42 protein-coding genes and 2 tRNA genes are annotated in these 51,043 nt (G+C 73.1%); 16 read left to right on the plus strand and 28 right to left on the minus strand.

The genetic code is table 11. From position 1 onward, the window contains the following. Positions 1-15: 15 nt before the first annotated feature. Both AB0C78_RS41030 and AB0C78_RS41035 read right to left on the minus strand, forming a co-directional pair. Positions 16-89, minus strand: a tRNA-Met gene (locus tag AB0C78_RS41030). A 45-nt stretch (positions 90-134) separates the two neighbouring features. After that, positions 135-779, minus strand: coding sequence for a TetR family transcriptional regulator (locus tag AB0C78_RS41035; protein WP_360758992.1), 645 nt, complete (start codon positions 777-779; stop codon positions 135-137). Positions 780-849: 70 nt separating this feature from the next. Here AB0C78_RS41035 and AB0C78_RS41040 point away from each other — a divergent pair, with 70 nt between their 5' ends. After that, a complete protein-coding gene (locus AB0C78_RS41040; RefSeq protein WP_360758994.1) occupies positions 850-2,052 on the plus strand; it encodes a cytochrome P450 in 1,203 nt (400 codons plus the stop codon). Between the two features lie 9 nt (positions 2,053-2,061). On the opposite strand, the gene AB0C78_RS41045 is transcribed toward AB0C78_RS41040, so the two are convergent. The 3 genes from AB0C78_RS41045 to AB0C78_RS41055 all read right to left on the minus strand — a co-directional run bounded on the left by AB0C78_RS41045 (position 2,062) and on the right by AB0C78_RS41055 (position 6,251). Further along, entirely contained in the window at positions 2,062-3,564 is a 1,503-nt protein-coding gene (locus AB0C78_RS41045) for a serine/threonine-protein kinase (protein ID WP_360758996.1), read from the minus strand. A 123-nt stretch (positions 3,565-3,687) separates the two neighbouring features. Beyond that, positions 3,688-5,319 (minus strand): L-glutamate gamma-semialdehyde dehydrogenase, encoded by a 1,632-nt coding sequence (gene pruA, locus AB0C78_RS41050; RefSeq protein WP_360758998.1) that lies wholly within the window; start codon positions 5,317-5,319, stop codon positions 3,688-3,690. 17 nt (positions 5,320-5,336) lie between these two features. After that, positions 5,337-6,251 carry a proline dehydrogenase family protein gene (locus tag AB0C78_RS41055; protein ID WP_360759000.1) on the minus strand — a complete coding sequence of 305 codons (915 nt, stop codon included), beginning with the start codon at positions 6,249-6,251 and terminating at the stop codon, positions 5,337-5,339. Positions 6,252-6,352: 101 nt separating this feature from the next. Between AB0C78_RS41055 and AB0C78_RS41060 the strand changes: the two genes are divergently transcribed. After that, the gene (locus AB0C78_RS41060; protein ID WP_360759002.1) at positions 6,353-7,447 is read left to right on the plus strand and encodes a helix-turn-helix domain-containing protein; all 1,095 of its coding nucleotides are present in this window, start codon (positions 6,353-6,355) and stop codon (positions 7,445-7,447) included. Here AB0C78_RS41060 and AB0C78_RS41065 read toward each other — a convergent pair whose 3' ends face one another. From AB0C78_RS41065 to AB0C78_RS41085, 5 genes are all read right to left on the minus strand, one after another. Continuing rightward, positions 7,448-9,010 (minus strand): acyl-CoA synthetase, encoded by a 1,563-nt coding sequence (locus tag AB0C78_RS41065; RefSeq protein WP_360759003.1) that lies wholly within the window; start codon positions 9,008-9,010, stop codon positions 7,448-7,450. A gap of 322 nt (positions 9,011-9,332) precedes the next feature. Beyond that, positions 9,333-9,406: transfer RNA gene (locus AB0C78_RS41070), tRNA-Met, on the minus strand. Positions 9,407-9,463: 57 nt separating this feature from the next. Further along, positions 9,464-10,513: a PDZ domain-containing protein gene (locus AB0C78_RS41075; RefSeq protein WP_360759005.1), complete on the minus strand. Its 1,050-nt coding sequence runs from the start codon at positions 10,511-10,513 to the stop codon at positions 9,464-9,466. Positions 10,514-10,541: 28 nt separating this feature from the next. After that, complete coding sequence (locus tag AB0C78_RS41080; RefSeq protein WP_151541373.1) at positions 10,542-10,988, minus strand: molybdenum cofactor biosynthesis protein MoaE; 447 nt, start codon at positions 10,986-10,988, stop codon at positions 10,542-10,544. A gap of 32 nt (positions 10,989-11,020) precedes the next feature. Further along, complete coding sequence (locus tag AB0C78_RS41085) at positions 11,021-11,560, minus strand: PPA1309 family protein (protein ID WP_151541374.1); 540 nt, start codon at positions 11,558-11,560, stop codon at positions 11,021-11,023. A 110-nt stretch (positions 11,561-11,670) separates the two neighbouring features. Here AB0C78_RS41085 and AB0C78_RS41090 point away from each other — a divergent pair, with 110 nt between their 5' ends. Then, entirely contained in the window at positions 11,671-14,601 is a 2,931-nt protein-coding gene (locus tag AB0C78_RS41090; RefSeq protein ID WP_360759008.1) for a UPF0182 family protein, read from the plus strand. A gap of 81 nt (positions 14,602-14,682) precedes the next feature. Here AB0C78_RS41090 and AB0C78_RS41095 read toward each other — a convergent pair whose 3' ends face one another. Next, positions 14,683-15,765: an NAD-dependent epimerase/dehydratase family protein gene (locus tag AB0C78_RS41095; RefSeq protein WP_360759010.1), complete on the minus strand. Its 1,083-nt coding sequence runs from the start codon at positions 15,763-15,765 to the stop codon at positions 14,683-14,685. 89 nt (positions 15,766-15,854) lie between these two features. On the opposite strand from AB0C78_RS41095, the gene AB0C78_RS41100 reads away from it, so the two are divergent. Genes AB0C78_RS41100 through AB0C78_RS41110 form a run of 3 tightly spaced genes read left to right on the plus strand, consistent with a single transcriptional unit; the run spans position 15,855 to position 18,009 of the window. After that, on the plus strand, positions 15,855-17,273 hold the full coding sequence (locus tag AB0C78_RS41100; protein WP_360759012.1) for a zinc-dependent metalloprotease: 1,419 nt from the start codon (positions 15,855-15,857) through the stop codon (positions 17,271-17,273). Further along, complete coding sequence (locus tag AB0C78_RS41105; protein ID WP_151542739.1) at positions 17,270-17,455, plus strand: hypothetical protein; 186 nt, start codon at positions 17,270-17,272, stop codon at positions 17,453-17,455. The genes AB0C78_RS41100 and AB0C78_RS41105 overlap by 4 nt, the downstream gene beginning before the upstream one ends. Beyond that, on the plus strand, positions 17,452-18,009 hold the full coding sequence (locus tag AB0C78_RS41110) for an NUDIX hydrolase (protein ID WP_360759014.1): 558 nt from the start codon (positions 17,452-17,454) through the stop codon (positions 18,007-18,009). The genes AB0C78_RS41105 and AB0C78_RS41110 overlap by 4 nt, the downstream gene beginning before the upstream one ends. 10 nt (positions 18,010-18,019) lie before the next feature. Here AB0C78_RS41110 and AB0C78_RS41115 read toward each other — a convergent pair whose 3' ends face one another. The 3 genes from AB0C78_RS41115 to AB0C78_RS41125 all read right to left on the minus strand — a co-directional run bounded on the left by AB0C78_RS41115 (position 18,020) and on the right by AB0C78_RS41125 (position 20,188). Beyond that, positions 18,020-18,685 carry a hypothetical protein gene (locus tag AB0C78_RS41115; RefSeq protein WP_360759016.1) on the minus strand — a complete coding sequence of 222 codons (666 nt, stop codon included), beginning with the start codon at positions 18,683-18,685 and terminating at the stop codon, positions 18,020-18,022. Next, positions 18,682-19,233 (minus strand): M48 family metallopeptidase, encoded by a 552-nt coding sequence (locus AB0C78_RS41120; protein WP_151542764.1) that lies wholly within the window; start codon positions 19,231-19,233, stop codon positions 18,682-18,684. Before AB0C78_RS41120 ends, AB0C78_RS41115 begins: the two co-directional genes overlap by 4 nt. A gap of 154 nt (positions 19,234-19,387) precedes the next feature. After that, entirely contained in the window at positions 19,388-20,188 is an 801-nt protein-coding gene (locus AB0C78_RS41125) for an enoyl-CoA hydratase/isomerase family protein (RefSeq protein ID WP_360759018.1), read from the minus strand. A gap of 210 nt (positions 20,189-20,398) precedes the next feature. Here AB0C78_RS41125 and AB0C78_RS41130 point away from each other — a divergent pair, with 210 nt between their 5' ends. Then, positions 20,399-21,730, plus strand: coding sequence for an AarF/ABC1/UbiB kinase family protein (locus tag AB0C78_RS41130; protein WP_360759020.1), 1,332 nt, complete (start codon positions 20,399-20,401; stop codon positions 21,728-21,730). A 179-nt stretch (positions 21,731-21,909) separates the two neighbouring features. Here AB0C78_RS41130 and AB0C78_RS41135 read toward each other — a convergent pair whose 3' ends face one another. The 5 genes from AB0C78_RS41135 to AB0C78_RS41155 form a co-directional block, all read right to left on the minus strand. Then, complete coding sequence (locus tag AB0C78_RS41135; protein ID WP_360759022.1) at positions 21,910-22,104, minus strand: hypothetical protein; 195 nt, start codon at positions 22,102-22,104, stop codon at positions 21,910-21,912. 127 nt (positions 22,105-22,231) lie between these two features. Then, positions 22,232-22,510, minus strand: coding sequence for a WhiB family transcriptional regulator (locus tag AB0C78_RS41140; protein WP_173099222.1), 279 nt, complete (start codon positions 22,508-22,510; stop codon positions 22,232-22,234). 121 nt (positions 22,511-22,631) lie between these two features. After that, the gene (locus AB0C78_RS41145) at positions 22,632-22,982 is read right to left on the minus strand and encodes a hypothetical protein (RefSeq protein ID WP_360759025.1); all 351 of its coding nucleotides are present in this window, start codon (positions 22,980-22,982) and stop codon (positions 22,632-22,634) included. A 248-nt stretch (positions 22,983-23,230) separates the two neighbouring features. Next, positions 23,231-24,106 carry an acyl-CoA thioesterase II gene (gene tesB / locus AB0C78_RS41150; protein WP_151542745.1) on the minus strand — a complete coding sequence of 292 codons (876 nt, stop codon included), beginning with the start codon at positions 24,104-24,106 and terminating at the stop codon, positions 23,231-23,233. An 85-nt stretch (positions 24,107-24,191) separates the two neighbouring features. After that, positions 24,192-26,258, minus strand: a complete 2,067-nt coding sequence (locus tag AB0C78_RS41155; RefSeq protein ID WP_360759027.1) for an ATP-dependent DNA helicase UvrD2 — start codon at positions 26,256-26,258, stop codon at positions 24,192-24,194. Between the two features lie 174 nt (positions 26,259-26,432). Between AB0C78_RS41155 and AB0C78_RS41160 the strand changes: the two genes are divergently transcribed. After that, complete coding sequence (locus tag AB0C78_RS41160; RefSeq protein WP_360759029.1) at positions 26,433-26,717, plus strand: mycoredoxin; 285 nt, start codon at positions 26,433-26,435, stop codon at positions 26,715-26,717. 154 nt (positions 26,718-26,871) lie between these two features. Here the strand turns inward: AB0C78_RS41160 and nudC are convergent, their stop codons facing one another. Beyond that, positions 26,872-27,789, minus strand: a complete 918-nt coding sequence (gene nudC, locus AB0C78_RS41165; RefSeq protein WP_360759031.1) for an NAD(+) diphosphatase — start codon at positions 27,787-27,789, stop codon at positions 26,872-26,874. Between the two features lie 34 nt (positions 27,790-27,823). Then, positions 27,824-29,221 (minus strand): dipeptidase, encoded by a 1,398-nt coding sequence (locus AB0C78_RS41170; RefSeq protein WP_360759033.1) that lies wholly within the window; start codon positions 29,219-29,221, stop codon positions 27,824-27,826. A gap of 73 nt (positions 29,222-29,294) precedes the next feature. Here AB0C78_RS41170 and AB0C78_RS41175 point away from each other — a divergent pair, with 73 nt between their 5' ends. Further along, positions 29,295-29,636: a DUF4031 domain-containing protein gene (locus AB0C78_RS41175; RefSeq protein WP_360759035.1), complete on the plus strand. Its 342-nt coding sequence runs from the start codon at positions 29,295-29,297 to the stop codon at positions 29,634-29,636. Here AB0C78_RS41175 and AB0C78_RS41180 read toward each other — a convergent pair. Further along, complete coding sequence (locus tag AB0C78_RS41180; protein WP_360759037.1) at positions 29,626-30,234, minus strand: HD domain-containing protein; 609 nt, start codon at positions 30,232-30,234, stop codon at positions 29,626-29,628. The genes AB0C78_RS41175 and AB0C78_RS41180 overlap by 11 nt on opposite strands. Positions 30,235-30,373: 139 nt before the next feature. On the opposite strand from AB0C78_RS41180, the gene AB0C78_RS41185 reads away from it, so the two are divergent. The 4 genes from AB0C78_RS41185 to AB0C78_RS41200 are packed head-to-tail and all read left to right on the plus strand — an operon-like array spanning position 30,374 to position 35,776. Continuing rightward, positions 30,374-31,516, plus strand: coding sequence for a siderophore biosynthesis protein (locus tag AB0C78_RS41185; RefSeq protein ID WP_360759039.1), 1,143 nt, complete (start codon positions 30,374-30,376; stop codon positions 31,514-31,516). Continuing rightward, entirely contained in the window at positions 31,513-33,123 is a 1,611-nt protein-coding gene (locus AB0C78_RS41190; RefSeq protein ID WP_360759040.1) for an IucA/IucC family protein, read from the plus strand. Before AB0C78_RS41185 ends, AB0C78_RS41190 begins: the two co-directional genes overlap by 4 nt. Next, entirely contained in the window at positions 33,114-34,706 is a 1,593-nt protein-coding gene (locus AB0C78_RS41195; RefSeq protein WP_360759042.1) for an IucA/IucC family protein, read from the plus strand. Before AB0C78_RS41190 ends, AB0C78_RS41195 begins: the two co-directional genes overlap by 10 nt. Then, entirely contained in the window at positions 34,703-35,776 is a 1,074-nt protein-coding gene (locus AB0C78_RS41200) for an alanine racemase (protein ID WP_360759044.1), read from the plus strand. The genes AB0C78_RS41195 and AB0C78_RS41200 overlap by 4 nt, the downstream gene beginning before the upstream one ends. On the opposite strand, the gene AB0C78_RS41205 is transcribed toward AB0C78_RS41200, so the two are convergent. After that, on the minus strand, positions 35,773-36,780 hold the full coding sequence (locus AB0C78_RS41205) for a hypothetical protein (protein ID WP_360759046.1): 1,008 nt from the start codon (positions 36,778-36,780) through the stop codon (positions 35,773-35,775). The genes AB0C78_RS41200 and AB0C78_RS41205 overlap by 4 nt on opposite strands. A 197-nt stretch (positions 36,781-36,977) precedes the next feature. Between AB0C78_RS41205 and AB0C78_RS41210 the strand changes: the two genes are divergently transcribed. Then, positions 36,978-38,522: an AMP-binding protein gene (locus AB0C78_RS41210; RefSeq protein ID WP_360759048.1), complete on the plus strand. Its 1,545-nt coding sequence runs from the start codon at positions 36,978-36,980 to the stop codon at positions 38,520-38,522. A 164-nt stretch (positions 38,523-38,686) separates the two neighbouring features. On the opposite strand, the gene AB0C78_RS41215 is transcribed toward AB0C78_RS41210, so the two are convergent. From AB0C78_RS41215 to AB0C78_RS41235, 5 genes are all read right to left on the minus strand, one after another. Further along, a complete protein-coding gene (locus AB0C78_RS41215; protein ID WP_360759050.1) occupies positions 38,687-38,992 on the minus strand; it encodes a hypothetical protein in 306 nt (101 codons plus the stop codon). A 73-nt stretch (positions 38,993-39,065) separates the two neighbouring features. Continuing rightward, positions 39,066-39,845, minus strand: coding sequence for a methyltransferase domain-containing protein (locus AB0C78_RS41220; RefSeq protein ID WP_360759052.1), 780 nt, complete (start codon positions 39,843-39,845; stop codon positions 39,066-39,068). Between the two features lie 192 nt (positions 39,846-40,037). After that, positions 40,038-41,198, minus strand: a complete 1,161-nt coding sequence (locus tag AB0C78_RS41225) for a transposase (RefSeq protein ID WP_360759054.1) — start codon at positions 41,196-41,198, stop codon at positions 40,038-40,040. A gap of 40 nt (positions 41,199-41,238) precedes the next feature. After that, positions 41,239-44,601 (minus strand): ATP-dependent DNA helicase, encoded by a 3,363-nt coding sequence (locus AB0C78_RS41230; protein ID WP_360759056.1) that lies wholly within the window; start codon positions 44,599-44,601, stop codon positions 41,239-41,241. A 19-nt stretch (positions 44,602-44,620) separates the two neighbouring features. Further along, positions 44,621-47,794 (minus strand): ATP-dependent DNA helicase, encoded by a 3,174-nt coding sequence (locus AB0C78_RS41235; RefSeq protein ID WP_360759057.1) that lies wholly within the window; start codon positions 47,792-47,794, stop codon positions 44,621-44,623. Between the two features lie 233 nt (positions 47,795-48,027). Between AB0C78_RS41235 and AB0C78_RS41240 the strand changes: the two genes are divergently transcribed. Together AB0C78_RS41240 and AB0C78_RS41245 are read left to right on the plus strand one after the other, a co-directional pair. Beyond that, positions 48,028-49,542 carry a hypothetical protein gene (locus AB0C78_RS41240; RefSeq protein ID WP_360759059.1) on the plus strand — a complete coding sequence of 505 codons (1,515 nt, stop codon included), beginning with the start codon at positions 48,028-48,030 and terminating at the stop codon, positions 49,540-49,542. Then, complete coding sequence (locus AB0C78_RS41245) at positions 49,539-50,927, plus strand: amidase family protein (protein ID WP_360759061.1); 1,389 nt, start codon at positions 49,539-49,541, stop codon at positions 50,925-50,927. Before AB0C78_RS41240 ends, AB0C78_RS41245 begins: the two co-directional genes overlap by 4 nt. Positions 50,928-51,043 lie beyond the last annotated feature (116 nt).

Raw genomic sequence — 51,043 nt, forward strand, 5'->3', positions numbered from 1 at the left:
GGACCCTAGGACCCGTAGCGGGGGCAGGATTTGAACCTGCGACCTCTGGGTTATGAGCCCAGCGAGCTACCGAACTGCTCCACCCCGCGGTGATGTCTTAACTCTATGGGGCGGGGGTTGCTTGCGCAAACCGGTTAGGGACGGGGTGTTGCGGGGGCGTGTACGGGGGCTTGCAGGGCGGCGGTGAGCATGGCGGTGAGGTCGGTGACGAAGGCGTCGTGGTCGAGGAGGGTGGGGTCGGGGTGGCCGGGTTCGATGCGGCCGGTGCGGTCGGCGAGGGCGGCGGTGAGGAAGGCGATGGCGACGGCGATGCGTTCGAGGGCGCGGGGTTCGGGGAGGCGGGTGCGGCAGGCGGCCTGGAGGAGGTCGAGCTGGCGGGTGAGGGCGGTGCCGGCGATGACGGGGGGGACGTGGTGGCCGCGGATGCCGGCGCGGCCGGCGAGCTGGGCGGTGATGCGGAGGAAGTCGCGGCCTTCGGGGGTGCGGAGTTCGGCGGCGGTGGGTTCGACGATGGCGGCGACGATGCCGTGGAGGTCGGCGGGGTGGAGGGTGGGGAGGGTGGCGGCGCGGGCGGGTTCCATGCGCTGGACGCCGGCGCGGAGGATGGCGTCGAGGAGGCCGGCGCGGGAGCCGAAGTGGTAGGTGATGGCGGAGTCGTTGCCCTGTCCGGCGAGGGCGACGATGTCGCGGGTGCGGGCGGCGTCGATGCCTTCGGCGGCGAAGAGGCGGGCGCCGGCGCGGATGAGGCGGTCTCGGGTGGCGCTTGCGTCTCTCGGCACGCGGTGATACTAACAGAGGGCGTTAATAACGGTGCTCGTTACAACCCCCAACCCTCGGGAGGGCCGCGCCATGGCGGACGTCTACGACCCGTTCGATCCCGGCTTCCAGGCCGACCCGTACCCGGCGTACCGGCGGCTCCGCGACGAGGACCCCGTCCACCGCCACGACGACCCGCCGTTCTGGGCGCTGTCGCGGTTCGAGGACATCTGGGCGGCGACGCGCGACGCGGCGGCGTTCTCGTCCGCGCAGGGCCTGACGTTCTATCCGGACGAGATCGGCACGCTGGGCCTGGCGCCGACGATCGTGATGCTGGATCCGCCGCGGCACACCGTCCTGCGCCGGCTGGTGAGCCACGGGTTCACGCCGCGCCGGATCGCGGCGCTGGAGGACATGCTGCGCGGGTTCGTCCGGGAGAACATCGCGCGGATGGAGCGCGACGCGGCGGACGGCGGGACCCCGGACCTGCACCGGGACTTCTCCGCGCCGCTGCCGACGTTCGCGCTGGCGCACCTGCTCGGCGTCCCGGAGGCGGACCGGGCGCGGTTCACCCCGTGGGTGCGGGCGCTGACGACGCTGCAGGACGACGGGTTCGACCTCAAAGCACTGAAGGACGACGCGGTCGCCGCCGTCGGGGAGATGTTCGAGTACTTCACCGGCGTGATCCAGGCGCGCCGGGACGACCCGTCCGACGATCTGATCAGCGCGCTGACGGTGGCCGAGGTGGACGGGGAGCGCCTCACCGACTGGGACATCCTTGGGTTCTGCTTCGTGATGGTGGCGGGCGGGAACGACACGACCGCCAACCTGATCTCGCACGGCGTGATGCTGCTGGACACCGACCACGCGCAGCGGGAGCGGCTCGCGGCGGACTTCTCGCTGATCCCGAACGCGCTGCTGGAGTTCCTGCGGCTGGAGGCGTCCGTGCAGGCGCTCGGCCGGACGACGACGCGCCCGGTCACGGTCCGCGGCGTCGAGATCCCCGAGGGGCAGAAGGTGATGATGCTGTTCGGGGCGGCGAACCGGGACGAGCGGGAGTTCGGCCCGTCCGCCGGCGACCTCGACGTCACCCGGGAGATCCCGCGCCACCTGGGCTTCTCCAGCGGCGTCCATTTCTGCATCGGCTCGCACCTGGCGAAGCTCCAGGCGCGCGTCGCGCTGGAGGAGCTGCTCCGCGCCCATCCCCACGTCGGCGTGGATCTGGAGAACGCGCAGCGCATCGCGTCCCCGTTCACGCGGGGCTGGATCGGTCTTCCGGCGACGGGGATCGGCTGATCGGGGCGCTCAGCCGATCGACGGCATGCCCGAGCCGTAGTCGTAGAAGGACCCCTGGTACATGCAGCTGACGCTGGCGAACTGCCCCTTGGCGGAACGTTCCTGGACGACCTTGCCGTCCAGGGTGATGCTGCAGTGCACGGTTCCGGACTCGATCCCGGTGTTCCCGCTGATGCTGAGCATGGTGAACCGCGAGGCCTGGTACTTCGCCGTCCACGGCGGCTTGACCGACTGCCGGGTCATGCCGCCGTCCGGGGGCATCACCATGACCGAGAGGGGCGACACGCTGCCGGTCACCTTGTAGACGATCTTGTGGACCACCGGCGTGGACGGGGCCGCCGAGGCCGAGGCGGAGGACGCGGTCGTGGCCGGGACGGCCGGGTCGGCGGGCTCGTGCCCGGCGCCCGTCCCGCCGCCCGACGGCAGGACGAGGACGGCGAGGGCGCCGGCGGCCACGAGGGCGGCGACCCCCGCGCCCGCCGCGATCAGCAGCCGCGGGGACTGCCGGCCGGCGGGGTGCGGCGCGGTCATGACGGCCGTGCCGGGGTTCGTCGAGGGGCCGTGCGGCGGGAGCCCCGGCGCCGGAAAGCCCACCGGAAGCGGAACCGGGGGCGGGCCCGGAGGCGGGCCGGGAGGCGGCGCGACCGGCGGCGGGAGCGGCGTGCCCTGCCCCTCCGTCCGGAGGAACGCCGCGACGGCGCCGGCGCTCGACGGACGCTGGTCCACCTCCTTGGCAAGGAGGTCGAGGACGAGCCGCTCCAGGTGCGGCGGCACGTCCGGGCGGACGGCGCCGACCCGCGGCGGCGGCTCGTTCAGGTGCGCGTACATCAGGCCGGGCAGGCCGGAGCCGGAGCGGAAGGGAGGTTCGCCGGTGAGGAGCTCGTGGAGGACGCATCCGAACGCGTACAGGTCGGACCGGTGGTCGGCGGCCTCCCCGCGGTACTGCTCGGGGGCCATGTAGAGCGGGGTGCCGACGGACCCGCCGTCCTGGGTGAGCCGCGTCGCGGCGTCGGCGAGGCCGGCGATGCCGAAGTCGCAGAGCTTGAGGCGCCCGTCGGCGAGCACGAAGAGGTTCGCGGGCTTGATGTCGCGGTGCACGATCCCGCGCGAGTGGGCGGCGGCGAGGGCGTCGGCGACCTGGACGGCGAGGCCGGCGGCCTCGGCGACCGGCAGCCCGCCGGGACGGCGGCGCAGGAGCGTCTGGAGGTCCTCCCCTTCGAGGAGCTCCATCACCAGGTAGGCGAGGCCGTCCTCGGTGCGGCCGACGTCGAACACGACCGTGATGCCGGGGTGCTGGAGCGCGGCGGTGGCCTCCGCCTCGCGCTCGAACCGCTCCATCGCGCCGGGCACGTCCGCCAGCTCGGCGGGCAGCGCCTTGACGGCGACCGGGCGGCGCAGCCGGGTGTCGACGGCGCGCCAGACCTCGCCCATGCCGCCGCGGCCGATCAGGCTCTCCAGGCGGTACCGGCCGTCGAGCTCCGTTCCGGCGGCGAGCCGCGGCCCGTCCGTCATGTCCGCCTCCCCGCGGCCTTCGCGCTCACTCCCCGATTATGGATTCAGACGAACGGAGTTGTCCATTTGACATGCGGGGGCCCGCGGCCGGGGGCGGGGTCCGGCCGCGGGCGCCGCGCCCCGTCAGCCCATGTGCGGGTAGCGGTGGTCGGTCGGCGGGACGAACGTCTCCTTGATCGAGCGCGGGGACGTCCAGCGCAGCAGGTTGAACACCGAGCCGGCCTTGTCGTTGGTGCCGGACGCGCGCGCCCCGCCGAACGGCTGCTGCCCGACGACGGCGCCGGTCGGCTTGTCGTTGACGTAGAAGTTGCCGGCGGCGTACCGCAGCACCTCGGACGCGTGCGCGATCGCGGCCCGGTCCGTCGCGATGACGGCGCCGGTCAGCGCGTAGCCGGCGACCGACTCCATCTGCGCGAGCATCTCCTCGTACCGCTCGTCGTCGTAGACGTGGACGCCGAGGATCGGCCCGAAGTACTCGGTCGTGAAGATCTCGTTCTCCGGGTCGTCGGACACCAGGACGGTCGGCCGCACGAAGTACCCGACGGAGTCGTCATAGGAGCCGCCGGCGACGACCTCGACCGACGGGTCCGCCTCGGCCCGGTCGATCGCGGCCTTGCTCTTCGCGAACGCCCGCTCGTCGATCACCGCGCCGATGAAGTTCGACAGGTCGGACACGTCGCCCATGGTGAGGCCCTCGACCTCGTCCGCGAACCGCTCCTTGAACCCGTTCTCCCAGATGGAGCGCGGGATGTAGGCGCGGGACGCGGCGGAGCACTTCTGCCCCTGGTACTCGAACGCGCCGCGCACCAGCACGGTCTTCAGCACGTCCGGGTCCGCGGACGGGTGCGCGACGACGAAGTCCTTCCCGCCGGTCTCGCCGACGAGGCGCGGGTAGCTCCGGAACTTCTCGATGTTGTTCCCGACCGTCTTCCACAGGTGCTGGAACGTCGCCGTCGACCCGGTGAAGTGGATGCCGGCGAGTTCCGGATGGGCCAGCGCGACCTCGGAGACGGCCAGCCCGTCCCCGGTCACGAGGTTGATGACGCCCGGCGGGAGCCCCGCCTCCTCCAGCAGACGCATGGTCAGGACGGCCGCGTAGGTCTGCGTCGGCGACGGCTTCCACACCACGACGTTGCCCATCAGCGCGGGCGCGGTCGGCAGGTTCGCGGCGATCGCGGTGAAGTTGAACGGGGTGATCGCGTAGACGAACCCCTCCAGCGGCCGCAGGTCCGACCGGTTCCACACGCCGGGGCTGCTGATCGGCTGCTCGGCGAGCAGCCGCCGCGCGAAGCTCACGTTGAACCGCCAGAAGTCGACCAGCTCGCACGGGCTGTCGATCTCCGCCTGCTGGACGGTCTTGGACTGCCCGAGCATCGTCGCCGCGAGGATCGTCTCCCGCCACGGCCCGGCGAGCAGGTCGGCGGCGCGCAGGAAGACCGCGGCGCGCTCGTCGAACGGCAGCGCCCGCCATGCCGGCGCCGCCTTCAGCGCGGCGTCGATGGCGTCGCGCGCGTCGTCCTGGGTCGCGGTCCCGAACGTGCCGAGCACCGACGCGTGGTTATGCGGCTGGACGACGGCGACCTTCGCGCCCGCGCCGAGCCGCCGCTCGCCGCCGATCGTCATGGGCAGGTCGATCGGGGCCTCGGCGGTCAGCTCGGCGAGCCTCGCCTCCAGCCGGGCCCGTTCGGCGCTGCCGGGCGCGTACCCGCGCACCGGCTCGTTCGCGGGCGTCGGAACGGTGGTCACGGCGTCCATGAAAGGGGGCCTCCTACTCAGCGAGAGACGAACGAACGAAGGAAGAACACGAGGTTGGCGGGCCGCTCGGCCAGGCGCCGCATGAAGTAGCCGTACCAGTCGCTCCCGTACGGCACGTAGACGCGCATCCGGTGGTCCCCCGCGAGCCGCCGCTGCTCACCGGCACGGATGCCGTACAGCATCTGGAACTCGTACGAGTCGGGGGACCGGTCGTTCACGACGGCGAGCGTCCGCGCGATGTCGATCAGCCGCGGGTCGTGGCTGCCGACCATCGGGTAGCCGTCGCCCGCCATGAGCACCCGGAGCCCGCGCACGTAAGCCCGGTCGATCTCGGCCTTGCTCTCGAACGCGACCGACGCCGGCTCCGCGTAGGCGCCCTTGACGAGCCGGACCCGCGACCCCTCGTGCGCCAGGTCCCGCAGGTCGCCCTCCGTCCGGCGCAGCATCGCCTGGATCGCCACGCCCGCCCACGGGAAGTCGGCGCGCAGCTTGCCGAGGATCTCCAGCGTGGAGTCCACGGTCGTGTGGTCCTCCATGTCCAGCGTGACCGTCATGCCGGCCCGGTCCGCCGCCGCGCAGATCTCCCGGGCATGGTCGAGCGCGAGATCGCCGGGCAGCGCCTGCCCGAGCGCGGACAGCTTCACCGACGCGTCCGCGCCCCGTGCCAGCCCCTGGTCGGCGAAGACCTCGAACATGGCCAGGTAGGCGTCCCGCGTGGCCTCCGCCTGCGCCCGCTCGCGCGTGTACTCGCCCAGGTGGTCCAGCGTGACGCGCAGCCCGTCCCCGGTCAGCTCCCGCACCGCCCGGACGGCGGCGTCCAGATCCTCCCCGGCGACGAACCGGTCGACGACACGCCGCGTCAGCGGCACGGAGGTCACCAGCCCGCGCATGCGGTCGCTGCGCGCGGCGGCGAGGAGAACGGGACCGAGCATCAGGGGCCTCCCATCGACACCTCGACGGTAGGAACCCGGCCCCCTCACCGCGTATAGTCAAATGCCACTTTCAACCAGCAGCATCTTCATACAAATGTCCTATGGCTCCTGATCTGCAAGAGATCGTGGAACTCGCCGCCGACCTCCTCGGCGCCCCGGCGACCCTGGAGGACCGCGACTTCCACCTCGTCGCCTACGCCGCGCACGGCGACACGATCGACCCCGTCCGGATGGACTCGATCCTGCACCGCCGCGCGACCGAGGCCGTCCGCACCCGGTTCGAGTCCTACGGCATCGCCCGCGCCACCGGGCCCGTCCGCATCCCCGCCGACCACTCCCTCGGCCAGCTCGGCCGGCTCTGCCTGCCCGTCCGCTGGAGCAACGTCACCTACGGCTACCTCTGGCTGCTCGACGACCAGGAGCGCATCACCGACGCCTCCCGCGCCATGCCGCTCTGCGAGCGCGCCGGGCTCCTCATGGCCCGCCAGGCCCGCGAGCGCGACGACCTCGGCTGGAAGGTCGCCGACCTCCTCTCGGCCCAGCCGGACGTCCGCGCGCAGGCCGCCAACGAGCTCGCCGAGGCCGGCGTCCCCGACCCGCCGCTCGCCGTCGCCGTCCTGCGCAGCCCGAGCACGGACCCGCTCAACCCGTGGCTGCTCCCCCACTCCGTCCTCACCACGGTCTGGCAGCGCGACCACGTCCTGGTGATCCCGGCGTCGGCGTCCCCGCGCACCGTCGTCGACCGGGCCCGCCGCCTCCTGGAGGAGCGCACGTCACCCGTCCACGCGGGCTTCTTTTCCCCCTGCCCGACCCTGGAGACCGTCCACGAGGGCTGGCTCCGCGCCCGCGTCGCCGCCCGCACCGCCGCCGCCGGAGAGACCCGCGACTGGACGTCCCTCGGCGTCCTGCGCCTCCTCCGCGCCGCCGGCGACGAGGCGCTCACCCAGGCGACCCAGACCCCCGGCACGGAGACCCTCCTCCAGCACCCCGACCTGGCCCTCACCGCCCGCACTTACCTGGACCTCGCGGGCAACGTCCAGAGAACAGCGCAAACCCTGAACATCCACCGCCAGACCCTCTACCACCGCCTCCGCCGCATAGAGGACCTGACGGCCCTGACCTTGACCAACGGCCAAGACCGCCTAACCCTCCACCTAGCCCTCACCCTCGCCCCGCACCTCCAGCAGGACGAGTGATCAGGACTCCGCGAGAGGAGCGTGCAGGCTCCGCAGCTCGCGCTTGAGGATCTTGCCGCTGGGGTTCTTCGGCAGCGACTCCGCCAGCACCACGTACTTGGGCCGCTTGTAGCCCGCGAGCCGCTCCCGCACGTGCGCGTGCACGTCGTCGGCGGCCAGCGCGGCCCCCGGCTTCGGCACGACGACCGCCGTGACGGCCTCGATCCAGCGCGGATGGGCGATCCCGAAGACGGCGACCTCGGCGACCCCGTCCAGCTCGTAGATCGCCTCCTCGACCTCCCGGCTGGCGACGTTCTCCCCGCCCGTCTTGATCATGTCCTTCTTCCGGTCGACCACCGACAGGTAGCCGTCCTCGGTCATGATCCCGAGGTCCCCGGAGTGGAACCACCCGCCCCGGAACGCCTCCTCGGTCTTGGCCTCGTCGTTGTAGTACCCCAGGGCCGCGTGCGGGCTCCGGTGCACGATCTCGCCGACCTCGCCCGCACGCACCGGACGACCGTCGTCGTCCACGAGCATCGTCTCGACGTTGATGGCGGCCCGCCCCGCGCTGCCGGCCCGCTCCAGCTGCTCGTCCGGACGCAGGATCGTCGCGAGCGGCGCCATCTCCGTCTGCCCGTAGAAGTTCCACAGCCGCACGTCCGGCAGCCGCCGCAGCAGCTCCCGCAGCACCTCGACCGGCATCGCGGACGCCCCGTAGTACCCCTTCCGCAGGCTCGACAGGTCCCGCGTCTCGAAATCCGGGTGCCGCAGCAGCGAGATCCATACCGTCGGCGGGCAGAACAGCTTCGTGGCCTTCTCCCGCTCGATCGTCTCCAGCAGCAGAGCCGGATCGGGCCCCGGCAGGATGACGCTGGTCGCGCCCAGATAGACGTCGACCGAGAAGAAGCAGTCCAGCTGCGCGCAGTGGTACATCGGCAGCGCGTGCACCTCGACGTCGTCGGCGGACATCTCCCCGTCGACGACGCAGCTCACGTACTGGCTGATCAGCGACCGGCTGGTCAGCATCACGCCCTTGGGCCGCGACTCCGTCCCCGAGGTGTACATCAGCCGCAGCGGGTCGTCGTCCCCCACCGCCACGTCCGGCGCCGCGGCGGACCCGTCGCGGCACCACGCGTCGACGTCCTCCCACCCGGCGGGGCCGTCCCCGATCCGTCCCCGGACGCCCCCTTCGACACCGGCCGCCGCGAGCGCCTTCTCCGCGACGGGCACCAGCGCGCCCTCGGCCACGATCCCGGAGGCACCCGAATGCCCCAGGATGTAGGCGATCTCGTCGGCGCCCAGCATGAAGTTGACCGGCACCAGCACCACGCCCAGCTTCGCCGTCGCGAACGCCAGCACCGCGTACTGCCAGCAGTTGTGGGACAGCAGGGCGAGCCGGTCGCCCTTCGCGAGCCCCCGCCCCGCCAGCGCGTTCGCCGCCCGGTTCACCGCAGCGTCGAACTCCGCGTACGTGAACCGCACCTCGCCGCTCACCACCGCGACCTTCCCCGGATACCGCCGAGCCGTCCGGTGCAACAGATCGCCGTAGGAGTGCTGCCGGGCACGCGCCACCGCCGAGGACATCGAACACCACACTTTCCGCTGGTCAAGTGACCTGGATCATACCGAAACAGCCAATCCGGCCACCCATCCAACAAACCAACCCCAACCAACGGAGACAAGGGGCGAAGCCTCAAAGAGGGCGCAGAGCAACAACCCGCACAAGCAGGACGAAGGGCGAAGCCCGAGGGGGCAAGGGGCGAAGCCCCAAACGCGCGCGAAGCGCGCCCGGGGGCGTGGGGGCGGAGCCCCCACACCGGGGGGTCCGGGGGGTCGCCCCCCCGATAAACGGCGAAGGGTCCGTGGGGAAGCGCCGAAGGCGCGACCACACGGACCCTAGGACCCGTAGCGGGGGCAGGATTTGAACCTGCGACCTCTGGGTTATGAGCCCAGCGAGCTACCGAACTGCTCCACCCCGCGGTGATGGCTCAACTGTATTGCATGGCGGGGGCGGGACCAAATCGGTTTCGGGGCGGGTCATTTGGTGCAGGCGGGGACGGCGCCTTTGCCGGTGGTGATGGCGTTGATGGCCTGGATGGCGGTGTGGAGGGTGTCGGCGCGGACGAGGCGGAGGCCGGCGGGGCGGGCGCCGAGGGCTTCGGAGCAGTTCTTCTTGGGGGTGAGGAAGACGGTGGCGCCGGCGCGGCGGGCGGCGATCATCTTCTGCTGGATGCCGCCGATGGGGCTGACCTGGCCGTCGGCGTCGATCTCGCCGGTGCCGGCGATGAACTTGCCGGCGCTGAGGGGGCCGGGGGTGAGCTTGTCGTAGATGGCGAGGGCGAACATGAGGCCGGCGCTGGGGCCGCCGATGTCGCCGACGCTGATGTCGATCTTGAAGGGGAACTTGTACTGGTCGCCGAGGACGACGCCGACGACGGCGCGCTTGCCGGTGGGGTCGGCGACGGTGGTGAAGGTCTGGGTGGTGTCCTTGCCGCCGCGCTGGACGGTCAGGGTGACCTTGTCGCCGATCTTGCGTTTGGCCATGGCGCCGGTGACCTGGGCGGTGCTGGTGACCTTGGCGCCGTCGAGGGCGGTGACCTGGTCGCCGGGCTGGAGCTTGCCGTCGGCGGGGCGGCCCTTCTGGACGCCTTGGACGATCACCTGGGTCTGCAGGGGGACGCCGAGTTCGTGCAGGGCGGCGGCCTTGGCGCTCTGCTGGGAGTCCTGCATCTGGCGGGTGTTCTCCTGGTCGACCTGCTTCTGGCTCTCGTCCTTGGGGAAGTAGAGCTCTTCGGGGACGATGGCGGTGTCGTGGTCGAGCCAGCCGCGCAGGGCGGTGAACAGGTCGATGCGTCCGCCGGGGCCGCCGCGGTAGGTGACGGTGGTGAAGTTGAGGTGTCCCTCGTCGGGGTAGGTCTGCCGGCCGTCGATGGTGATGACCTGCTGGCCCTTCTCGTTCGTGCCGAGGGTGTTGCTCGTGGGGCCGGGCATCAGCGCGATGTAGGGCACCGGCATGAGGGAGCCCACGAGGGCCAGCGCGAGGATGAGGACGCTCGCGACGGTGAGCGTGGCGGCACGACGAGACATGGTCGGAACTCTATGCGGATCGGGCGGGTCAGCAGGCCCCGACCCACTCGTCTCCCCCGTCGGCGAAGGTCTGGTGCTTCCAGATCGGCACCTGGGCCTTGAGGTCGTCGATGAGGCGGCGGCAGGCATCGAAGGCTTCGGCCCGGTGGGGGCAGGACGCGGCGACGACGACGGCGAGGTCGCCGATCTCCAGGTCGCCGACGCGGTGGACGGCGGCGAGGGCGCGGACGGGGAAGTCGGCGGCGACCTTCTCCATCACGGCGCGCAGTTCGCGTTCGACGGTGGGGTGGGCGCTGTAGGAGAGGGCGCGGACGTCGCGGGCGTGGTCGTGGTCGCGGACGGTTCCGACGAACAGCGCGACGCCGCCGGCGGCGGGGTCGCCGACGGCGGCGAACACCTCGTCGACGGACAGCGGGGTGTCGCGGATCTCGGCGAGCCGGATGGCGGTTCCGGCGGCGGCGCTGTCTTCGCTCACGTCCTGCAGGCTACCTTTCCGCGGCGGGCCCGCTAGGGGCGAGGGGCGGGCTCGTCGGGCTCGAAGGTGCCGGCGAGGGCTTCGGCGAGGGCGGGGACGAGGTCGGGTCCGGCGAGGACCTCGTCGTCGGTGTCGTGGCGGCGGAGCCGGAGGGCGGAGTGCCGGGTGCCGTCGCGGAGCACGCCGACGATCATGCGGACGTCCTCGCGCTTGGGGTGGTTCGCCGCGTATTCGGCGGCTTCGGCCTCGTCCTCGGGGATGTCGTCCTCGGCCTCGGGCGGGAGCACGACCCGTTCGATGACGAGCGCGCAGCCTTCGACGGTGTCGGGCCAGGCGATGGCGGCGAGGGCGTCCTCGACGCCGGCCTTCTCGGGGAGGGCGGGCTGTTCGAGGGCGGCGAGGGTGTCGGCGTCGGGGGGCAGGCCGAGCTGGTCGGCGAGGTCGGGCTCGGCGCGGCGCAGCTCGGTGCTGCGGACGAGGGCGTAGAGGCGGGGCGCGGAGTCCCAGCCCTCCTGCGCCGAGTGGCGTTCGAGGTCCAGCACGACTTCTTCCAGAAGACTCACGGGGCCCATCTTTCCCCGTCCGGGGACCGGGAAATGCGGGAACCCCGGTGGTAGTCGGTAAGTTGCTTACACAGCACCGGCCCGCGGCCGGTGGGGGGCGATCTCGATCGGAGGGGCAATTGGCCTTCCGGACTGCCGGTACCGGGCGCCGGTTCGGCGCCGGGCGCACCCGGCTGATGCTGCCGGTCCTGGTGGCGCTGGCGTTCCTGCTGGTCGCTTTCCTGGTCTTCACCGCGGTCTACACGAATCTGCTGTGGTACCGCTCGGTCGGCTTCTCGAAGGTGTACACGACGCAGCTGCGCGCGGAGGCGGTGCTGTTCGCCGGGTCGGGCCTGCTGATGTCGCTGGTGGTGGGCGCGAACGTGGCGGTGGCGTACCGGCTGCGCCCGGCGTACCGGCCGCTGTCGGTGGAGCAGCAGGGGCTGGAGCGGTACCGGTCGGTGATCGATCCGCGCCGGCGGCTGATCTCGCTGGGGCTGCTGTTCCTGCTGGGCGTGCTGACGGGGTCGTCGGTGGCGGGCCAATGGCAGGTGTGGCTGGCGTTCCTGAACCGGACGCCGTTCGGCGTGAAGGACCCGCAGTTCCATAAGGACGTGTCGTTCTACGTCTTCACCTATCCGTTCCTGCGGCTGGTGCTGGGCGTGGTGTTCGCGACGGTGATCCTGTCGTTCCTGGCCGCGGTGATGGTGCATTACCTGTACGGCGGGCTGCGGCTTCAGGGACCGGGCGACAAGGCGAGCCCGCCCGCGCGCGCGCATCTGTCGGTGCTGGTGGGGATTTTCGTGCTGCTGAAGGCGGTCGCGTACTGGCTGGACCGGTACGGGCTCGTCCATTCGGAGCGCGGCGTGACGACCGGCGCGTCCTATACGGATGTGAACGCGCTGCTGCCCGCCAAGACGATCCTGGCGGTCATAGCGCTGCTGTGCGCGGTGATGTTCTTCAGCAACCTGCTGCGGCGCGGGATGATGCTGCCGGGCGTGGGGTTCACGCTGCTGGTGCTGTCGGCGATCCTGCTGGGCGGGCTGTATCCGCTGCTGATCCAGCAGTTCCAGGTGAAGCCGGACGAGCTGGCCAAGGAGCGCGGGTACATCCAGCGCAACATCGACTTCACGCGGCGGGCGTACGGGGTGGGCGGCGCGCAGGTCGTCCAGTACGGGTCGTCGCCCCAGACGGACCAGAAGAAGCTGCAGGACGAGGCGAACGGGCTGGGCGGCGTCCGCGTCCTGGACCCGAACGTGGTCGGCCCGACGTTCGAGCAGCTGCAGCGGATCCGCCCGTTCTACAAGTTCCCCGACACCCTGGACGTCGACCGCTACACCGTGGACGGCAGGACCACCGACACGGTGGTGGCGCTGCGGGAGCTGTCGGGCGCTCCGTCGGGGCAGCGCAGCTGGGTGAAGGACCGGATGGTCTACACGCACGGCTACGGGTTCGTGTCGGCGTACGGCGACCAGATGGCGCAGGGCGGGAACCCGGACTTCATCACCCGCGACATGCCGGCGTCGTCCGGCCAGCAGATCCAGGTGGCGCGGCCGGAGATCTACTTCGGGGAGCGGTCGCCGCGCTACTCGGTGGTGGGCGGTAAGGGCCAGCAGGAGCTGAACTACCCCGACAACAGCCCGGACGACGGGCAGCAGAGCACCACCTACGACGGGGGCGGCGGCGTCCCGGTCGACTCGTTCTTCCACAAGCTGCTGTACTCGGCCCGGTTCCAGGACAAGAACCTGCTGCTGTCCGGGGCGATCAAGAAGGACGCGCGGATCCTGTACGACCGGTCGCCGCGCGAGCGGGTGCACAAGGCGGCGCCGTGGCTGACGCTGGACGGCGACCCGTATCCGGCGGTGGTGCAGGGCCGGGTCGTGTGGATCGTGGACGGCTACACCACGTCCGGCGCGTACCCGTACTCGGAGCAGACGAGCCTCGGCGAGGCGACCCGCGACACGATCACCGACACCCGCTCCTCGGTGGCGCGGCAGGCGAACGACCACATCAACTACATGCGGAACTCGGTGAAGGCCACGGTGGACGCCTACAGCGGCGCGGTCCACCTCTACCAGTGGGACACCGAGGACCCGATCCTCAAGACGTGGATGAAGGTCTTCCCGGACACCGTCCAGCCGAAGGCGAACATCCCGGACGACCTGCTGGCGCACTTCCGCTACCCGCAGGACCTGTTCAAGGTGCAGCGGCAGGTCCTCACCAAGTACCACGTGACGGACCCGTCGGCGTTCTACAACGGCGAGGGGTTCTGGGAGGTGCCGCAGGACCCGACGACGCGGGGCAAGCTGCAGCCGCCGTACTACCAGAGCCTGAAGATGCCGTCGCCGTTCGACGGCGCGGCGGCGTTCTCGCTGACGACGGTGTTCAACCCGCGCGACAACCCGCAGCTCGCGGCGTTCATGGCGGTCGACTCCGACCCGGCGAGCAAGTACTACGGGCAGATCCGGATCCTGCAGATGCCGCGGGACGCGCAGCCGCCGGGCCCGGGGCAGGTGCAGAACTCGTTCGAGACGGACTCGCAGGTGAAGGGCGACCTGTTCGCGCTGCGGCAGGGCGGGACGAAGACCGTCGCGGGGAACCTGCTGACGATCCCGTTCGGGGGGAGCCTGCTGTACGTCGAGCCGATGTACACCAAGGCGTCCGGCGGGAAGGAGCAGCAGCCGTACCCGCTCCTCGGCAAGGTGCTGGTCCGGTACGGGACGCGGATCGCGGCGGCCGGCACGTTCGCGGACGCGCTGAAACAGGTTCTCGGCGGGTCGGGGCCCCCGGCGGTGGCGGGGTCGGGGTCCGGTGACGGACGTTTGACGCCGCAGGAGCAGCAGGCGATCAGCGACCTGCAGAAGGCCGTGAACGACTACGAGAACGCCCAGCACAAGGGCAACTACCCGGGCATGGGCGAGGCCTGGCAGCGGATCAAGCGGGCGCAGGAGGCGCTGTCGGCGGCGCAGCAGGCGGGCGGGAAGCAGCAGCCGAAGCCGACGCCGGACGCGACCGCCTCGCCGTCGGCGTCCCCGTCGCCGAGCGGCCCGGCGGAGGCGTCGTCCGGCTGACCCCGCCGACGAACGCGGCAGGCTGCCCCGGCAGGCCGGACCGGGCGGACCGCCCGCGCGGGACGGGCGGCCGGGGGCGGGCTAGCGGCGGCGCTTGCGGGCGCGACGGATCGCGGCGGCGGCGCCGATCGCGGCGACGGTCGCGCCGGCGGCGGTCGCCATGGTGGCCTCCTTGCCGCCGACGCGGCGGCCGACGACGGCGTGCCGCCCGGCGGTCTCCTCCATCACCACGCGCAGCGCGGCGGCGTTGTCGTAGCCCGGCTTCCAGCCCGCGGCGCGCAGCCGGGCGCAGTCGACCACCCACGGGTAGGCGACGTAGTGCAGGTCGGTGGCGGGCGCCGGGGTCATGCCGAGGCGGTGCAGCCGCTGCGCCATCCCGAACGTCAGCGCGGCGGGCAGCTCGAAGCTGCGCTTGCCGGTGATCTCGGTGACCTCCTCGGGGCCGAGCCAGCCCTCGCAGCCGACCGCGACCGGCCCGGGGAGGTCCTCGGCGACGATCACCTCCAGGGCGGACGCGAGGTCCTCGATGTGGCAGAACTGCCAGCCGGGCGTGCTGCCCTTCACCGACAGCAGCCGGGGCGCCTCGAAGTGCCGGGTGACGACGGTGTCCACGCCGGGCCCCACGAGCGCGGCGGGCCGCACGACGGTGATCTCCAGCCCGGGGTGGGTGAGCGGCGCGGTCGCGGCCAGCTCCTCGATCTCCAGGTAGTCGCCCGCGATGCTGACGTTGGCCTCGGCGAGCAGCGGGGCGTCCTCGAGCAGCGGTACCTCGTTGCCGGGCCCGGCGCCGTACACCATGGCGCTGGTGACGAGGACCACACGGCGGACCCGGGCGGCCGCGGCGGCGGTCACGACGGTCTGCGCGCCCCGCACGTTGTGGGTGCGGCGCTCCTTCCCGTCCACGTCCGGGGAGTGCTCGACGTCCAGGTTGACGATCACGTCCACGTCGGAGAGCCGGTTCGACAGCAGCGGGTCCCGGATGTCGACGACACGCCACGTGGCGCCGGTCACGTCGCCGCGGTGCCCGTCGATGGCGACGACCTTGCGGATGTCTTCCCGTTCGGCGAGCCGGGCGGCCAGCAGCCGCCCCGCCCCGGAGGCCGCACCGGTGACGGCGACGACCGGGGCCTTGCTACGCCGAGGGCGAACCTTGCCCGTTGCCACGGAGGTGCCCCCTTCCTTGAGTACGCGACCTTGCCGGGACCGGCTAACGTTGCGGATATGAGCCCATCATGCATCCCAGGGGCGAACCGATGAGTGACACTCCCTTCGGCTTCAACCGTCCCGGCGACGGAGACGACGACCGTCCCCAGGATCCATTCAAGGGCATGGGCGGCGACATGGCGCAGTTCGCCGACATGCTGCACCGGTTCGCGGACATGATCGGCGCGCAGGGGCAGGGCGGCGCGTCCGGCGGCCCGCTGAACTGGGACCTCGCCAAGAACATCGCCCGCCACCAGGTGGTCGAGCAGGGCGACCCGTCGATCGTGGACGCCGAGCGGCGCCAGGTCGAGGAGGCGCTGCGGCTGGCCGACCTGTGGCTGGACGAGGGCACGACGCTGCCCGCCGGCATCCGGTCGCCGAAGGCGTGGAGCCGGTCGGAGTGGATCGAGCAGACGCTGCCGGTGTGGGCGAAGGTCTGCGACCCGATCGCGTCCCGCATGGTCGAGTCGATGGGCGGCGCGCTCGGCGGCGCGGGCGAGATGCCCGCCGAGATGCAGGCGATGGCCGGGCCGCTGATCGGGATGGTCAAGCAGATGGCCGGCGCGATGGTCGGCGGCCAGGCGGGGCAGGCGCTCGGCGCCCTCGCCCGCGAGGTGACCGGCTCGGCGGACGTGGGGCTGCCGCTGGCGCCCGACGGCGTCGGCGCGCTGCTGCCCGCCGGGGTCGAGGCGTTCGGCTCGGGCCTGGAGGTCTCCGAGGACGAGGTCCGGCTGTACCTGGCGCTGCGGGAGGCCGCGCACCAGCGGCTGTTCGCGCACGTCCCGTGGCTGCGGGCGCACCTGCTCGGCGCCGTCGAGGAGTACGCGCGGGGCATCACGGTCGACCTGTCGGGCATCGAGCAGGCCGTGCAGGGGCTCGACCTGAGCAACCCGGAGGCGATCCAGGAGGCGCTGGGCGGCGAGATCCAGCTGCAGCCGGAGGAGACGCCCCGGCAGAAGGCGGCGCTGGCCCGGCTGGAGACGACGCTCGCGCTGGTCGAGGGCTGGGTCGACACCGTGGTCAACGAGGTGGCGCAGGGCCGGCTGCCCGAGTCGGTGAAGCTGGCCGAGGCGGTGCGGCGGCGCCGCGCGACGGGCGGCCCGGCGGAGCGGACGTTCGCGACGCTGGTCGGCTTGGAGCTGCGGCCGCGGCGGCTGCGCGAGGCCGCGGCGCTGTGGCGCAAGCTGACGGAGGTGCGGGGCGCGCAGGGCCGCGACGCGGTCTGGGAGCACCCCGACCTGCTGCCGACGGCCGACGATCTCGACGATCCGGACGGCTTCGTGCACGGCCGGGAGATCGAGGGGTTGTCCGACCTCGACCTGACGAACCTGACCACGGCGGCCGAGGAGGACGCGTCCGCGGGCGCCGACGAGAAGCCGGACGACAAGCCCGGCGACGACCCGGACGGCAAGCCCGACGACCCCGGCGAGGGGGACGCGGGGCCGGGCGACGCGGGGCCCCGGTCGTGAGCGTGATGCGCGTCCCGCACGCGTCCCGGGTGAACGGCTGCCGGTACGAGCCGGGGTCGTCCACGAACGTGATCCGGCGGCGGGTCGCGCGGGAGAGCCTGTGCTGGCAGCGGCCCGTGGACCAGGAGCGGCGCCGCCGGCATCCGGCCAGCTCGCCCTACGCCCGCGCCAACCGCACGTGACGGCTCCGTCCGCGACGGCCCCGCTGTACGCCGACGCTTTCGGGGTGCTGTCGTCCTGGGAGGCGCCCGATGCCGGCCAGGAAAGGCTGCGCCGGGAGTTCCTCGCGCATCTGGAGGAGCACCCGGCGGACGGGATGTGGCGCGAATGCGCCGAAGCGCACATCACGGCGAGCACGGCGGTGCTCGACGCGTCGGGAACCCGCGTCCTGCTGACGCTGCATTCCAAGATCAAGGCGTGGCTGCAGCTCGGCGGGCACTGCGAGCCCGGTGACGCGACGCTGGCCGGCGCGGCGCTACGGGAGGCGACGGAGGAGTCCGGCATCCCGGACCTGCGGCCGGTTCCGGGGCCCGTCCAGCTGGACCGGCACCGGGTGCGCTGCCATCCGGCGGGGACGTGGCACCTGGACGTCCAGTACGTCTTGATCGCTCCGGAGGGCGCCCGGCACGTGGTGTCGGACGAGTCGGACGATCTGGCCTGGTTCCCCGTCGACGCCCTCCCGGAGGACACCGACGACGCCCTGCGCCGCCTCGTCGCCCGCGCCGTCCAACGCTAGCGGCGGGGTGTCAGCGGAGCGGGGAGCCTTCGAGGAGGGCCCGCGTGTTCTCCCAGCCTTCCAGGCCGGGGTCGAGGAAGCGCAGGTCGGCGGGGGTGCGGATGCGGTGCCAGCCGGGTCCCTGCGGGACGAGGCCGGGGCGCGGGGCGGCGGCGCGGAGCCGGGCGAGGGCGTCCGGGGCGTCGAATCCGGCGCCGGGGTCGTCGAGCGCGGCGGCGAGCCAGCCGGGCAGCGGCAGCCGGGCGGCGAGCGCGACGAGGCCGTTCCCGCCGGCGGCCTGGCAGGCGGCGGCGGGGGCGCTGCCGAGGGCGCGGAACAGCTTCCCGAGCAGCAGCGGCGGCAGGTCGGGGGCGTCCGGGACGATCAGTGCGGCCTCGGAGGCGCCGAGCGCGTGCAGCGCGGCGAAGGCGGCGGCGGGAGCGGGCGCGCGGACGATCGGGGTGCCCGGCCAGGTGATCGTCTCGGCGTCCGGGGGGCCGTCCGGGTCGACGGCGAGCGCGGCCGTGACGAACTCCAGGCCGGCGGCGACCTCGTAGACGTCCTCGAGCATGGCGAGGCGGAACTCGGCGCCGTCCACCCCGGGGGGAGCGGCGGGCGGGCCGGACGGGTCGAACGGCAGGACCGCGGCGCAGCGGCCCGTGATCGCGGAGGCGGGCGGGTTCCCGGGCAGGGTCACCCGGCGACCTCGTGGGGGAAGCCGTCGCCGTGCAGGCCGTCGCCGTGGTGCATGCCGTCGTCGTGGACGGGCTCCTCGTCGGGCGCGTCCGCCTCCAGCGGCAGGTGCGCGGCGGCGGCGACGCCCTCCAGGTACCCGCGGGCCCGGTCGGCCTTGGGGTAGTTGCCGACGAGCTGCCAGAAGTCGGCGCCGTGTCCCGGGATCAGCAGGTGCGCCAGCTCGTGGATCAGCACGTAGTCGACGACCCAGGACGGCATGCCGCGCAGCCGGGTGGACAGCCGGATCGTGCCGTCGTCGGGGGTGCAGGAGCCCCAGCGGGTGCGCTGGTTGGCGACCCACCGGACGCTGACCGGGTCGGCGCGGCCGTCCAGGTAGCGGCGGGACAGCTCGTGGGCGCGCGACTGGAGGGCGGCGTCGGAGGGGCGGCGGCGGCGTTCGCGCTCCTCCAGCCGTTCCAGGATGGTGGCGATCCACTGCTCCTCTTCGGCCTTGCTGAGCCTGGAGGGCACCATCACCACCACCTTGTCCCCGTCGCGGTAGGCGGACACGGTCCGGCGGCGCCTGGTGCTGCGGCGGACCTCAACGTTAGGGGGCACGGCGCAACCGTACCCAAAATTTTGCGTCCTCCACAGGGGGTGTTTGGCGTCAGCCCAGGTCAGAGCCCATCTTTTGGTGGAGCCTCAGGGGGTTTCCACAACCTCGTCAAGCGCCGGTGAAGCGCGGGGAACGCTTCTCCCGCTGGGCGGTGAGTCCTTCGATCATGTCCTGGGACGCCATCGTGACGGGCTGGGCGAGCGATTCCCACCGGAGTGCGGCGTCCATGTCGGCGTGCCCGCCGTCCGCCAGGGCGACCTTGGTGAGCCGGGTGGCGATGGGCGCGTTGGCGGCGATCCTCTCGGCGATCTTCATCGTCTCCCCCAGCACGTCGGCGCGGGGGAAGGCCTGGTTGACCAGGCCGTGCCGCTCGGCCTCGGCGCCGGTGAGGACGCGTCCGGCCAGCAGCATCTCGCGGGCCAGCGGCAGCCCGGCGACCTCGGGGAACAGCCAGGTCGCGGCCATGCCGGGGTGCAGGCCGAGCGCGGTGAAGGGGGCGAGGAGCTTGGCGTCCTCGGCGGCGTAGCGCAGGTCGCAGGCCAGGGCGAGGCACAGCCCGGCGCCGACGGCGTGACCGTTCACGGCGGCGATCGTGGGGACTTCGAGGCTCCGGATCATCAGCCACGTCCGGTAGAACTCGAGCATCCGGTCGCGCAGCGGGGGGACGGCGACGGAGTTGGTGTCGGCCAGCCAGGAGAGGTCGCCGCCGGAGCTGAACGCGGTGCCGGCCCCGGTGAGCACGACGCAGCGCAGCCCGGAGTCGCCGCGCAGGTCCGCGACGGCCCGCTTGTAGGCGGCGGTCATCTCGTCGGACATCGCGTTGCGCCGGGCGGGGTCGTTCAGCGTCAGGACGGCGATCCCGTCGGGACGGCGCTCGACCCGCAGCACCTCGGCCTGTTCTCCGGACATGGCTCCGCACCGTACCGTGCGGGGCCCGCGCCGCGTTCAGGCGCCCCCTCCGGGGCGCCGGAGCGGGCCGCGTCCGGCCGCGGGAGATGCGTGAGAAAGCGCACACTTACCACGGATGCGCAGGTCACAGCGTTTCACCTCGTCAGGGCCCGGGATTTGGTGCCCAGTCGTTGTGGCGCGAACGACAGCCGATCACCGACAATGGTCCGCGTGAGCGATCTTCCCCGCCGCGCGGTGACGCGGTCAGCAAAGCTGGCGTCCCTCCCCCTCGGCTTCGCGGGGCGCACCGCGCTCGGCTTCGGGAAGCGGACCATCGGCCGGCCCGCCGAGGCCGTCGCCATGGAGATCCAGACGCGCACCGCCGAGCAGCTGTTCAAGGTGCTCGGCGAGCTCAAGGGCGGCGCGATGAAGCTCGGCCAGATGCTGTCGATCTTCGAGGCGGCGCTGCCGCCGGAGATCGCCGGGCCGTACCGCGCCACCCTCACCAAGCTGCAGGAGGCCGCTCCCCCGCTGCCCGCCTCGGCCGTCCACAAGGTGCTCGCCGAGGCGCTCGGCGAGGACTGGCGCGACAGCTTCACCTCGTTCGACGACAAGCCCGCCGCCGCCGCGTCCATCGGCCAGGTGCACCGCGCCGTGTGGTCCGACGGCCGCGCCGTCGCGGTGAAGGTGCAGTACCCGGGCGCCGGCAAGGCGCTGATCAGCGACTTCAACCAGCTCGCCCGGCTCGGCCGGCTGTTCGGGATCCTGATGCCGGGGCTGGACGTCAAGTCGATGCTGGCCGAGCTGAAGGAACGGGTCGTCGAGGAGCTCGACTACACCATCGAGGCCGAGTCCCAGACGATCATCCGGGACGCCTACCTCGACGACCCCGACTTCTACATCCCCGAGGTGATCGCCCAGTCCGGCGACGTGCTGGTCACCGAGTGGATGGAGGGCACCCCGCTCTCGAAGATCATCAGCGACGGCGACCAGGAAACCCGGAACCACGCGGCGCTGCTGTACTGCCGGTTCCTGCTGTCGGGGCCGAAGCGGTCCGGGATGCTGCACGGCGACCCGCACCCCGGCAACTTCCGGCTGCTGGACGACGGCCGGCTCGGCGTCCTCGACTTCGGCGCCGTCGACCGCATCCCCGGCGGCTTCCAGCGGCGGCTCGGCCTGCTGCTGCGGATCGGCACGATGGCCGACATCGACGAGATCGAGGACGCGCTGCGCGAGGAGGACTTCATCCGCGAGGGCGTGGAGATCGACGCCGAGGCGCTGCAGGCGTTCCTCGCCCCGATCACCGAGCCGTTCGTCACCGAGACGTTCAAGTTCAACCGCGAGTGGCTGCGCGACATGGCCGCCCGCGTCACCGACCTGCGGCCGACCAACGTCGTCCGGCAGCTGAACCTGCCGCCCGAGTACGTGATCATCCACCGGGTGCTGTCGGCCGGCACCGGCGTGCTGTGCCAGCTGGAGTGCGAGATCCCGGCCCGCGCCGAGTCGCTGAAGTGGGTGCCCGGCTTCGCCGACGACGAGGACGGCGAGCTCGTCACCGGCTGATCTTTAGAACGAACGGGCCCCGCTCGCGCTGATGAGGCGCGGGCGGGGCCCGTTTCGGTGCGTCCGGCAAGTGGGGGCCGGCGCACGGTGTCCACCGGGAGGCCGGGTTCAGGTGGCGCCCGCCGAAACCATCCAAGAAGCGGCGGGCCGGCGGCCTGCGACCGGTGGACCGGAGAAGGTCACCGGTGGTTCTTCGACACGTGCGCGTCGGCGTCCCGGGACGCGGTCGGCGCGAGCAGCACCCGCCGCACCCGCGACGCCCTCGTCTGCGCCTCCCGGCGCGCGCGCCGCAGGGCGCGCACGCGGGCGGCGAGCTCGTCGGGCACGGTCGCGGGTATTCGCTCCCGCGACAGGTCCTGGCTGAGCAACGTCATCTCGTTCTCCCCGGCCGCCCGGAGGCGCGGTCCCCGCGCGGGGACCGCGCCTCTGGGCTCGATACGGCCGATCTCGGTCGGTTCTGCGAACCTCGTCGGTACGGCGGACACGGTCGGCATCAGAGCCTCACACGGCCGCTTCGTCCGGGAGCGGGTGCTTGCGCGGGCGGCCGCGGGGCCGCTTGCGCGCGACGATCACGCCGCGGACGAAGAGCTCGCCGCCCCAGACCCCCCACGGCTCCTTGCGCTCGAGCGCGCCGGCGAGGCACTCCTTGCGGAGCGGGCACTCCAGGCACAGCGCCTTGGCGAGCTCGACGTCGGCGGGCGCCTCGGCGAAGAACAGTTCGGGGTCGGTCCGGCACGGAAGAGTGAGGTCCTCCTCGCTGATGGCGAGAGCCCCCTGCATCACAGTCACCCTGGTTCCTCTCGTTGGATCTCAACGGGCGTGTCGGTTGGGTCGTCCGGGCAAAGAAGAAGGCCGCGGATCCGGTATCGGATCCGCGGCCTGGGGGCTTGCCGGTGTCTTGCTAGACCGGTCGCCTCCAGGGATACGGACCCGACACGCCACCCGCCGGGGTGGCGCCCATGTGGGCCGTGGCCGGAGCCTGGGACGTCATGCCTTCGAATGCGAAGACACTCCACCCCTGCTCGTCCTGGATTCGCTGCTCGAGGCGCAGATCACGTAGATCGCGCAGACGGGTGCCGTCGACGCGGAGCCGCTGCCCGGCCGCGCCGGCCGGCAGGGCGACGCCGAGGCGCGCCGGGCCGCCGGGCTTCATGCCGAGCGGGGTCCGGACACACGTGACGGCATACGCGTTCGAGGTGCCGGGGCATGCCGCGGTCCAGGACGCCTGCGATTTCATCGACGTGTTGATCACCGGACTGCACACCACCTCTCTGGCTCCTCGGGCCGGGGCCGGCGGATCCAAGATCCACACCGGTCGGCCGGTTGATTGCTCGCGACGAGCGTACGGGCACTCCGCCGAAGCAATCAAGGTATTTTTGACCTGCGGTTTTGTGGGTGACTTCACCCTCGTTCCCCGGAACCGGCGCCGCTCGCGCGGCGTCGAAACTCCCGGGAGCGCCTTACAAGACGATCATCTCATACGGGACGCGGCGCGTCCCGTCATCGCTCCCGGCCGGAGTCGGACACGCGGACGAGTCCCTCCTGCATCACCGACACCACGAGATCCCCTGAGCGGGTGAACACCTGCCCCCGGGCCAGCCCCCGCGCGCCCCCGGCGAACGGGGTGTCCTGGTAGTAGAGCAGCCAGTCGTCGGCGCGGAACGGCCGGTGGAACCACATCGCGTGGTCGAGGCTGGCGCCCATCGTCCGCTTGTCTCCCCAGGCGAGCCCGTGGTTGAGCAGGACGGTGTCGAGCAGCGTCATGTCCGACGCGTACGTCATCAGGCACACGTGCAGCAGCGGGTCGTCGGGCAGCTCGCCGATCACCTTCAGCCACACCACCGACTCCGGCGAGGCGAGCGCCGGGTCCTTGGCCGCCTCCCAGGTCAGCGGCGTCGCGTGCCGGACGTCGAACGGCCGCCGCTCGACGAACGCGCGGGCGCCCGCTTCGCCGAACAGCGGCGTCAGCCGGGTCATCGAGTCCGGCAGCGTCTCCGGGTCGGGGGCGTCCGGCATCGGCGCGTGGTGCGCCGGGCCGTCCTCGACCACCTGGAACGACGCCGACAGCGTGAAGATCGCCTTGCCGTGCTGGATGGCGCTGACCCGCCGGGTCGTGAAGGACCGGCCGTCGCGGACCCGGTCGACCGTGTAGACGATCGGGACGAGCGGGTCGCCCGGCCGGATGAAGTAGGCGTGCAGCGAGTGCACCGGCCGGTTCACCGGGACGGTGCGTCCGGCGGCGACCAGCGCCTGCCCGGCCACCTGCCCGCCGAAGACACGCTGCCGGCGCTCCTCGGGGCTGCGGCCGCGGAAGATGTCGTTCTCGATCTGCTCGAGATCCAGCAGGTCCAGCAGTGCCTTCAGGGAATCGCTCACGACCGCCAGTCTTCCGTATCCGCCCTTGTGACGGGGCTCTCACCCCCGCGCCACCCCGGGCGCGGGCCCCGCGCTGAGGGCGGTGTCACACTCCGCAGAGGCCGAGGACGGCTTCGCCGTAGCGGTCGAGCTTCACCTTGCCGACGCCGGGGATGCGCGCCAGCTCCTCCAGCGACTCGGGGCAGTGCTCGGCGATCGCCTGCAGCGTCGCGTCCGTGAACACCACGTACGCCGGGATCCGCTGCTCCGCCGACACCTCGGCGCGCCAGTCCTTCAGCGCGAGGAACAGCTCCTCGTTCAGCTCGGAGGGGCAGTCCTCGCAGCGGCCGAGCTTGCGTTCGACGGCCGCGGTGAGCGGCCGCCCGCACACCCGGCACGGCTGCGGGCCCTTGGTGACGCGACGCTTCGTACGGTCGACCCGCGCGGGCATGTGCGTGGTGGTCTTGCCGGTCAGGCCGTCGAGGAACCGGGACGGGCGGCGCAGCTGCGACCCGCCCGGCGACCGCGCCAGCGCCCACGACAGCGTCAGATGGACGCGCGCGCGCGTGACGCCGACGTAGAGCAGCCGGCGCTCCTCCTCGATCTGCTCGGGCGTCTTGGCGTAGACGATCGGGAGCGTGCCCTCCGCCATCCCGGCGAGGAACACCGCGTCCCACTCCAGGCCCTTGGCGGCGTGCAGCGAGGCGAGGGTCACGCCCTCCAGCGGCGGCGCGTGCTGCGCCGCCGCGCGCTCCTCCAGCTCGGCGACGAACTCCGGCAGGCCCGCCTTCGGGTCGTCGGCGGCCATGTCCTCGGCGAGCTGCGCCAGCGCCGCGAGGGACTCCCAGCGCGCGCGGGCCGCGCCCGCGCCCTCCGGCGGCCGGTCGGAGAACCCCGCCCCGGACAGCACGTGCCGGACCGTCATGATCAACCCGGTGCCGTCGGTCTCGGCGTCGGCGCCCGCACGGGCCGCGCCGCGCAGCCGGACGACCGCCTCCCGCACCTCGGGCCGCTCGAAGAACCGCTCCGCGCCGCGCAGCACGTACGGGACGCCGGCCGCCGCGAGCGCCGCCTCGTACGTCTCCGACTGGGCGTTGATCCGGAACAGGATCGCGATCTCGCGGGCCGGGACGCCCTCGTCGATCAGCTTGCGGGCCCGCCGCGCCGTGTCGTCGGCCTCGGCGACCTCGTCGTCGTACTCGTTGAACACCGGCTCGGGGCCGTTCTCGCGCTGCGCGACGAGCTCCAGCCGGTGCCGCGTCCCCCTCGCCTGGTCGATCACCCCGTTCGCCAGCCGCACGACCTGCGGCGTCGACCGGTAGTCGCGGACGAGCTTCACGACCTTCGCGTCCGGGTGCTCGCGGGTGAAGCCGAGCAGGTAGGACGGGGTGGCGCCGGTGAAGGAGTAGATCGTCTGGTTCGGGTCGCCGACGACGCACAGGTCGTCGCGGTCGCCGAGCCAGGTGTCCAGCAGCATCTTCTGCAGCGGGTTGACGTCCTGGAACTCGTCGACGACGAAGTACCGGTACTGCTCGCGGACCTGGTTCGCGACCTCGCGGTGCTCGGTGAGGACGGCGGCGGTCAGCTCCAGCATCCCCTCGAAGTCGAGCAGGTTGCGCTCGCGCCGCAGCTGCTCGTACATCGCGTAGACGCGCGCCACGTCCACCGCCTCGGTGGACGGCCGGCGCGCCGCCCGCACGACGGCGGCCGGGTAGTCCTCGGGGCGGTGCTGGGTGACCTTCGCCCACTCGATCTCGCCGGCGACGTCGCGCAGCTCGGTGCGGCCGAGCGACAGCCCGCACGCGCGCGCCGCGTCCGCGACCAGCCCGATCTTCGAGTCGACGATCTTGGGCGGGTCGCCGCCGATGACCCGCGGCCAGAAGTAGCTGAGCTGGCGCAGCGCCGCCGCGTGGAACGTGCGGGCCTGCACGCCGGGCGCGCCGAGCTGCCGCAGCCGGCTGCGCAGCTCGCCGGCGGCGCGGGTGGTGAACGTCACCGCGAGCACCCGCTGCGGCGTCACCACCCCGGTGAGCGTCGCGTACGCGATGCGGTGCGTGATGGCGCGGGTCTTGCCCGTCCCGGCGCCCGCGAGGACGCACACCGGACCCTGCACCGCCTCCGCGACCGCCCGCTGTTCGGGGTCGAGCCCCTCCAGCACCGACTCAGCCAACATGCACCTCATACTCCCAGTCCGCCTCGACCGTATCCGCCCGCACCACGAATTGTGGACGGACGGCCGCGCCGGTCGCGGTCGCGCCCCCGCTCGCGGAATGCCGGAGGGGTATCTAGTGTTCTTCGGGAGGCGAGTGCACAGATCGTCCGAACGAACGAGGGAGACGACGTACCGATGGCGACGCCGACGACCGAGCGGGTCGAGGGCCCGACCGGCCAGCTCACCATGTACACGACGACCTGGTGCGGGTTCTGCCGGCGGCTGAAGAGCCAGCTGGCCCGCGACGGCATCGAGATGGTGGAGATCGACATCGAGCGCGACCCGAAGGCCGCCGAGTTCGTGATGAGCGTCAACGGCGGCAACCAGACCGTGCCGACGGTCCTGTTCCCGGACGGCTCCGCCGCGACGAACCCGAGCGCCAAGGAAGTCAAGCGTCGCCTGGCGGAACTCGCGGGCTGAAGCTGAGCAAAAGGCCCGCCGACCGAGCGGTCGGCGGGCCTTTCGTATCCCCGCGTGCGCGGGGAGCAGCCATCTGGCTAGACGATTGTGGGCACCGTCTGTGGACCACCCCCGCATGCACGGGGAGTAACATTTATGCTACGGCTTGTAGCTGTCAAAACGCAGGCATGTTGGGGAGTTCGCCGCCGTACCAGCGCATGATGAGCTGGGCGGCGATGGAGAGGGGGCCGGGGGCGACGATCTCCTTCGCCTCGATCGCGGCGCGCAGCTCGTCGCGGGTGTACCAGCCGGCGTCGAGGATCTCCTCCGGGTCGGGGCGCAGCGGGAGGGTGCCGTCGGCGGTGGCGGTGAAGCCGAGCATCAGGCTCTGCGGCAGCGGCCACGGCTGGCTGCCGAGGTAGCGGACGTCCCGGACGGCGAGCCCGACCTCCTCCAGCACCTCGCGCGCGACGGCCTGCTCCAGCGACTCGCCGGGCTCGACGAACCCGGCGAGGATGGAGCGGCGGTCGGCGGGCCACTGCGGGCCGCGGGCCAGCAGGATCCGGTCGTCGGCGTCGGTGACCAGCATGATCACGGCGGGGTCGACGCGGGGGAAGTGCTGCGAGCCGTCCTCGGGGCAGACCCGGACGTGCCCGGCGGACGTGACGCGCGTCTCGGTGCCGCAGCGGGGGCAGAACCGGTTGGTGCGGTGCCAGTGCTCCAGCGCGACGGCGTGCGTGAGCAGGCCGGAGTCGCGGTCGGCGAGGAGGGCGCCGACGCGGCGGAGCCCGGCGGGTTCGGCGCCGTCGACGGCGGGCGGTTCGCCGGGCACGGCGAAGTAGGCGGTGCCGTCGTCGTCGACGCCGAGCAGCCACCGGTCGCCGTCCGGGGCCTGGCCGGGCGCGACGAACACGAGCGCCGGCTCGGGTTCGAGGGTGACGAGCGTCCGCCCGTCCTGGACGACCAGGACCCGCGTCGCCGGGTCGGCCCACGCGTCCGCGAGCCACGCGTCGTCGCGCCGCTTCAACGCGACCCGGTCGAGCGTGCCGCGCGCGAGCGCCAGCCACTCGAGCGGTCCTTCGGTCACCGTCATCGGGCTCCTTCCTCCCGTCGGATCCGTACCAGGTTCAGCGGAGTGCGGTGGCGAGTTCTTCCCACAGGTAGGCGGCGGCCTCGGCGCCCTTGAGCAGCAGGGGGATCTCGACCTTCTCGTTGGGCGCGTGGATGCGGTCGTCGTCGAGCCCGACCGCGACGAAGATCAGCGGCGCGTCGAGGATGTCGGCGAGGTCGGCCTCGGGGCCGCTGCCGCCCTCGCGGGTGAACAGGACCTCGCGGCCGAACGCGCGCTCCATGGCGCGGCGGGCGGCCCTGACGCCGGGCGAGTCGATCGGGGAGAAGCAGGGCCGGACGCCGCCGCCGGGGATGTGCACCTCGGCCTCGACGCCGTGCGGGGTGTTCGCGGCGACCCAGTCCCGGAACGCCTGCTGCACCTTGGCGGGGTCCTGGCCGGCGACGAGCCGGAAGGAGATCTTGGCGTGCGCCTCGCGGGGGACGATGGTCTTGCCGCCGGGGCCGGTGTGGCCGCCCCACATGCCGTTGATCTCGGCGGTCGGGCGCGCCCAGACGCGTTCGAGGGTGGTGTAGCCCTTCTCGCCGTAGGCGGCGCGGCTGCCGCCGGCGGTGCGCAGCCATTCGTCCTCGTCGAACGGGAGCTTGGCGAACAGCGCGCGCTCCTCGTCGGTGAGGGGGACGACGTCGTCGTAGAAGCCGGGGAGGGTGACGCGGCCGTCGGCGTCGTGCAGCGCGGCCATCAGCGTCGCCATGGCGTGCAGGGGGTTCGGGACGGCGCCGCCGAACGACCCGGAGTGCAGGTCCGAGGACGGGCCGCGCAGCGTGACCTCGGCCTCGGTGAGCCCGCGCATGCCGGTGCACATCGACGGGACGTCCGCGGCCCACATGGTGGTGTCGCTGATGACGATGGCGTCGCAGCGGAGCCGTTCGCGGCGTTCCCGGAGCAGGCCGGCGAAGTGCACCGAGCCGGACTCCTCCTCGCCCTCGACCAGCAGCTTGATGGTGACGGGCGGGGCGCCGGCGCCGGACGCGGCGAGGCCGGCGCGGATGCCGAGGGTGTGGAAGAACACCTGCCCCTTGTCGTCGGACGAGCCGCGGCCGATGAGCCGGCCGTCCCTCTCGACGGGCTCGAACGGCGCGGTGTCCCATTCGTCCAGCGGCTCGACGGGCTGGACGTCGTGGTGCCCGTAGATCAGCACCGTCGGGGCGGCCGGGTCGGCGGCGGGCCATTCGCCGTACACGGCGGGCAGGCCGGGGGTGTCCCAGATCTCCACGGTGGGGAATCCCTGGCCGCGCAGGTAGTCCGCGAGCCACTCGGCGGACCGCCTCACCTCGGTGGCGTAGGCGGGGTCCCCCGAGACGGACGGGATCGCCAGCCACTCCTTGAGGTCGGCGATGAACCGGTCGCGGCCGGCCTCGATGTACTGCACGATTTCCTGAACTGGCTCGTCCACCTGCATGCTCCCTTGCATGTCGTACTGTCAGGCACTGTAAGGGATCCTGTTCGCTCAGCCCCCAGGAGGAGCTTTGATCCTCATAGATCCGCCGTTGTGGCCCGCGCGCGGGCGGGTGTGGTCGCACATGGTGAGCGACGTGTCGTACGAGGAGCTGCACGCGTTCGCCGCGGAGCTCGGTGTGCCGGTGCGGGCGTTCGACCGGGACCATTACGACGTGCCGTCCGAGCTGTACGACGCGGCAGTCTCGCAGGGTGCGGAGGCGGTGGGGTGCCAGGAGCTGCTTTCGCGTCTGACTCGTGCGGGGTTGAGGCGGCGTAAGGCGGTCCGGCGCCGTCCCACGGCGGGGTCGACGGCGGCAGGGGCGGAGGCGCCGTCGGGGGCGCCGTCGGGTCGGGTGTCGGCTAGGCGTTGAGGAGCATCAGCTCCGTCTCGATGTTGCGGCGGGCGTTCTCCTCGTAGCGTTCGCGGGCCGTGTCCGTGTGGAACAGGTGCGGGAGGGCGAGGAGGCTGCTGAGCACCTCGGCGCGTCCGGCGCGGAAGAGGTCCTCGGGGACGAACCCGTACTCCTCGCGGACGGCGGCGGCGTAGGCGGCGTACCGGTCGGGGTCGGCGCCGAGGATCGCGAGGTCCGCGTCGCACAGGACCCGGCCGTTGCGGTCGCCGGGCTCGGGCGCGTGGGTGACGGTCAGCTCGACGAGCCGGACGACCTCGTCGACGGTCGCCGCGGGGAGGTCGGTGTCGGCGAGCATGCGGGCGGCGAGACGGGCGCTGCGCTCCTCGTTGTCGGCGCGCTCGGGGTCGTAGACGGCGTCGTGGAACCAGGCGGCGAGCCGGACGGCTCCGGCGTCCTCGGCGTCGCCGGCGAGCTCGTCCACCAGATCGAGGACGGCGGTCAGGTGCTCGCGGGTGTGGTAGCGGCGGTGCGGCTCGCCGTACCGCTTGTCCAGCTCGGTCCCGATGTGCCGGGTCTGCGGGCCGGCCAGCGCGGTCCACCGCTCGACGAGATCCATGGGCCCATCCTCCCGGATCGCCGGACGCGGCGGGACACGCGATGCCATCGTTCTTGCCTGCGGCCCCCGGCGCGGCCACTATGGTGACGGTTGCGAGTTAGGCAAGGCTTACCTCACCGACTCACTGGAAAGGCCGACCGTGGCCGCCTCCCTCTACCTGGCCGCCGGCAAGGCGACCGACTCGGTGACGCACGGGTTCCTGCCCGCCGCCGCGCGCCTCGGGCTGGACGTCGTCCTGCTCACCGACCGTCCCGCCGCGCACGCCGGCGCCGCCGGCCGGGTCGTCGAATGCGACGTCTCCGACTTCCGGGACATCATCGCCCGGGTCGAGGGCGAGCCCGCCGGGATCTTCTCCAACAGCGACTTCCTGCAGGCGCCCGCCGCGCTCGCCGCCGCCTACTTCGGGCTGCCCGGCAAGGACTGGCGGGCCGCGACGCGCGCGAAGAACAAGGCGCTGATGCGCCGCCACCTCGCCGCGCTGGATCCCGTCTTCTCCTCGGACGCCTTCGACGTGCCGCCGGACGCGCCGTACCCGCTCGTCCTGAAGCCGCGCGAGGGCGTGGCCAGCGAGGACGTCTTCCTCGTCCACGACGCGCGCGAGCTGCGGGCACGGCGCGACGAGATCGCGGCGCGGCGGGACGACCCGCTGGTCGCCGAGGAGTACCTGCCGGGCCGGCTGCACACGCTGGAGACGCTCGGGGACGGCCGGGAGCTGCGCGTCCTCGGCTCGTACCGGACGACCCTGTCGCCGCCCCCGTTCTTCGTGGAGGAGCGGCTCGAGTGGGCGCCGCCGCCTCCGGAGACGCCGCAGGTCCTCGCGCAGCTCGACGCGCTGGGCGTGGGGTTCGGGGCGTGTCACACCGAGTTCGTCGTCCACGAGGGCCGCGCCCGCATCATCGAGGTGAACTACCGGCTCATCGGCGACCACTGCGACTTCCTGCTGGCGGACCTGCTCGGGATCCCGCTGTTCGAGCGGATCCTGGGCGTCCACCTAGGCGAGCCCTTGGGGTTCGACGTCCCGGCCGTGGAGGGGCATGCCGTCGCGGAGGCCGTCATCGCGGATCGCGCCGGAGTCCTGCGGGCCGCACCCGGTCCGATGGAGCTGCACGACGGCGATGTACGGCTGGCCTACCGTCCGCAGCGCGCCGTGGGCGATTCCGTCGCGCTCACCCGCACGAACCGCGACTACCTGGGGACGGTCCGCGCCATCGGCCCGGCGCAAGACGAGGTGGAGGCCGCGCTGGCGCGCTTCCGCTCCGCCCACGACTGGACCATCGCGTGACGGACAGCGACACGACCGGTCACGACATCGAGGGGCCGCTCGCGGCCCGGGTCCTGGACGCCCTGCTCCGCGAGGACTACGCGGGCCTGCGGCGCTTCGTCGACGGCCGGACGCTCGCGCTGCCGGGACGTCCCGTCCGGCTGGTGGACGCCGACCCAGCCTTCCTCTGCGAGCTGCGCGTGGACCCGTCGCAGAACCTCGCGTTACGGGACGTCTTCGCGCTGGTGCGGCACGTGGCGGACCCCCGCGACGACACCGGCGCGTTCGAGCGCGAATGCCTGGACGCCCTCGCGGCGGTGAAGCTCCACAACGACGCGCGTCCCGCCGTCCACCGGCGCTTGGCGCGGATACCGGACGAGCTGAGGACGGGCCCCGGGACGTTCTACGAGAGCCTCGCCGCCTACAACGACCATCCCGTCCATCCGACGAGCCGCGGCCGCGCCGGGCTCAGCATGGCGGACGTGAGCCGCTACGCCCCCGAGTTCGCCCCGTCGTTCCCGCTGCGCTGGGCGTCGGTCCGCGGCGCGACGCTCGCGGGCGAGACGCCCGTCTGGTGGCCCGCGCCGGCGGATGTGGGGCTGCGGTCGGCGGACGCGCTGTTCCCCGTCCACCCGCTGGCGGTCCGGCTGGTGCGGGACGAGCCCGCCGCGACGATGGCCCCGGAACCGTACCTGCAGGTCGCGCCGACCCTGTCGATGCGGACCCTCGCCGCGGCGCCGCTGGAGCACGTCAAGGTCCCGCTGCCGACGAGCACGCTAGGGCTGCGCAACCGGCGCACGATCGTCCCCGGCACGCTCCCGGACGGCGCGCTCGTGGAACGCGTCCTGCGGCGCGTCCTCGCCCGGGAGCCGCACCTCCCCGTACTGCTGGCCGACGAGCAGACCTACGGGCACGCCGACAGCCCGCTCCTCGCCTACCTCGTACGGCGCTTCCCACCGGAGACAGCGCGCGCGCACGTCATCCCCATCGCCGCCCTGTTGGCGGAGGCCCCGGACAAGGGCCACGTCATCGAGCGCTGGGACGTCGAGCCGCTCTTCGACGCCTACCTGGCCGCGCTGTTCGCGTGGAACGTCACACTGTTCCGCTACGGGATCGCGCTGGAGGCCCACCAGCAGAACGTCGCGCTGGTGTTGGACGGCTGCGGCTCGGTAAGGGACGGCGCGCCGCCGCGGCTGCTCGTCAAGGACAACGACGGCGCCCTCATCGACCCCGCCCGGCTCCGCGAGCGCCTCGGCCCGTCCCCCGGCGCCGACCCGCGCGACCTCGTCGACCGGCGCATGGTCACCGCCGACCCCGACGCGCTCGCCCGCGTGTTCGTCACGATCACCCTGCACCTGTGCGCAGCGGCGCCCGCGCTCGGGCTCGCCGAGCGCGGCCTGCTGCCCTGGCGCACCGGCCGCGCCCTGATCCGCGACCGGCTCGCCGCGGCGCTCGGCCCGCGGGACGCGTTCCTGCGCTCCCGCACGCTCGACGCGGACGCGCTGCCGGGCAAGGCCATGGTCACCGCCGGGACCCTCATCGACAAGGCCAGGACCGGCGCCGCCGACATCAACAAGCACTACGGCCCGCCCGGGCCGAACTACCTACGGGATGCGACGTGCTTCTGACCGAACGGGCCCTGACGGCCGACGACGCCACCTCCACCGCGCTGCTCAACTGCCTGATCCGCGAGGTGTGCGGGCCCGAGCAGCAGGTATGGCCGGACGGCGGGCACCTCGTCGCGCGGCTGCCGCGCGCCGGCGTCGTGCTGCGGACCGGGCTCGCGCGCCCCCCGGCCGGCCCCACCTACCGCCTGGCGCCGCCGTACGAGGAGCGGCGCGGCGACGCGTGGATCCCCGCGTCCTGGGACCGCCTCGCCGACCTGGTGGCCGGAGAGCTCGAACTGGCGACGGGCCAGCCCAACCCCGAGTTCCTCGCGCAGGTCGGCGACAGCCACGGCGCGCTCGACGCCATCCTCGCCGCGCGCCGCGAACCGCAGGACGACCGGTACCTCGAATCCGAGCAGTCGCTCGTCGCGGGCCACCGCTTCCACCCGTCGCCGAAGTCCCGGCAGGGCTCCCCCGGCGAGTGGCTGCGGTACGCGCCCGAGGCCAGGGCCCGGTTCCGCCCGCACTGGCTCGCCGTCCGGGACGACCTCGTCGCGGAGGAGGGCGACCCGCAGGCCTTCGCGGCACTGGGCGGGCCGTCCGTGCCCGGCTGCCGGACGCTGCCGGTGCATCCGTGGCAGTTCTCGCTGCTCGCCGCGAACCCGCTGCTCCGGGACGCGCTGGCGCGCGGGCTCGTCCGCGATCTGGGGCCGTCGGACGCCGAGGCCGTACCGACGTCGTCCGTCCGCACGGTGTACCTGCCGGACGCCGACCTGTTCTGCAAGTTCAGCCTGGACGTGCGCATCACCAACTGCGTCCGCAAGAACGCCTGGTACGAGCTGTCCGGTGCGGTTGCCCTTAACGAGCTACTACCCGAGGTATTCACAGCCCTAGGCGCGACGCTCCTCGCCGAGCCCGCCTACCGCAGCGTCGCCCTCGCCGACCGCCGCCTCTACGAGGGCCTGGGCGTCATCGTCCGGCAGGGAGTGAAACACCTTCCCGGTACTCCGCTCTTGGCGGGTGCACTGGCCGACCCGTACAACACCCTCCTGGACGACCTGCCCGCCCTGTCGACCGCCGACGGTGCCCTCGCCTGGTGGAACGCCTATGTCGCGCAGGTGGCGCCGCCGGTGCTCCGCGCCTTCCTCGAACACGGCGTCGTCCTGGAGCCGCACCTGCAGAACGTCCTCATCTGCGTCGACGCGGACGGCATGCCCGTCCACGCCGCGTTCCGCGACCTCGAAGGCACCAAGCTCACCGCCGGCCGCTGGGACCTGGCGCACCTGCCCGCCCGCGTCGCCGACGGCCTCACCTACGCCCCTGCGCAGGGCTGGAACCGTGTCGTCTACTGCCTCCTCGTCAACCACCTCACCGAGACGGCCGCCGCCGTCGCCGACCTGCATCCCGCGCTCGAACCGGACCTCTGGGAGGCGGCCCGGGAGCATCTCGCGCGTCTCGACCACCATCCGCAGGTCAGGGCGCTGCTCGCGGGCGTCCCGCTGCCCGCTAAGGCGAACCTGCGGACCCGCTGGTCGCGGTCCGCCGACCGCGGCGCCGCGTACGTCCCCGCGCCCAACCCGCTCTCCGCGCCACGTCCGCTGTGAACCTCGACGACCTCCGCGGCCTCGACCGCTTTCCGGCCTACGTCTACGACCTGCCCGGCCTGAAAGCGCATGCGGAATCCATTCGCGGCGCGCTCGGCCGCACCGAACTCTTCTACGCAGCCAAAGCCAATCCGGACGCCGAAATCCTGCGCGCCATCGCCCCGCACGTGGACGGGGTCGAGGTCTCCTCGGGCGGCGAACTGACCCACGTCCGCGAAACGCTCCCGGGCGTCCGCCTCGCCTTCGGCGGCCCCGGGAAGACCGACGAGGAACTGGCCCTCGCCGCAGGCATCGACCGTGTCCACGTCGAAAGCCCACGGGAACTCGACCGCCTGCAAGGCCCCGCCGACGTCCTTCTCCGAGCCAACCTCCCGCTCCACCTCCCGGGCGCCGCCCTCACCATGAGCGGCCCGTTCGGAATGGACGAGGACGCCCTCAACACCTGCGCCGCACGCATCGCCGACAACCCGCACATCACGCTCCGCGGCGTCCACGCCCACCTCGCGTCCGGCCTGGACGCCCCCGCCATGCTCGACCTGGCCCACCGGATCGCCGAATGGGCCGTTCCGTGGCTGGAATCCCACCGCGTGGACGACCCCGAACTGAACCTCGGCGGCGGAATGGCCGTCGACTACACGTCCCCCGAAACCCGCTTCGACTGGCACGCCTACGGCGCCGGACTGAACGACATCCCCGCCCGCCTCCGCATCGAGCCCGGCCGTTCGATGACCGCCTACCACGGCTGGTACGTCACGGACGTCCTCGACGTGAAAAAGACGCGCGGCGAGACCTACGCCATTCTCCGCGGCGGCACCCACCACCTCAGGACCCCCGTCACGAAAGGCCACGACCAGCCTTTCACCGTCCTCACCGCGAACGGCCCGCACTCACCGGCGACCCTCGTCGGCCAGCTCTGCACCCCGAAGGACGTCTTCGCCCGCGCCGTCCCCGTCCCCCCGCTCCGCCCCGGCGACGTCATCGCCTTCGCCATGGCCGGCGCCTACGCCTGGAACATCTCCCACCACGACTTCCTCATGCACCCCAAACCCGCCTTCCACTACCTCCGCTAAGGGCGGGGGGTGCCGGTCCAGCGCCATTTGGTGACGCGGTCGTGGCCGGGGAGGTCGCCGCGGCCCGTCGCCCAGAGGAGCGTCGGCCACGGGTCCGTGTCGTGCGGGACGTCCGAGAACAGGCGCGCCAGCACCTTGGCGCACAGGTCGGCGGGCGGGTCCCAGGTGAGGCCGAGGCCCTGCGCGAGGTCATGGGTGTGGACGAGCGTCTCCACGATGCCCATCGCCGCGAACCCCTCGGGATCGGACGCCCCGAAGGCGTGGTGCGCGCGCACGTCGGACGGGGTCGTCCGGACGAGCGCGGCGAGCATCGCGCCGCACGCCACCAGCATCTCCAGGAGCCCGCCGGGCCCGGCGTCGCGGTTCGCGTAGGTGACGTTCGCCGGACCGCCCGGGCGGCGCGCCTCCCAGAGGAACGGCACGTCCCGGTCCATCGGCCGGGCACCGAGTTGGGCCGCGTAGGCGAACAGGTCGTCGCTCAGATGCTCGACGGTCTCCCAGCAGGTCCACTCCAGCGAGCCCGCCTTGCCGTCCCACGCGCCCTCGGGCGCCTTCTCCAGCACGTTCACGGCGAGCCGGACGGCCGACTCGACGTCGTCGGCGGTGACGGTAGATGACATGCCGCCGACCGTACCGTCCTGCGCGATGAGGAAGCGGTAGCCGGCGATGCGGGCGTCGAAGGCACGCTCGCCCCATTCGCGGGCGGCGAGCGGGACGGTGACCACGCCCGCGCCTGCGTGCCGGGCGTGGACGGCCGCGATGTCCACGGCCGCGGGCAGGTTGACGTAGACGGTGACCCCGGCGCCCCGGTGCTCGCGGGACGCCGCGGGCAGGAACTCCTCGTCGTCGGTGCCGAGCATGACCTGGGCGTCGCCGAGCGACACGCACGCGAGGCGGTCCGCGGAGTCGCACGGCGTGGCGAAGACCAGGCTCCAGCCGAGACGACCGGTGAAGAAGTCCGCGGTGGCGTACGGGTCCTCGCACGCGAGGAAGACGGACAGCATGGCCGCACCCTACGGGCCGGGTCCGACACCGCGGCCGCCGGACGCCGCCCGCCCGGCATGCGTTACAAACTCCTTGTCACGGCAACGTATGTGCTGGGCGATGTGAGGAGATTTCGGTGCTTGAGCGGGTGCGGTCGGCCGCGAGTCTGGGCGTACGGGCGACACGGGCCGTACGCGATACCGGGATCATGCACCCGATGCGGCCCGACCGGGCGGCTCGGCTGCTGTTCCCCTACGTGCGGTTCGGGCCCGTCCCGGCGACGGTCGGCGCGATGGCGGCGCTGCGGTTCCCCGGCCGGACGGCGCTGATCGACGAGGCGGGCGCGCTGACGTACGCGGAGCTGGAGGAGCGGGCGGCGGCGCTGGCGACGGCGCTGAAGGAGCGCGCCGGCGACGGCAAGGTCGGCGTGCTGTGCCGCAACCACCGCGGGTTCGTCGAGGCCGTCCTCGCGGCGTCGCGGCTGGGCAACGACGTGGTGCTGCTGAACACCGACTTCTCCGCGACGCAGCTAGGGCAGGTCGCCGAGCGGGAGGGCGTCAGGCTGCTCGTCCACGACGAGGAGTTCGGTGAGGCCGTCGACGCGTCGGGGTTCGCGGGCGCCCGCGTGCTCGCCTGGACGGACGGCGACGGCAACGGCGACGGCAATGGCGACGGCGGCGGCGAGTCGATCGACGCGCTGGTGGCGGCGACGGAGGCCGAACCGCTGAACCCGGACCGGACGAGCAACGTGATCGTGATGACGTCCGGCACCACCGGGACGCCGAAGGGCGCGCGGCACGACCTGTCGGTGACGTCGCTGCTGCCCGCCGCGCTCAGCCACCTGATGCGCGTCCCCGTACGGTCGGGGGCGCCCCTCGTGGTGGCGCCGCCGCTCTTCCACATCCTGGGGTTCGCGTACACGTCGGTGGGGCTCGGCATGGGGATGCCGCTCGTGCTGTTCCGGCGCTTCGACCCCGCCGAGGTGCTGGCGGCGATCAACGACTGCGCGGCGGAGACGCTGGTCGCGGTGCCGGTGATGCTGCAGCGGATCCTGGACGCGGCGCGGGGCGAGCCGCGGCCGGCGCCGTCGCTGCGCGTCGTCGTGTGCGGCGGGTCGGCGCTGCACCCGCACCTGTCCGAGGCGTTCATGGACGCGTTCGGCGACGTGCTGATCAACGTGTACGGCGCGACGGAGACGGGCTGGGCGACGATCGCGACCCCGGCGGACCTGCGCGCGGCGCCCGGGACCGTCGGCAGGCCGTCGTTCCGGCTCACCATCAAGATCCTGGACGAGGACGGGAACGAGGTCCCGGCGGGCGGGACCGGCGAGGTCTACACCGGCGGCGGCCTGCGGTTCGCGGGCTACACGGGGGGCGGCGGCAAGAAGGTCCGCGACGGGCTGACCGGCACCGGCGACCTCGGCCACTTCGACGCCGAGGGACGGCTGTTCATCGACGGCCGCGCCGACGACATGATCGTCTCAGGCGGCGAGAACGTGTTCCCCGGCGAGGTGGAGAACCTGCTCGGCGAGCACCCCGACGTCGCCGAGGTGACGGTGAAGGGCGTCGAGGACGAGACGTTCGGCCAGCGCCTCGCCGCGTACGTGGTGCGCAAGGAGAACGCGCAAATCACCGAGGACGACCTGAAGGCCCACGTGAAGAAGCACCTCGCGCGCTACAAGGTGCCGCGCGACGTGCACTTCGTGGACGAGCTGCCCCGCACCAGCACCGGCAAGGTCAGGTCGAAGGCGCTGGACGGCTGAGGGGCGGGCGGAGCGGCGTCCGGCACCAAGGCCGCGGGCCCCGGACGCCGCGCTCTCGGTGCCAGTGCAGCGGCGGGGGGACGCCCCCCGGCAAGAGCGCCTGACCGTCGCCTTCCACTCCGCCGGCGCTCCGCTCCAGGCGCCGGTCAGGCCGCACCGGCGCGTCAGGCGGCGCCGCGGTTCTTGGCGGCCATGCAGATCCGGGCGAGGTCGTTCAGGGCGTCGGCGCGGCGCTCGTCGAGGGAGCGGCGGTCACCCGGGCCCGCCTCCGCGAGCGTGTCGATGACCAGGGAGAACACCGGCCACTCGGCCGGGCCGATGGCGCCCTGGAAGTCGATGCCGTCCTCGAGGTCGTCGAGGTCGAGGTTGCGGGCGAACGTCGCGAGCGCGGCCTCGGCGGCCACCACCCCGATGCGCATCGCCAGCGCGGCCGGCTCGCGGTCGAGGGAACGCACGGTGCTGGAACCCATGGTCGACAACATAGAACATATGAGCGAGCCACGTCGAACGTTTGCTCGAAATAGTTCCGGCGAAACGCGCGAATCAGCCGGCGATGGCGTGCTGGAACAGGTACGTGTGCGTGAAGTGCAGCTCGCCGTCGACGCGGCTCGGGCGCATGCCGGTCGCCGGGCCGCCGGAGAGCTCGTCCTCCAGCTCGCGGCGGATCCGCCCCGCGACGTCGGCGGGCGTCTGCGACAGCTCCAGCCACGGCCCCAGCGGACGGGTGAAGTCGATCGACCGGGACCGCTTCACCTCGGCGCCGGCGTCGGCGACGAGGGCGGCGATCCCCGCCCGGGTGAGCATGGTGCCGTGCGAGGGGTCGCGGAGCCGCTCGATCCGGTCGGGGTCGCCCTCCAGGCCGTCCGGGCGGACGAGGTCGGCGACGATCAGCGCGGCGCCCGGCCGGCTGACCCGCGCCATCTCCCGCACGACGGCGGCGGGGTCGGCGACCTGGTGCAGGGAGAAGCGCGTCACGACGAGGGTGAAGGAGCGGTCGAGGTAGGGCAGCGCGGTCGCGTCGCCCTCGGTGAAGGTGACGTTGGTGAGGCCCCGCCGGTCGGCCTCGCGCTTGCCCTCGGCGAGCATCGCGGGGGTGAGGTCGAGGGCGGTGACGTGCCGGACGCGGTGGGCGATCGCGAGGGAGACGAGCGCGGTGCCGGCGGCGACCTCCAGGACGTTGTCGTCGAGGTCGAGTTCGGGATCCATGAAGCGGACGAGGTCGTCCAGGTGCCGGGTGAACGCGGCGTTCAGCCGCGGGTCGGCGAACCCGGCCGCCTGCTTGGAGAACTCGCGTACGACCTTGTCGTCGTGGGTCACCGTCACGTCGCCTCCCTGGATGCGTTCCCCGGATCATCTCCGATCCCGGGTGCGCTGGCCAGAGGGGGTGACACTCTTCAGTCAACTGCTCGCCCCCGAAGGACCGGGCTCGTCAGCTCGGTCCGGAAGGGCTCTGCTTATGCTCCCGCGCTGCCCCTTACCAGGGGGGCGGTCGCGGGTCACATCGCCGGGTCGCCGCTAGGCGGGGGCCGGTTTGGGCACGTTGACGAATACCCACGCCGAGCGTGCGCGGTCGCGCACGTTGACCCCGGCGACGACGTCGGCGGGCCCAGCGAGACCGCACCGGCGACAGCGGAAGGTGCCCCGCGAAGGCCGGTTGGCCTTGGCGGTGTGGCCGCAGCGCGGGCAGCGCTGCGAGGTGTAGGCCGGATCCACCTCGATGACCGGCACGCCGGCCTGGCGGGCCTTGTAGGCGATGAACGCGCCGAGTTGGTGGAACGGCCAGGACGACTGCCGTGCTCGCTGGTCGCGTCGAACCGTGACCCGTTCGCGGATGCCCTGGAGCTGTTCCAGGGCGATGCCGCGTTCGGTGCGTTGGGCGACAGCAACGACCGTCTTGGAGATCTTGTGGTTGATGTGGGCGGCGTGCCGCGACTCGCGGCGTGCACGCTTCTTGAGGAGTTGCTTGGCCGAGCGTGTCTTCTTGGCCTGTATCTCGGCCTTCTTGCGAGCTTGCCAGCGCCGGTAGCGGTCCAGGCGCCGGCCCGAATGGTTGTCGCCGTCGCTGGTGGTGGCCAGGTTGCTGATGCCCCGGTCCACACCGATCCAGTCTCGCGGCTCGTACCGCTCGGCTTCAGGCACGTCGCAAGTGGCGACCAGGAACCACTTCCCGTCCCGGCGAACCAGGTCGGACTCGCCTTTCCGGTATTCGGTGAGCTGCTTGAGCGCCGCCTCCGAGCAGGCGAAGCGAACGTTCTTCAGGCGTCCGTCCATCGTCCAGATCGACACCGTTCGGGCGTCGTAGTTCCATGACAGGCACCGATCGTCGTAGGTGTGCGCCGCGTCCAGTCGGAAGGTGATGGGCCTGGACATGGCCTTGCGCCGCCGCTTCGCCCCCTGCTCGCCCAGGTTCCCGGCTCGGATGGTCGCCCGCAGGGTGGTATAGGCATCCACCACGCGCTTGATGACGTGCTGCGCGGCCTGCGCGCCCAGGCCCTCGGCCTTGAGCTGCCCGTAGGCCATAGACCGCAGGTCCTTGACTGACCCATTGAGCCCGTATGCGGTGAACGAGGCGGCCGATACCTGGTTCGCGCACTGGTTGACCGTGTGCAACGTGCGCTCAAGGGCCACTGTCTGCGTGGCATCCGGAATGAGCTTGACCCGCACCACGATCTTCACGTCCGTGACCATAGCATTACTGTGCGCAAGCAAGCGGTCGTCAGGCGGCGGGGACGGACTCCAGCAGGGCGGCGAGGCCGGCGGCGTCCAGCAGATCCGCCGGCCGGACGGTGGTGTTCGCGCTGACGTAGTGGAACGCGGCGCTGACCTCGCCGACGTCGACGCCCGCGAGCTCGGCCCACGCGAGCCGGTACGCGGCGAGCTGCACGGCGGCGAAGCGGGCGTCGTCGCCGGACGGGGGGCGGCCGGTCTTCCAGTCGACGATCTCGTAGCCGCCGCCGCGCCGCCGGAACACCGCGTCCATCCGGCCGCGGACCAGCCGGTCGCCGATGATCGTCTCGAACGGGACCTCGATGTCGAGGGGTTCGCGGGCCGCCCATTCCGACTCCTCGAAACGCTCCTGGAGGCGGAGCAGGTGGGCGTCGTCGGCGGCGCCCTCGTCGGCGGCGCCGGGCAGCTCGTCGGGGTCGATGAGGCGCTGCTGCCCCCAGCGGCCCTCCAGCCAGGCGTGGAACGCGGTGCCGCGCCGCGCGTACGGGGCGGGCGGGCGCGGCATCGGGCGGCGGATCTGCCGGGCCAGCGCCGCCGGGTCGCGGGCGAGCGACACCAGCGACGACACCGACAGGTGGGCGGGCAGCTCGACGAGGAGGCCGTCGCCGCCGCGGCCCCGGTCGCGTTCGGCGAGGAGGAGCTCGACGTCGCGCGCCCACGCGGTCATGCGGCCGCGGTCGGCGTCGGTCAGGCCCTCGTCGCCGGCCCACAGCCGGTTCCGTCCGGCCATCGCGTCCTCGACCATGCGGGCGGCCTCGACGACGGCCTCGTAGCGTTCGCGGGCGGACGCGTCGGTCCTGCCGCGCTCCCCCGGCGGGACGGGCCACTGGGCCTCTTCGGGGTCGGCGAGCAGCGGGTTCGTCTCGCCCTCCTCGGGCGGGTCGGCCCACATGGCGACCGTCCCGGCGCCGGCGAGGCAGACCGCGCGGACCTCCTCCAGGAACGGCGACGGCCCGAGCGGGCGCCCCGACGACCCCCACCAGTATCCGGTGGTGATGAGCAGGCTGGACGCGCGCGTGACGGCGACGTAGGCGAGGCGGCGCTCCTCGCGCAGGTCGCGTTCGGAGCACGCCTGGTCGAACGCGGCGAGGTCGTCCTTCTCCAGGCCGTTCAGCGGCGGCAGGTCGGCGCGGTCGCCGCGCAGCATGAACGGCAGGACGCGCGGGTTCGCCGTCCAGCGGGTCGCGTTCTGCGGCGGGGACGGGAAGATCGAGCCCTTCGCCGGGCCGCCGTTCTTCTGCGGCACGTACGACAGGCCCGGCACGACGACGACCGGCCACTCCAGGCCCTTGGACGCGTGGACGGTGAGCAGCTTGACGCTGTTGGTCTCGCCGACGCGTCCGGCCTCCAGCCCGAACTCCTCGGTCTCGGCGGCCTTGAGGTAGGCGAGGAACGCGCCGAGCGTCGGGTCCTCGGCGTCGCCGGCGAAGGTGGCGGCGGCGTCGATGAACGCGTCGAGGTCGGCGCGGGCGGTGACGGGGTCGAGGCCGGACCGGGCGGCGACCTCGATGTCCAGGCCGAGCGCCCGCTCGACCTCGTTGACGAGGTCGGGCAGCGGCAGGCCGACCTGCCCGCGCAGCGTCCGCAGCTCGTCGCGGAGCCGCCGCAGCCGCCCGTAGCCCTCCGGCGAGTACGCCTCGGGCGAGCCGAGGTCGTCGAGCGCGTCGACGAGGCTGCCGGTCTCCTGGTTCAGCTCGCTCACGAGCTGCCGGAGCGGGTCGTCCCCCGTTTCCGGCACCGGGTCGTCGCTCTCGGGCGGTTCCTCCGCGGCCGTTTCGGGCGGGGTGACGTCGCGCGCCGACTCCTGCGCCAGCGCCCGCGCGCGCCGTCCGAGCGCGACGAGGTCGCGGGGGCCGAGCCGCCAGCGCGGGCCCGTGAGGAGCCGGGCGAGCGACGCGCCCGCCGTCGGGTCGTGCATGACGCGCAGGGTCGCGACGACGTCCTGCACCTCCGGGACGGTCAGCAGCCCGCCGAGCCCGACGACCTCGACGGGGATGCCGCGCGCCTCCAGCGCCCGCCGGATCAGCGGGAACTGCGACCGCTTCCGGGCGAGGACGGCGACGTCGGAGTACTGCAGCGGCTCGGCCTGGAAGCCGCCGTCAGGCGCGACCGCCGGGTCACCGGACATCAGCCCCGCGATGCGCCCGGCGATCCGGTCGGCCTCGTCCTCGACGGTGGCGAACAGCGCGCACTCGACGCGCCCTCGCCCCTCGCGCCCGGCGCCGGGGACGAGCCGGGGCACCGCCTTGGTCTCCGCCCGCAGCTCCTCCTGGATCTTCGCGGCGGCTTCGAGGATCTGCTCGCCGTTGCGGAACGACCGGCTCAGCTGCACGACCGGCGCCGGCACCGGCCGCCTCTCCCCCACGGCGGGCTGCGCCGGGAAGTCGTGGGCGAACCGCAGCAGGTTCCCGGCGCTCGCGCCGCGCCACCCGTAGATCGACTGGCACGGGTCGCCGACCGCCGTCACCGGATGCCCGCCCGCGAACAGCGACTTCAGCAGGACGAGCTGCGCCTGGCTGGTGTCCTGGTACTCGTCGAGCAGCACCACGGAGAACCGGGACCGCTCGATCATCCCGACCTCGGGATGCCTGTAGGCGATCCGCGCGGCGAGCGCCATCTGGTCGCCGTGGTCGATGACCTCCCGGTCGGCCTTCGCCCGCCCGTACTTCTCGATCAGCGGCATCATCTGCTCGCGGACGGCCTGCCTGGCGAGGATGTCGCGCTGCGCCTTCAGCGGCTTCTTCACCGCGGCGAACCGCTCGTCCAGCCACGCCCCGACCTTCCGCACGTCATCAGCGGTGCGCAGGTGCTCCGAGAGGTCGCCGGACAGTTCCATGACGGCCTTGGTGACGGTGTCGGGCTGCCATTCGATGCGGTCCATCGGCCCGTCGTAGGCGTCGACGACCCGCGAGCAGATCTGCCACGCGACGGCCGGGGAGATCAGCCGCATCGTCGGCTCCAGGGCCTCGCGCAGCGCGTGGTCGCCGAACAGCCGCGCCGCGTACGAGTGGTACGTCGACACCATCGGCTCGCCGTCGAACAGCGCCTCGCCGCCGAGCCGCTCCAGCTCGTCGCCCGGCAGCACCTCGCGCAGCTTGTCGAGCCGCTTGCGGACGCGCACGCCGAGCTCGGCGGCGGCCTTGCGGGTGAAGGTCAGGCCGAGGACGCGCTCGGGCCGCACGAACCCGTTCGCGACCAGCCACACCACCCGCGCGGCCATCGTCTCGCTCTTGCCCGACCCGGCGCCCGCGATCACCGCCATCGGCGCCATCGGCGCCTCGATCACCCGGGCCTGCTCCTCCGTCGGCTCCGGGATCTCCAGCAGCCGCGCCAGCTCCCCCGGCGTGATCACCTCGCTCCCCCCGAGCCAATCAGTCGCCCACCTGCCCGCCCTCGTCGTGGACGGGACAGCAGGAGCGTACGGGACAGGTCCGACACTTGTCGTTCGCGCGCGCCTGGAAGACGTCGCTGGCCATCCCGCTCGCGACGATCTCGATCAGCTTCTTGGGCCACTCGGGGTCGGCGTCCTCGGCGGGCGGGGGCTGCTCCTGCTCGCGGGCCCTGGCGGTGAAGGCGGCCTTGCCGACCTGGATGAGCTTCGCGCCGCCCGGCTCGATCAGGCCGTGCCGCTCGAACGCGCCGAGCATCACCGCGTACTGGTAGACGCCGAGCTGCGGGTGGCGGGCCAGGTCGTCCTTCGGGACGGCCGTGGACGAGGTCTTGATGTCGATGATGACGGCGCGGCCCTGCTCGTCGCGTTCGGCGCGGTCGATGCGGCCCTTGATGACGACGCGGCCGAGGTCGACCTTGAACGACTCCTCCAGCGCGACGACCTCGTTGGGGTTGTCGCGGTGCCAGGCGAGGAACTTGTCGACCATCGCGGTCGCCTGCTCGCGCTGCTTCTCGGAGTACCAGGAGCTGCGGAAGTCCAGGTCGTTCCAGATCTGGTCGAGGCGCTCGGCGACGTGGACCTCGGTGACGCCGTCGTCGGCGCCCGCCATCTCGGCGACCGCGTGGATGACCTTGCCCATGGTGCTGAACTCGTTCGGGCCGCCCTCCTGCGCGCCGACCGCCGAGGCGAGCAGCCAGCGCAGACCGCAGGTGGTGAACGCCTCGACCTGCGACGGGGAGATGGTGATCTGCTCGTCGTCGGCGAACGCGGGGCCCTGGTCCGACAGCGCGGTGATCGCGTACCAGTTCTCGGGGCGGGCGCCGCGGACGCCCGCGCGGGCGAGGCGGGCGAGGTGACCGGCGGCGGCGCGGCGCAGCGGCTCGGGGCGGGTCGGGTCGGACACCACCGACCGCAGGTCGGCGACCAGCGCGGACAACGACAGCCACCGGGTCTTCTCGTCCAGCTGGGACTGCTCGATCGCGCCGGGCAGCAGCTCGTTGAGGAACCGGGACGGCCGTTCCTCGGTGTCGTCGCCGCCCACCGCGGTCACCACGAGCCGCTTGCGCGCGCGCGTGACGGCGACGTAGAAGAGGCGGCGTTCCTCGTCCAGCATCTTCGCGGCCATGGACGCGCCGGCCGCCGCGTCGGAGTCGGGCTGGGCGCCCGCGGCATGCTCGATCAGCTCCTCGACGCCCAGCAGCGACCCGCGCAGCCGCACGTCCGGCCACACGCCCTCCTGGACGCCGGCGACGATGACGACGTCCCACTCCAGGCCCTTCGACCGGTGCGCGGTGAGGATCCGGACGGCCTCGCCCTCCGGCGCCTGCTCGGCGAGGGTGTCGCCGGCGATCTCCTGCGCGGCGATGGTGTCGACGAACAGCTCGGGGCCCGCCTGCGGCAGCCGGTCGACGAACCGGGCCGCGTGGTCGAACAGCGCGACGACGGCGTCGAGGTCCCGGTCGGCGGACGCGCCGCGCGTGCCGCCCTTGACGCTCTGCTCCAGCAGGACGTCCGCCTGCCCGCTCTCCTGCCACACCGCCCACAGCACGTCCTCGGCGGATCCGCCGTCGTGGACGTTGCGCCGCGCCACGTCGATGAGGTTCGCGATCCGCTCGGCGGGGGCGCGCACCTTCTCGTGGACGAGCACCAGCTCGCGGGGGTCGTTCACCGCCGCGACGAGCAGTTCGCCGAGCGGCCGCTGGCCGCCCGACAGCTCCTCCAGGTCGCGCAGGGCGCGCTTGAGGCGCCGCATCGCGAGCGCGTCGGCGCCGCCGAGCGGGCCGGTGAGCAGGTCTTCGGCGACGACCTCGTCCAGGTAGCCCTTCTTCAACGCGGCCCGCAGCAGCACCAGGAACGGGCGGACGGCCGGCTCCTGCATCAGCGGCACCTCGTCGCCCGCGACGACGACGGGGACGCCCGCCTGCGCCAGCGCCCGACGCAGCACCGGCACCTGCCGGACCGCGCTGCGCACCAGCACCGCCATCCGCGACCACGGGACGCCGTCGAGCAGGTGTGCGCGCCGCAGCTCGTCCGCGACCAGCGCCGACTCCTGGCTCTCGGAGTCGGCGATGACCGCACGGACCTCGCCTTCCTCGGCCTCGTCCGGTGTGAGGAGGGCGCGGTGCTCGGCGGCGCCCGCCGAACCGGCGGGCAGGCGGCGCGCGATCCGCCGCGACGCCTCCAGGATCTCCGGCCCCATGCGGCGGCAGGTGCGCAGCGCCACCACGGGCGCGGGACGGCCGTCCAGCGTGAGGAAGCGGTTCGGGAACTCCTGGATGCCGCGGACGTCCGCGCCCCGGAACCCGTAGATCGACTGGTCGGGGTCGCCGACCACGACCAGGTCGCGGCCCTCCCCCGCCAGCAGGTGCAGCAGCGCCTCCTGCGCGGGGTCGGTGTCCTGGTACTCGTCCACGAACACCACGTCGTAGGAGTCGCGCTCGCGGATCCGGACCTCCTCGTCCGCGAGCATCCCGGCGGCCATGAAGATCAGCTCGCCGTAGTCGTAGGTGGGGACGGGATCCAGCGCGAACCGCTCGACGTAGCGCTCCATGAACGCGCCGATCGCGGGCCAGTCGTCGCGCCCGCGCATCCGGCCGAGCGCGACCAGCTCCTCCGCGGTGAACTGCCGCTCGACGGCCCGCAGCGTGAAGTCGCGCAGCTCCTCGGCGAACCCGCGCGTGGCGAGCGCCGCCCGCAGCCGCTCCGGCCAGTCGCGCGCGCCGTCGGCCAGCTCGCCTTCGAGCAGCCGCCGCACCTCGAGGAGCTGCTCCGGCCCGGAGAGCAGCCGCGGCGCGGGCTCCTCGTTCAGCACCGCGTCCCGGCGGAGCAGCGCGTACGCGTAGCTGTGGAACGTCAGCGCCAGCGGCGTCCGGGTGGTGCGGTGGAGCCGTCCGGTGATGCGTTCCCGCAGCTCGCCGGCCGCCTTGCGGCTGAACGTGAGGACCAGCACCCGCTCGGGGTCGACGCCGCGGTTCTCGATCCGGTCGACGACCGCCTCGACGATCGTCGTCGTCTTGCCGGTGCCCGGCCCGGCCAGCACCAGCATCGGCCCGCCCGCGTGCTCCACGACCCGCCGCTGCCGCTCGTCGAGCACGGGCGGCACCGCGCGCGCGGGACCCGCGCGGCGGACGAGACGGTAGGAAGCAGGCGGCACAACAGTTCATTGGAGCAGATCACCGGGGCTCCTCGGACCACAACGGGCGCATGTCGCGAAGGTGACGCGGCGCGAAACGGGTGGGACGCGGGGCTCGGCAGCCTGCACAATCCCGGAGCGCCGCGATGTGCGCTCTTCCGTTGCGGCCCGCGCAACCGATCATGAAGAGTCGCGGGACCCCCGTGCACGGAACGCGGACGGCCGCGTCCCGGGGAGGTGGGAGGTTTCGCCCCTTGTCGCCTGCGCACTGGATCTATCTCCTGGGCCTCGCCGCCCTGATCGCCACCGTGGTGGCGCGCAAGAACGTCGTGGGTCTCGCGGTCTGCGGGACGTTCGTCACGGCACTGGTCTACAGCGGCAGCGTCACGACCGGGATCGCGGCGGTGTTCAACGCCGGGATCGTCGCGGCCCGCGAGCTGCTGCCGATCTTCCTCATCATCGCGATCGTGACCGCGATGCTCGGCGCCATGCGGGGGCTCGGCGCCGACCTGATGATGGTGCGGCCGCTGCAGCGGTTCGTCCGCAACGGGCACCTGGCCTATCTGGTGCTCGCCGTCGTCACCTACCTGCTGTCGATGTCGTTCTGGCCGACGCCGGTGCTGCCGCTGATCGCGGCGATCCTGCTGCCGGCGGCGGTCCGGGTGGGGCTGCCGCCGCTCGCCGCGGCCATCGCGATCGCGATCACCGGGCAGGGCATGGCGCTCAGCTCCGACTACATCATGGGCGTCGCGTCCGGGCTGTCCGCGCAGGGCGCGCACGTGCCCGCGGGCGCGATCGCCGACCGCGCCCTGATCATCTCGCTCATCGCGGGGGTGGTCGCGCTCGGCGTGTCCTACCTGCGCGACGTCCGCACGAAGCTGCTCGACCCGGTGGTGGCGGCCGCCGCCACGCTGGACCTCGCCGCCGCCGGGGACGGCGACGTCCGCGCGGAGGCGCGCGGAGAGGCCCGCGCGGAGGCCGGCGGCGGGACCGGCTCCGGCGCGACCGCGACGCTGACCGCGACGGGCCCCGCGGGACCGGACGAGGAGCCCGCGAAGCCCGGCGCCCGCGCCCGGATCGTGGCGGTGGCGGTGCCGCTGGCGTTCGCCGTGCTGCTGGCCGTCATGCTCCTCGGCCGGTTCACCTCCCTCGTCCCCGACATCGACGACGGGCAGGGCGCGCCGCTCGTCGGCGGGACGGCGGCGCTCGCGCTGGTCGCCGTCGCGGTCGTCGCGGACCGCCGGAACTGGCTGCAGAGCTGCGCCGACCACTTCACCGACGGCATCGGGTTCGCGTTCCGGACGATGGGGGTCGTCATCCCGATCGCCGGGTTCGTCTACGTGGGCCTGTCGGACTACTCCGGCGAGATCCTCGGGAAGCCGGACGGCACGACCGGCCCCGCGCTGCTGCTGGACGCGATCGGGCACGTCCAGGACCACATCCCGCACGTGCCGGTGTTCGCCTCGTTCGCGATGCTGCTGGTCGGCATGGTGATCGGGCTGGACGGCAACGGCTGGCCCGGGCTGCCGTTCACCGGGTCGCTCGCCGGGGAGCTCGGGCACGCGTCGGGCGCCGACCCCGCCACGCTCGCCGCGATCGCGCAGAACGGCGCGAGCTGGACCGGCGGCGGGACGCTCGTCATCTGGTCGTCGCTGATCGTCGTCGCGGGCCTCACCGGCGTCCCGGTCATCGACCTGGCGAGACGGCTGTTCGTGCCGGTGGTGTCGGGCCTGGTCGTGGCCACGGCGGTCGCGGCGGTGGCGCTGTGAGCGCGGCGCGGGACGCGGTGGAGACCGCGGAGCTGGTCAGGACGGGCGCGCTGGCGGCGCGCGACGCGGTGGCGGCGGCGCTGGAGCGGATCGCCCGGCTGGACGGGGACCTCGGCGCGTTCGTCCACGTGGACGCGGACGGCGCGCTCGCCCGCGCCGCCGGGATCGACGCGATGGTGGCGCGCGGCGAGGATCCCGGGCCGCTCGCCGGCGTCCCGCTCGCGGTGAAGGAGCTGCACGCCGTCACCGGATGGCCGTACGCGATGGGCAGCGTCCTGCACGCGGACCGCGTCGCCGACCACACGTCGACGATCGTCGCGCGGGCGGTCGCGGCCGGGGCCGTCCCGGTGGGGCTCACCGCGTCGCCGGAGTTCGGGCGGGCGTCGTTCACCGCGTCCGCCCTGCACGGCGTCACCCGCAACCCGCACGCGCAGGAGCTGACGCCGGGCGGGTCCAGCGGCGGGTCGGCCGCGGCGGTCGCGTCCGGCATGGTGCCGATCGGGACCGGGACGGACGGCGCGGGCTCGCTGCGGATCCCCGCCTCCTACTGCGGCCTCGTCGGGTTCAAGGGGACGTACGGGCGCGTCCCGCGCGGGCCCCGGCACCGCGGCACCGCCGGGAACGACCACTACGGCGTCCTCACCCGGACGGTGCGCGACACCGCGCGCTTCCTCGACTGCGTCTGCGGGACGGACGAGTACGACCGCGCGTCGCTGCCCGCCCCGCCCGTCCCGTTCGAGACGGCGATCCAGGACGCGGACTTCGGCGGCCTTCGGGTCGCGTGGTCGCCCGACCTGGGCGGCGCGCCCTGCGACCCGGAGGTGGCGGCGGTCGTCGGGGACGCGGCGAAGGCGTTCATCGCCGGCACGGGCGCGCGGGAGGTGCCCGCCGGGCTCCGGCTGGAGTCCTGCGGGGCCGCGTTCCGGACGCTGTCGGTGCCGGACGTCCACGCCGAGCTGCGGAACGCGCCCCGCGACCGGCTCGGGTCCGTCCATCCGACGGTCCGCCGCTACGGCGACGCGGCGCAGGCGCTGGACGCGGACGCGCTGGTCGACGCGCACGAGGCCCGCGCGCGGCTGGTCGAGGCGCTCGCCGAGGCGTTCGGCCGGTTCGACCTGCTGCTGACCCCGGCGACGCAGGCCCCGGCGTTCGCGGCGGAGGGGCCGATGCCGACCGAGATCGCCGGGCGTCCCGTGGACCACTGGGGCGCGCTGGCCGTCACGTTCCCGTTCAACCTGTCGGGGCATCCGGCGGTGTCGGTCCCCGCCGGTCGGGCGGGCGGCGCCCCGACCGGCCTGCAGATCGTCGGGCGGCGCCACGAGGACGCCCGCGTACTCGCCGCCGCGGCGGCCTTCGAGCGCCTGCGCCCCTGGTCCGCGGCCTGACCGGCGCCGGGGGGGGGGGCGCGGGGGGGAGGAGCAGCCCCGGGCCTGCGGGCTGCGGGGCGGCGAGTTCAGCAACAAGGGTGGTGGGGGGGGCGGGGGCGGCCGGGTGTGGGGCG

This window comes from Actinomadura sp. NPDC048394 (assembly GCF_040651755.1).
In the GTDB taxonomy this organism is placed as follows: Bacteria; Actinomycetota; Actinomycetes; order Streptosporangiales; family Streptosporangiaceae; genus Spirillospora; species Spirillospora montaniterrae.

What these genes read in the sequence shown, in the direction of transcription:
- AB0C78_RS41040 (WP_360758994.1), top strand. Translation starts at nt 850, where the DNA reads ATGGCGGACGTCTACGACCCGTTCGATCCCGGCTTCCAGGCCGACCCG.
- AB0C78_RS41045 (WP_360758996.1), bottom strand. Translation starts at nt 3,564, where the DNA reads ATGACGGACGGGCCGCGGCTCGCCGCCGGAACGGAGCTCGACGGCCGG.
- pruA (WP_360758998.1), bottom strand. Translation starts at nt 5,319, where the DNA reads ATGGACGCCGTGACCACCGTTCCGACGCCCGCGAACGAGCCGGTGCGC.
- AB0C78_RS41055 (WP_360759000.1), bottom strand. Translation starts at nt 6,251, where the DNA reads ATGCTCGGTCCCGTTCTCCTCGCCGCCGCGCGCAGCGACCGCATGCGC.
- AB0C78_RS41060 (WP_360759002.1), top strand. Translation starts at nt 6,353, where the DNA reads ATGGCTCCTGATCTGCAAGAGATCGTGGAACTCGCCGCCGACCTCCTC.
- AB0C78_RS41065 (WP_360759003.1), bottom strand. Translation starts at nt 9,010, where the DNA reads ATGTCCTCGGCGGTGGCGCGTGCCCGGCAGCACTCCTACGGCGATCTG.
- AB0C78_RS41075 (WP_360759005.1), bottom strand. Translation starts at nt 10,513, where the DNA reads ATGTCTCGTCGTGCCGCCACGCTCACCGTCGCGAGCGTCCTCATCCTC.
- AB0C78_RS41085 (WP_151541374.1), bottom strand. Translation starts at nt 11,560, where the DNA reads ATGGGCCCCGTGAGTCTTCTGGAAGAAGTCGTGCTGGACCTCGAACGC.
- AB0C78_RS41100 (WP_360759012.1), top strand. Translation starts at nt 15,855, where the DNA reads ATGAGTGACACTCCCTTCGGCTTCAACCGTCCCGGCGACGGAGACGAC.
- AB0C78_RS41125 (WP_360759018.1), bottom strand. Translation starts at nt 20,188, where the DNA reads ATGTCCGGAGAACAGGCCGAGGTGCTGCGGGTCGAGCGCCGTCCCGAC.
- AB0C78_RS41135 (WP_360759022.1), bottom strand. Translation starts at nt 22,104, where the DNA reads ATGACGTTGCTCAGCCAGGACCTGTCGCGGGAGCGAATACCCGCGACC.
- AB0C78_RS41140 (WP_173099222.1), bottom strand. Translation starts at nt 22,510, where the DNA reads ATGCAGGGGGCTCTCGCCATCAGCGAGGAGGACCTCACTCTTCCGTGC.
- AB0C78_RS41155 (WP_360759027.1), bottom strand. Translation starts at nt 26,258, where the DNA reads ATGTTGGCTGAGTCGGTGCTGGAGGGGCTCGACCCCGAACAGCGGGCG.
- AB0C78_RS41160 (WP_360759029.1), top strand. Translation starts at nt 26,433, where the DNA reads ATGGCGACGCCGACGACCGAGCGGGTCGAGGGCCCGACCGGCCAGCTC.
- nudC (WP_360759031.1), bottom strand. Translation starts at nt 27,789, where the DNA reads ATGACGGTGACCGAAGGACCGCTCGAGTGGCTGGCGCTCGCGCGCGGC.
- AB0C78_RS41180 (WP_360759037.1), bottom strand. Translation starts at nt 30,234, where the DNA reads ATGGATCTCGTCGAGCGGTGGACCGCGCTGGCCGGCCCGCAGACCCGG.
- AB0C78_RS41205 (WP_360759046.1), bottom strand. Translation starts at nt 36,780, where the DNA reads ATGCTGTCCGTCTTCCTCGCGTGCGAGGACCCGTACGCCACCGCGGAC.
- AB0C78_RS41210 (WP_360759048.1), top strand. Translation starts at nt 36,978, where the DNA reads ATGCGGCCCGACCGGGCGGCTCGGCTGCTGTTCCCCTACGTGCGGTTC.
- AB0C78_RS41215 (WP_360759050.1), bottom strand. Translation starts at nt 38,992, where the DNA reads ATGGGTTCCAGCACCGTGCGTTCCCTCGACCGCGAGCCGGCCGCGCTG.